At 64.8% G+C, this 56,799-nt stretch carries 52 protein-coding genes (2 of these 52 running past the window's edge); 25 read left to right on the forward strand and 27 right to left on the reverse strand.

The window, feature by feature from the left end:
- From DN388_RS02595 to pcaR, 6 genes are all read right to left on the reverse strand, one after another.
- Positions 1–168, reverse strand: the 5' portion of a protein-coding gene (locus tag DN388_RS02595; protein ID WP_054914806.1) for an MFS family transporter. 1,122 nt of this gene lie to the left of the window's left edge; the window shows 168 of its 1,290 coding nt (coding positions 1–168); its start codon is at positions 166–168; its stop codon lies beyond the left edge, outside the window.
- A 120-nt stretch (positions 169–288) separates the two neighbouring features.
- Positions 289–1,494 (reverse strand): 3-oxoadipyl-CoA thiolase, encoded by a 1,206-nt coding sequence (gene pcaF / locus DN388_RS02600; RefSeq protein ID WP_173925075.1) that lies wholly within the window; start codon positions 1,492–1,494, stop codon positions 289–291.
- Positions 1,491–2,270 (reverse strand): CoA-transferase subunit beta, encoded by a 780-nt coding sequence (locus tag DN388_RS02605; protein ID WP_254996591.1) that lies wholly within the window; start codon positions 2,268–2,270, stop codon positions 1,491–1,493. Before DN388_RS02605 ends, pcaF begins: the two co-directional genes overlap by 4 nt.
- Complete coding sequence (locus DN388_RS02610) at positions 2,267–3,127, reverse strand: CoA transferase subunit A (RefSeq protein WP_254996592.1); 861 nt, start codon at positions 3,125–3,127, stop codon at positions 2,267–2,269. Before DN388_RS02610 ends, DN388_RS02605 begins: the two co-directional genes overlap by 4 nt.
- 238 nt (positions 3,128–3,365) lie before the next feature.
- The gene (locus tag DN388_RS02615) at positions 3,366–4,712 is read right to left on the reverse strand and encodes an MFS transporter (RefSeq protein ID WP_043860748.1); all 1,347 of its coding nucleotides are present in this window, start codon (positions 4,710–4,712) and stop codon (positions 3,366–3,368) included.
- Between the two features lie 284 nt (positions 4,713–4,996).
- Entirely contained in the window at positions 4,997–5,872 is an 876-nt protein-coding gene (pcaR, locus tag DN388_RS02620) for a pca regulon transcriptional regulator PcaR (protein ID WP_173925037.1), read from the reverse strand.
- Between the two features lie 343 nt (positions 5,873–6,215).
- On the opposite strand from pcaR, the gene DN388_RS02625 reads away from it, so the two are divergent.
- The 3 genes from DN388_RS02625 to DN388_RS02635 all read left to right on the forward strand — a co-directional run bounded on the left by DN388_RS02625 (position 6,216) and on the right by DN388_RS02635 (position 9,549).
- A complete protein-coding gene (locus tag DN388_RS02625) occupies positions 6,216–6,416 on the forward strand; it encodes a hypothetical protein (RefSeq protein WP_043860747.1) in 201 nt (66 codons plus the stop codon).
- A 327-nt stretch (positions 6,417–6,743) separates the two neighbouring features.
- Positions 6,744–8,216, forward strand: coding sequence for an inorganic phosphate transporter (locus tag DN388_RS02630; RefSeq protein ID WP_043862134.1), 1,473 nt, complete (start codon positions 6,744–6,746; stop codon positions 8,214–8,216).
- Between the two features lie 145 nt (positions 8,217–8,361).
- Positions 8,362–9,549, forward strand: a complete 1,188-nt coding sequence (locus tag DN388_RS02635) for a kelch repeat-containing protein (protein ID WP_254996593.1) — start codon at positions 8,362–8,364, stop codon at positions 9,547–9,549.
- Here DN388_RS02635 and DN388_RS02640 read toward each other — a convergent pair.
- Positions 9,520–10,992: a helicase HerA-like domain-containing protein gene (locus tag DN388_RS02640; RefSeq protein ID WP_254996594.1), complete on the reverse strand. Its 1,473-nt coding sequence runs from the start codon at positions 10,990–10,992 to the stop codon at positions 9,520–9,522. The two genes, DN388_RS02635 and DN388_RS02640, sit on opposite strands and share 30 nt — an antisense overlap.
- A gap of 169 nt (positions 10,993–11,161) precedes the next feature.
- Here DN388_RS02640 and DN388_RS02645 point away from each other — a divergent pair, with 169 nt between their 5' ends.
- The 4 genes from DN388_RS02645 to DN388_RS02660 all read left to right on the forward strand — a co-directional run bounded on the left by DN388_RS02645 (position 11,162) and on the right by DN388_RS02660 (position 16,051).
- Entirely contained in the window at positions 11,162–13,036 is a 1,875-nt protein-coding gene (locus tag DN388_RS02645; RefSeq protein WP_043862131.1) for a methyl-accepting chemotaxis protein, read from the forward strand.
- 135 nt (positions 13,037–13,171) lie between these two features.
- On the forward strand, positions 13,172–14,296 hold the full coding sequence (locus DN388_RS02650; protein ID WP_054914809.1) for a glycosyltransferase family 1 protein: 1,125 nt from the start codon (positions 13,172–13,174) through the stop codon (positions 14,294–14,296).
- On the forward strand, positions 14,289–15,062 hold the full coding sequence (locus DN388_RS02655; protein WP_058540899.1) for a DUF2334 domain-containing protein: 774 nt from the start codon (positions 14,289–14,291) through the stop codon (positions 15,060–15,062). Before DN388_RS02650 ends, DN388_RS02655 begins: the two co-directional genes overlap by 8 nt.
- Positions 15,059–16,051: a lysylphosphatidylglycerol synthase transmembrane domain-containing protein gene (locus tag DN388_RS02660; RefSeq protein ID WP_054914811.1), complete on the forward strand. Its 993-nt coding sequence runs from the start codon at positions 15,059–15,061 to the stop codon at positions 16,049–16,051. The genes DN388_RS02655 and DN388_RS02660 overlap by 4 nt, the downstream gene beginning before the upstream one ends.
- A gap of 50 nt (positions 16,052–16,101) precedes the next feature.
- Here the strand turns inward: DN388_RS02660 and purU are convergent, their stop codons facing one another.
- Positions 16,102–16,950: a formyltetrahydrofolate deformylase gene (purU, locus tag DN388_RS02665; protein ID WP_043862127.1), complete on the reverse strand. Its 849-nt coding sequence runs from the start codon at positions 16,948–16,950 to the stop codon at positions 16,102–16,104.
- Positions 16,951–17,250: 300 nt separating this feature from the next.
- On the opposite strand from purU, the gene mvaT reads away from it, so the two are divergent.
- On the forward strand, positions 17,251–17,628 hold the full coding sequence (gene mvaT / locus DN388_RS02670) for a histone-like nucleoid-structuring protein MvaT (protein ID WP_043862126.1): 378 nt from the start codon (positions 17,251–17,253) through the stop codon (positions 17,626–17,628).
- Positions 17,629–17,700: 72 nt separating this feature from the next.
- Here mvaT and sbcB read toward each other — a convergent pair whose 3' ends face one another.
- The 3 genes from sbcB to DN388_RS02685 all read right to left on the reverse strand — a co-directional run bounded on the left by sbcB (position 17,701) and on the right by DN388_RS02685 (position 20,079).
- On the reverse strand, positions 17,701–19,134 hold the full coding sequence (gene sbcB / locus DN388_RS02675; protein ID WP_043862125.1) for an exodeoxyribonuclease I: 1,434 nt from the start codon (positions 19,132–19,134) through the stop codon (positions 17,701–17,703).
- A 38-nt stretch (positions 19,135–19,172) separates the two neighbouring features.
- Entirely contained in the window at positions 19,173–19,532 is a 360-nt protein-coding gene (locus tag DN388_RS02680) for a PilZ domain-containing protein (RefSeq protein WP_043862124.1), read from the reverse strand.
- Between the two features lie 157 nt (positions 19,533–19,689).
- Positions 19,690–20,079 carry a tol-pal system YbgF family protein gene (locus tag DN388_RS02685; RefSeq protein WP_043862123.1) on the reverse strand — a complete coding sequence of 130 codons (390 nt, stop codon included), beginning with the start codon at positions 20,077–20,079 and terminating at the stop codon, positions 19,690–19,692.
- Between the two features lie 203 nt (positions 20,080–20,282).
- Here DN388_RS02685 and pyk point away from each other — a divergent pair, with 203 nt between their 5' ends.
- Positions 20,283–21,734, forward strand: coding sequence for a pyruvate kinase (pyk, locus tag DN388_RS02690; protein WP_043862122.1), 1,452 nt, complete (start codon positions 20,283–20,285; stop codon positions 21,732–21,734).
- Positions 21,735–22,289: 555 nt separating this feature from the next.
- On the opposite strand, the gene DN388_RS02695 is transcribed toward pyk, so the two are convergent.
- Positions 22,290–23,216 (reverse strand): iron-sulfur-binding ferredoxin reductase, encoded by a 927-nt coding sequence (locus DN388_RS02695; protein WP_254996595.1) that lies wholly within the window; start codon positions 23,214–23,216, stop codon positions 22,290–22,292.
- Positions 23,209–24,321 (reverse strand): GGDEF domain-containing protein, encoded by a 1,113-nt coding sequence (locus DN388_RS02700; protein ID WP_254996596.1) that lies wholly within the window; start codon positions 24,319–24,321, stop codon positions 23,209–23,211. Before DN388_RS02700 ends, DN388_RS02695 begins: the two co-directional genes overlap by 8 nt.
- 283 nt (positions 24,322–24,604) lie before the next feature.
- On the opposite strand from DN388_RS02700, the gene DN388_RS02705 reads away from it, so the two are divergent.
- Entirely contained in the window at positions 24,605–26,128 is a 1,524-nt protein-coding gene (locus DN388_RS02705; protein WP_078479539.1) for a fumarate hydratase, read from the forward strand.
- A 104-nt stretch (positions 26,129–26,232) separates the two neighbouring features.
- On the opposite strand, the gene DN388_RS02710 is transcribed toward DN388_RS02705, so the two are convergent.
- The 4 genes from DN388_RS02710 to DN388_RS02725 form a co-directional block, all read right to left on the reverse strand.
- The gene (locus DN388_RS02710) at positions 26,233–26,814 is read right to left on the reverse strand and encodes a DJ-1/PfpI family protein (protein ID WP_043862118.1); all 582 of its coding nucleotides are present in this window, start codon (positions 26,812–26,814) and stop codon (positions 26,233–26,235) included.
- A gap of 41 nt (positions 26,815–26,855) precedes the next feature.
- Entirely contained in the window at positions 26,856–28,013 is a 1,158-nt protein-coding gene (locus DN388_RS02715) for a phosphatidylserine/phosphatidylglycerophosphate/cardiolipin synthase family protein (RefSeq protein WP_054914815.1), read from the reverse strand.
- Between the two features lies 1 nt (position 28,014).
- On the reverse strand, positions 28,015–28,596 hold the full coding sequence (locus tag DN388_RS02720; protein ID WP_043862116.1) for a YceI family protein: 582 nt from the start codon (positions 28,594–28,596) through the stop codon (positions 28,015–28,017).
- A gap of 93 nt (positions 28,597–28,689) precedes the next feature.
- Positions 28,690–29,583 carry an acyl-CoA dehydrogenase family protein gene (locus DN388_RS02725; RefSeq protein ID WP_236176839.1) on the reverse strand — a complete coding sequence of 298 codons (894 nt, stop codon included), beginning with the start codon at positions 29,581–29,583 and terminating at the stop codon, positions 28,690–28,692.
- Positions 29,584–29,716: 133 nt separating this feature from the next.
- Here DN388_RS02725 and olsB point away from each other — a divergent pair, with 133 nt between their 5' ends.
- Positions 29,717–30,472: an L-ornithine N(alpha)-acyltransferase gene (gene olsB, locus DN388_RS02730; RefSeq protein ID WP_043862114.1), complete on the forward strand. Its 756-nt coding sequence runs from the start codon at positions 29,717–29,719 to the stop codon at positions 30,470–30,472.
- Positions 30,472–31,257, forward strand: a complete 786-nt coding sequence (locus tag DN388_RS02735) for a lysophospholipid acyltransferase family protein (protein ID WP_254996597.1) — start codon at positions 30,472–30,474, stop codon at positions 31,255–31,257. Before olsB ends, DN388_RS02735 begins: the two co-directional genes overlap by 1 nt.
- Here DN388_RS02735 and DN388_RS02740 read toward each other — a convergent pair.
- Positions 31,233–31,823 (reverse strand): ACP phosphodiesterase, encoded by a 591-nt coding sequence (locus DN388_RS02740; RefSeq protein WP_043862112.1) that lies wholly within the window; start codon positions 31,821–31,823, stop codon positions 31,233–31,235. The genes DN388_RS02735 and DN388_RS02740 overlap by 25 nt on opposite strands.
- 159 nt (positions 31,824–31,982) lie before the next feature.
- Here DN388_RS02740 and DN388_RS02745 point away from each other — a divergent pair, with 159 nt between their 5' ends.
- From DN388_RS02745 to DN388_RS02755, 3 genes are read left to right on the forward strand one after another with little or no spacing between them, the layout of a single operon-like run.
- Positions 31,983–32,285: a helix-turn-helix transcriptional regulator gene (locus DN388_RS02745; protein WP_043862111.1), complete on the forward strand. Its 303-nt coding sequence runs from the start codon at positions 31,983–31,985 to the stop codon at positions 32,283–32,285.
- A gap of 13 nt (positions 32,286–32,298) precedes the next feature.
- Positions 32,299–33,468: an MFS transporter gene (locus DN388_RS02750; protein WP_210014209.1), complete on the forward strand. Its 1,170-nt coding sequence runs from the start codon at positions 32,299–32,301 to the stop codon at positions 33,466–33,468.
- Between the two features lie 20 nt (positions 33,469–33,488).
- Positions 33,489–34,538 (forward strand): alkene reductase, encoded by a 1,050-nt coding sequence (locus tag DN388_RS02755; protein ID WP_043862109.1) that lies wholly within the window; start codon positions 33,489–33,491, stop codon positions 34,536–34,538.
- Positions 34,539–34,647: 109 nt separating this feature from the next.
- Here the strand turns inward: DN388_RS02755 and DN388_RS02760 are convergent, their stop codons facing one another.
- Genes DN388_RS02760 through DN388_RS02770 form a run of 3 tightly spaced genes read right to left on the reverse strand, consistent with a single transcriptional unit; the run spans position 34,648 to position 37,446 of the window.
- A complete protein-coding gene (locus tag DN388_RS02760) occupies positions 34,648–35,472 on the reverse strand; it encodes an ATPase (protein ID WP_254996598.1) in 825 nt (274 codons plus the stop codon).
- Positions 35,473–35,511: 39 nt separating this feature from the next.
- Positions 35,512–36,507 carry an NAD(P)-dependent oxidoreductase gene (locus DN388_RS02765; RefSeq protein WP_058540892.1) on the reverse strand — a complete coding sequence of 332 codons (996 nt, stop codon included), beginning with the start codon at positions 36,505–36,507 and terminating at the stop codon, positions 35,512–35,514.
- A gap of 12 nt (positions 36,508–36,519) precedes the next feature.
- A complete protein-coding gene (locus DN388_RS02770) occupies positions 36,520–37,446 on the reverse strand; it encodes a LysR family transcriptional regulator ArgP (RefSeq protein WP_043862106.1) in 927 nt (308 codons plus the stop codon).
- Between the two features lie 122 nt (positions 37,447–37,568).
- Here DN388_RS02770 and DN388_RS02775 point away from each other — a divergent pair, with 122 nt between their 5' ends.
- The 9 genes from DN388_RS02775 to DN388_RS02815 all read left to right on the forward strand — a co-directional run bounded on the left by DN388_RS02775 (position 37,569) and on the right by DN388_RS02815 (position 50,936).
- Complete coding sequence (locus DN388_RS02775) at positions 37,569–38,168, forward strand: LysE/ArgO family amino acid transporter (RefSeq protein WP_043862105.1); 600 nt, start codon at positions 37,569–37,571, stop codon at positions 38,166–38,168.
- Between the two features lie 186 nt (positions 38,169–38,354).
- The gene (locus DN388_RS02780) at positions 38,355–38,951 is read left to right on the forward strand and encodes a superoxide dismutase (RefSeq protein ID WP_054914821.1); all 597 of its coding nucleotides are present in this window, start codon (positions 38,355–38,357) and stop codon (positions 38,949–38,951) included.
- Between the two features lie 294 nt (positions 38,952–39,245).
- A complete protein-coding gene (locus DN388_RS02785; RefSeq protein WP_054914822.1) occupies positions 39,246–41,297 on the forward strand; it encodes a bifunctional diguanylate cyclase/phosphodiesterase in 2,052 nt (683 codons plus the stop codon).
- 144 nt (positions 41,298–41,441) lie between these two features.
- On the forward strand, positions 41,442–42,773 hold the full coding sequence (locus DN388_RS02790; protein WP_254996599.1) for an imelysin family protein: 1,332 nt from the start codon (positions 41,442–41,444) through the stop codon (positions 42,771–42,773).
- Positions 42,774–42,942: 169 nt separating this feature from the next.
- Positions 42,943–44,370: a di-heme oxidoredictase family protein gene (locus tag DN388_RS02795; protein WP_043862101.1), complete on the forward strand. Its 1,428-nt coding sequence runs from the start codon at positions 42,943–42,945 to the stop codon at positions 44,368–44,370.
- A 14-nt stretch (positions 44,371–44,384) separates the two neighbouring features.
- On the forward strand, positions 44,385–45,449 hold the full coding sequence (locus DN388_RS02800; protein ID WP_043862100.1) for an imelysin family protein: 1,065 nt from the start codon (positions 44,385–44,387) through the stop codon (positions 45,447–45,449).
- Positions 45,450–45,451: 2 nt separating this feature from the next.
- Complete coding sequence (locus tag DN388_RS02805) at positions 45,452–46,549, forward strand: DUF1513 domain-containing protein (protein ID WP_078479534.1); 1,098 nt, start codon at positions 45,452–45,454, stop codon at positions 46,547–46,549.
- A gap of 174 nt (positions 46,550–46,723) precedes the next feature.
- Entirely contained in the window at positions 46,724–47,875 is a 1,152-nt protein-coding gene (locus DN388_RS02810; RefSeq protein WP_043862098.1) for an efflux RND transporter periplasmic adaptor subunit, read from the forward strand.
- A gap of 13 nt (positions 47,876–47,888) precedes the next feature.
- The gene (locus tag DN388_RS02815; protein WP_123752842.1) at positions 47,889–50,936 is read left to right on the forward strand and encodes a multidrug efflux RND transporter permease subunit; all 3,048 of its coding nucleotides are present in this window, start codon (positions 47,889–47,891) and stop codon (positions 50,934–50,936) included.
- Positions 50,937–51,017: 81 nt separating this feature from the next.
- Here the strand turns inward: DN388_RS02815 and DN388_RS02820 are convergent, their stop codons facing one another.
- The 5 genes from DN388_RS02820 to colR form a co-directional block, all read right to left on the reverse strand.
- The gene (locus tag DN388_RS02820) at positions 51,018–51,245 is read right to left on the reverse strand and encodes a hypothetical protein (protein WP_043862096.1); all 228 of its coding nucleotides are present in this window, start codon (positions 51,243–51,245) and stop codon (positions 51,018–51,020) included.
- The gene (locus DN388_RS02825) at positions 51,242–51,955 is read right to left on the reverse strand and encodes a lipopolysaccharide kinase InaA family protein (protein ID WP_254996600.1); all 714 of its coding nucleotides are present in this window, start codon (positions 51,953–51,955) and stop codon (positions 51,242–51,244) included. Before DN388_RS02825 ends, DN388_RS02820 begins: the two co-directional genes overlap by 4 nt.
- Before the next feature lie 4 nt (positions 51,956–51,959).
- A complete protein-coding gene (locus DN388_RS02830) occupies positions 51,960–52,640 on the reverse strand; it encodes a class I SAM-dependent methyltransferase (RefSeq protein WP_043862094.1) in 681 nt (226 codons plus the stop codon).
- Positions 52,641–52,737: 97 nt separating this feature from the next.
- Positions 52,738–54,039 (reverse strand): HAMP domain-containing sensor histidine kinase, encoded by a 1,302-nt coding sequence (locus DN388_RS02835; RefSeq protein ID WP_100633518.1) that lies wholly within the window; start codon positions 54,037–54,039, stop codon positions 52,738–52,740.
- Entirely contained in the window at positions 54,029–54,712 is a 684-nt protein-coding gene (gene colR / locus DN388_RS02840; RefSeq protein WP_043862092.1) for a two-component system response regulator ColR, read from the reverse strand. Before colR ends, DN388_RS02835 begins: the two co-directional genes overlap by 11 nt.
- 181 nt (positions 54,713–54,893) lie before the next feature.
- Here colR and DN388_RS02845 point away from each other — a divergent pair, with 181 nt between their 5' ends.
- Positions 54,894–55,649, forward strand: coding sequence for a phosphatase PAP2 family protein (locus DN388_RS02845; protein ID WP_043862091.1), 756 nt, complete (start codon positions 54,894–54,896; stop codon positions 55,647–55,649).
- An 87-nt stretch (positions 55,650–55,736) separates the two neighbouring features.
- Here the strand turns inward: DN388_RS02845 and groL are convergent, their stop codons facing one another.
- On the reverse strand, positions 55,737–56,799 hold the 3' portion of the coding sequence (gene groL / locus DN388_RS02850) for a chaperonin GroEL (protein WP_043862090.1). 587 nt of this gene lie beyond the right edge of the window; the window shows 1,063 of its 1,650 coding nt (coding positions 588–1,650); the start codon falls outside the window, past its right edge — the gene reads right to left on this strand; it ends in the stop codon at positions 55,737–55,739.

Genomic DNA, 56,799 nt, shown 5'->3' on the forward strand with positions numbered 1-56,799 from the left:
CAGCTGCACCGTCGGGTCGTCGGAGGGGAAGAAAGCCGGGGCAAAGTAGATCGCGCAGAAGGCATAGACGTAGAAGTCGAACCATTCCACGAGGTTGCCCGAGGAGGCACCGACGATGGCGAAAATGCGTTTGCTGCGTTCTTCGCCGGTGTAATGGATTGAAGTCATGGCAATTCACTCTGGGAGGATGTCTGAAGTCTAGACACACTCGGTAACACTCACGTTCCACAGAACAATCACCCCGCTGCCCCGACCTTGCGTGGAGGTCGCAGCAGCGAGGTCATTGATTTACACGCGCTCGATGGCCAGGGCCAGGCCCTGCCCGACACCCACGCACATGGTCGCCAGGCCTTTGCGCCCGCCGGATTTCTCCAGCTGGTGCAGCGCTGTCAGCACCAGGCGTGCGCCGCTCATGCCCAACGGGTGACCCAGGGCAATGGCGCCGCCGTTGGGGTTGACCTGCGGCGCGTCGTCGGCAATGCCGAGTTCGCGCAGCACGGCCAGGCCTTGGCTGGCGAAAGCTTCGTTGAGCTCGATCACGTCGAAATCGGTGACCGCCACGCCCAGGCGCTCGATCAGCTTGCGCACCGCCGGCACCGGGCCGATGCCCATTACCCGGGGGGCAACGCCGGCACTGGCCATGCCGAGCACGCGCGCGCGCGGGGTCAGGCCATGCTTTTGCACCGCCTCGGCCGATGCCAGTATCAGCGCCGCGGCGCCGTCGTTGACGCCCGAGGCGTTGCCGGCGGTGACCGTCTTGTCCGCGCCGTTGACCGGCTTGAGCCTGGCCAGGGCTTCGAGGGTGGTATCGGCGCGCGGGTGTTCGTCGTGCTCGACCACGGTCTCGCCCTTCTTGTGCGCGATGCGCACCGGCACGATCTCTTCGGCGAAGTAGCCGGCGGCCTGGGCCTTGGCGGTGCGCTGCTGGCTGCGCAGGGCGAAGGCATCCTGGTCGGCGCGCGATACCTGATAGTCGTCGGCCACGTTGTCGGCGGTCTGCGGCATCGCGTCCACGCCGTACTGGGCCTTCATCAGCGGGTTGATGAAGCGCCAGCCGATGGTGGTGTCTTCCAGCTTCATGTTGCGCGAGTAGGCGCTTTCGGCCTTGCCCATCACGAACGGTGCACGGGACATCGACTCGACGCCGCCGGCAATCGCCAGCTCCATCTCGCCGCTGGCAATGGCGCGAAACGCCGTGCCGATGGCGTCCATGCCCGAGGCGCACAGGCGGTTGAGGGTCACACCCGGCACGCTGTCGGGCAGCCCGGCCAGCAGCAGGGCCATGCGCGCTACGTTGCGGTTGTCTTCACCGGCCTGGTTGGCGCAGCCGAAGAACACTTCGTCGAGCTGGTCCCATTGCACGGTGGGGTTGCGCTCGATCAGGGCCTTGAGCGGTACCGCCGCCAGGTCGTCGGCGCGCACGCCGGCCAGGGCGCCGCCGAAGCGGCCGATGGGGGTGCGAATCGCGTCGCAGATGAATACGTCACGCATCAGGCTTCTCCCGGCACTTGGCCGTGGGCGGCCGCCGTGCGCGCTTCGAGGTCGCGCAGCGCAGTCAGCTCGACTTCGCTCGGCGCCACGGTGGTTTCGACGCTGTCGGCAAAGCGGATCGCCCAGCCGGTGGCGGCGACGATCTGCTCGCGGGTCACACCCGGGTGAATCGAGGTGACCACGAATTCGTTGCTGCCGGCTTCAGGTTCCATGATGCACAGGTCGGTGATGATGCCCACCGGGCCGGCACCGGGCAGGCCCAGGCGTTTGCGCGAGTCGCCGCCTTCGCCGTGGCCGACCGAGGTGATGAAGTCGAGCTTGTCGACGAAGGCGCGCGAGGACTGCTTGAGGATGATCAGCACGGTCTTGGCGGAGCCGGCGATTTCCGGTGCGCCACCGGCACCCGGCAGGCGTACCTTGGGCTGGTGGTAGTCGCCGACCACGGTGGTGTTGATGTTGCCGAAACGGTCGACCTGGGCCGCGCCCAGAAAGCCCACGTCGATGCGCCCGCCCTGCAGCCAGTAGCGGAAGATCTCGCCGGTGGGCACCACGGTATCGGCGGTTTCGGCCAGCTCGCCGTCACCGATGGACAGCGGCAGTACCGTCGGCTTGGCGCCGATAGGGCCCGATTCGTAGATCAATACCACGTCGGGCGAAGAGGTCAGGCGTGCCAGGTTGGCGGCCTTGGACGGCAGGCCGATGCCGACGAAGCACACAGCGCCGTTGCGCAGGCGGCGGGCAGCGGCAACGGTCATCATTTCATTGGTGGAGTAGCTCATTGTGCAGCCTCCGAAGCGCTGGCCAGTTTTGCCTTGAAGGCAGGGAAGTCGGCGGTGCCGCGAATGTATTCGTCGATCCAGGCGGTGAAGGTCTCACGGCTGCGGGCAATCGGGTCCCAGGCCTGGTAGAAGCGGTTGTCACGCTCGGAGTAGCCGTGCGCGTAGGACGGGTGCGCCCCGCCCGGTACCAGGCACACGGCCGACAGTGCCCAGGTGGGCAACACGCAGGCATTCATTGGCGCGTTGAAGTCGTCGACGATCTCTTCCACGGTGACGATGCAGCGCTTGGCGGCCAGGGCGGCCTCCTTCTGCACACCCAGGATGCCCCACAGCAGCACGTTGCCCTTGCGGTCGGCCTTCTGCGCGTGGATCACGGTGACGTCCGGGCGAACCGACGGCACGGCGGCCAGCACCTCACCGGTGAACGGGCAGGTCACGCTCTTGATCAGCGGGTTGACCTTGGGCAGGTCGGAGCCGGCGTAGGCGCGCAGCACCGCGAACGGCAGGCCCGAGGCACCGGCAACGTAGGCGTTGGCGAGGTCGGCGTGGCTGTGTTCTTCGATTTCCATGGCGTGCGGCCACTGCTTCTCGACCGCGTCACGCAGGCGGTGCAGCGACCCGACACCCGGGTTGCCGCCCCACGAGAAGATCAGCTTGCGGGCGCAGCCGGCGCCGATCAGCTGGTCGTAGATCAGGTCGGGGGTCATGCGCACCAGGGTCAGATCCTTCTTGCCCTGACGAATGATTTCGTGCCCGGCGGCGGTCGGGATCAAATGCGTGAAGCCTTCAAGGGCGACGCTGTCGCCGTCGTTGACGAACTGCTTCACGGCGTCGTGGAGCGAGAGGATTTCAGCCATTGCAGACTCCTGGAGAGCGGTTTCAGAGGTGCCTCTGGGCGGCACCGGCATGAGCTCAGATTAAGGCGGCGCATTGGGCCGTACAATCCGATAATCGCCATAGCGTTCGATTATCGAACGTATTGTTGTTGTGCTAAGGATCCACAAACCATCGCGGGTCAAGCCCGCTCCCACAGGTACGGTGGAGATCCATGTGGGAGCGGGCTTGACCCGCGATAGGGGCGCTACTGCCAGCCGGTCAGGTCGCGTCAGCGTGGCTCACCACACCCTTGATCACCACCGCCACCGTCGCGATCGCGGCCGGGATCACCAGGGCCGTCAGCACCTGTTCGAAGTTCCAGCCCAGGCCCAGCAACGTGGCGCCCATCCAGGCCCCGAGAATCGCGCCAAACCGGCCGATGCCCAGCATCCACGACACGCCGGTGGCGCGGCCCTGGGTGGGGTAGAAGCGCGCCGCCAGCGACGGCATCGCCGACTGCGCCCCGTTCACGCACATGCCGGCAATCAGCACCAGGGTCGCCAGCAGCGTGATGTTGCCCAGGCTCTGGCCCACCGCGTAGGCGAACACCCCGGCCAGCAGGTAGAAGGTGCCGATCACCTTGTGCGGGTTGTAGCGGTCCATCGCCCAGCCTACCGCCACCGCGCTGAGCACGCCGCCGAACTGGAACAGCGCACCGATGAACGCCGCCTGCTCCATGCTCGCGCCGCTGTCACGCATCAGCGTGGGCAGCCAGCTGGTCAGCAGGTAGACGATCACCAGGCCCATGAAATAGGTCAGCCACAACAGCAGCGTGCCGACGCTGTAGGTGCCCGAGAAGATCACCGCGAACACGTTGCGCGCCTTGACCGTCTTCTGTTCCGGCACGCTGAAGCTGGCAGCCTGGTTGACGATGCCCGGCTCGATCGGCGCCAATGTGCGGCGTACCCGGTCGGTGCCCTTGTTGCGCACCACCAGGTAACGCGCCGACTCCGGCAGCCACACCATCAGTACCACCACCAGCAGCAGCGGCAGGATGCCGCCGATCAGCAGCAGGCTGTGCCAGCCGAACATCGGGATCAGCTTGGCGGAAATGAACCCGCCACCGGCCATGCCCAGGTTGAAGCCGCAGAACATGCTGGTGACCAGCAACGACTTGTGCCGCTCGGGGGTGTATTCGGACAGCAGCGTGGTGGCGTTCGGCATGCCGGCGCCCAGGCCCAGGCCGGTCAGAAAGCGCAGCACCAGCAACTGGTCGACGTTGGTGGCATAGGCCGAGGCCAGGCTGAACGCGCCGAACAGCAACACCGCGCCCACCAGCACCACCTTGCGCCCGAAACGGTCGGCCAGCGGCCCCGAGCCCAGCGCACCGAACACCATGCCGATCAGCGCGGCGCTCATCACCGGGCCCAGGCTGGCGCGGTCGATGCCCCAGTCCTGGGACAGTGCCGGGGCAATGAAGCCCATTGCGGCGGTGTCCAGGCCGTCGAGGAACACGATCAGAAAGCACAGGATGACCACCCGCCATTGGTAACGCGACAACGGCTGGGCATTGATGAACGACTGCACATCCAGGCAGTTTCCAACAGCAGCTTGGGGACTATTCATTGTTTTTATCCAGAAGATGCGCGCGAGTGTGCGGGTGCGCGCGTGAACGGCACAGACGGTCGGGTACGGGTCTTTTGGAAAGGGTCAGCTACCGTGCAGCCGGCAGGCGGGCAGGTACTGGCTGAAGCAGGACAGGGTGCAGGTCATGGGGTGTTCTCTCGCTCATTATTATTGGAGGCCGTCAGGGGCCACTTGATGCGAGGGACATTAATAAGGCGCGCGACGCGGCGCAATTCGATAAACGCAAGACTGTGCGTTTATCGAACAGGAACCGCTCGGCGCATTCAACTGAACAGCTGGGTACTCAGGTCGCGGCTGGCCGCCACCATGATCGGCAGAAACTTCTGCTCCAGCTCGCTGCGACTCACCCGCCCGGCGTGGGTACTGATGTTCAGCGCCGCCAGCACCTGGCCGGAGGCGTCGTACACCGGCACCGCGATCGAACGCAGGCCCTGCTCCAGCTCCTGGTCGACCACGCACCAGCCCTGCTCGCGCACCTGCTGGAGGATTTCCAGCAAGGCTGCCGGGTCGTGCACGGTACGGCTGGTCTTGGCCTGCAGGTCGGCGTGCTCCAGGTATTCGTGCAGGGTGGCGTCGTCCAGCGCCGCCAGCAGGATGCGCCCCATCGAGGTGCAATAGGCCGGCAGGCGCCCGCCCACCGACAGGTCCACCGAAATAAGGCGCTGCACCGTCGCCGAGCGGGCGATGTAGAGAATGTCGTCACCTTCGAGGGTGGCCATGTTGCAGGCCTCGTGCAACTGGTCGCTCATGCGGTCCAGGTACGGCTGCGCCGATACCGCCAATGGCGTCGAGGACAGGTAGGCATGACCCAGGGTCAGCACCTTGGGCAGCAATGAATAGGTGCGCCCGTCGGTGGTGGCATAGCCGAGCTTGATCAGCGTGTGCAGGCAACGGCGAACCGCCGCCCGCGGGATCTCGGTGCGGTGGCTGATCTGGGCGATGGTCAGGTGCCGCTTGCGCTCCTGGAACGCCTGCACCACCGCCAGGCCTCGCGCCAGCGACGTCATGAAATCCGGGTCGCCGGTGAACGCCTGGATGCGCTTGGCCGGCGAGGCCACGATGGGCGGCGCCAACGAAGCGAAAGAGCTGCGCACGTTGTCGTTCAGGCCTGGGCCCTTGCCCCCTGTTTCTTCACTCATGACTCACCTCGGCAAACTTCACTTGGGCGATTATCGAACCATCGGCCGATAATCGCAATTGACCGATGCCTACAATTACTTATACCTTTCGCCTGCCACATGTGGCTTCTTGGAGAGACTGGTCAGGTACCCACCGTAGAAGTCCCAGGCACGGCCTTGCCCACCAGCAAGGCCGTTTTTGCTTCTGCCGGGCTGACAGGCCCCGACAGAAGGTGTAAAACAGCCATTCAACTGCAATCACCCTCGTCTTATATAGACGCTCGACACAATGGCCTGTGCCGCTGTCGTCGGGTTAAACGTGCTTGTGTTGAAATCGGCATCAACTCCAACTTCAGGAAACACTGTGACGAAAGATGAACTGCGCGCTGAACTCGAGCGCCAGGAACAACGTTACAAGGACGTTTATGGCGGAGAAGTCACCACATACGCCGCCCAACCAGACCCCGAACGCAAACCCTGGCGCAAACGTGCCAGCCTGCTGGACCAGGCATTTGCCGTGGAACTGCAAAAGATCGAAAAGGAGCTCAGCCCACAGGAGCCCTGACCCTCGGACAAAGCGCCCGCCCCTGGGCACGGCACCGGCACGAAGACGGTGCCTTGGGCGACCCTTGCGGCGTCGAAGATGAAACCGTTACGTAATCTCACAAATTTAATACGGTCGTTTGAATTATTCAGCCGTGGAAAACATCGGTTTTTTCTTGACCGTTCGCGTTATTTTTTCTGATTTTTGCCGATCTTTCTCGATTACCCTCCCCTCCTGCAGTGCCCTGCCCCCCCGCAAAAGCGCCCCGACCGGTCAGCACCTAGTGCATCGATTACCCAGGATTTCTGGCATAATCGCGCCCCCTTATGACCGGGTCAGAATTCCTTCATGATCGATTTATTCAGCGGACTTGATGCCTGGGTACTGGTGAGCCTGTTGCTCGCCTTGACCTTCGTGCTCGCCTTCGAGTTCATCAATGGCTTTCATGACACCGCCAATGCGGTAGCGACTGTCATCTATACCAAAGCCATGCCGCCGCACCTGGCCGTGTTCTTTTCCGGCGTGTTCAATTTCCTTGGCGTCCTGCTGGGCGGAGTCGGGGTGGCGTATGCCATCGTGCACCTGCTGCCGGTGGAGCTGCTGATCAATGTGAACACCGGGCATGGCCTGGCCATGGTCTTCTCGCTGCTGGCCGCGGCCATCGCGTGGAACCTGGGTACCTGGTACTTCGGCATCCCGGCGTCCAGCTCGCACACCCTGATCGGCTCGATCCTGGGCGTGGGCCTGGCCAACGCGCTGCTCAACGACATTCCACTGGGTGACGGGGTCAACTGGCAGAAGGCAATCGACATCGGCATGTCGCTGGTGCTCTCGCCCATGGCCGGCTTTGCCGTGGCCGCGCTGGTGCTGATCGGCCTGAAGTGGTGGCGCCCGCTGTCGAAGATGCACAAAACGCCTGAACAGCGCCGCAAGCTCGATGACAAGAAGCACCCGCCGTTCTGGAACCGCCTGGTACTGGTCATTTCGGCCATGGCCGTCAGCTTCGTACACGGTTCCAACGATGGTCAGAAAGGTATCGGCCTGATCATGCTGGTGCTGATCGGCATCGTACCGGCGCAGTTCGTGCTGGACCTGAACAGCACTACCTACCAGATCGAACGTACCCGTGACGCGACCCTGCACCTGAGCCAGTTCTACCAGCGCAACAGCGAAACCCTGGGCGAATTCCTGGCACTGGGCAAGGCCAAGGCCGGTGACCTGCCGGAGCAGTTCAGCTGCAATCCGCAACAGACCGAGCCGACCATCACCGCGCTGCAGCAGTCGCTCAACGGCGTGGCGGACTACCATTCGCTGACTGCCGAGAAGCGCGTGGAAGTGCGGCGTTACCTGCTGTGCCTGGATGACACGGCGAAAAAGGTCAGCAAGTTGCCAGGCCTGGAAGCACGTGAAAAGGCCGACCTGGACAAACTGCGTCGTGACCTGACCGCGACCACCGAGTACGCGCCGTTCTGGGTGATCCTGGCGGTGGCCCTGGCCCTGGGCCTTGGGACCATGGTGGGCTGGAAGCGTGTGGTACTGACCATTGGCGAGAAGATCGGCAAGCAGGGCATGACCTATGCCCAGGGCATGTCGGCGCAGATCACCGCAGCCTGCGCGATTGGCGCGGCCAACATCTTCAGCCTGCCGGTGTCGACCACCCACGTGCTGTCGTCGGGTGTGGCCGGGACCATGGTGGCGAACAAGAGCGGCCTGCAAGGCGGCACCGTGCGCACCATTCTGCTGGCCTGGGTGCTGACCCTGCCGGCGACCATCGCCTTGTCGGCGGGGTTGTTCTGGTTGGCGTCCAAAGCCATCGGTTGAAATAACGCAGTACCGCAGAAGGGTCAGCCATTCATTTGGCTGGCCCTTTTTTCATGGCCCTGCGCAAACGCACTGTCATTTATGTCAGTAGACGATGGGCCACCTGCAGCGCACCCTCCTTTTCACGCCGACAAGGAGAATGCACATGTCGAAGGACGGCCATATCCACGCATGCGCTGGCGCCATGCACATCGCCCGGGCCCTGCACAGCGCCATGCGTTTGCCCAATGGCGATGTGCTGGTTGCCGGCGGCATCACCAATGGCGGGCATGCCACCGACAGCGTGGAACGCTTCAGCCTTGACAAGCGCGAATGGAAGCAACAACCCCCCAAGCAGAAGGCGGCATTCTCGCAACTCACGGTCATTCTCGACGACGGGTCCTTTCTGCTGGTGGGCGGCTCGCAAACCGGAGAAGCCAGCGACCACGTCGAGCGCTTCGACCCCATCCGCTCATGCTGGACAACGCTGCGCAGCCTCCAGGTTGCCCGCTTCAGCCACACCGCTACGTCATTGTGGGGCGGCACGAACAAGGTGCTTGTCATCGGCGGCAACCACCTCAACGGCGATACCGGGAAAGTGCTCGACATCGTCGAGCTGTACGACGTCGCCAGCGACGAGTGGCATCAGCTCGGTGAGCGCAGTCAGGCACGCATGAACCACAGCGCCACGTTGCTCGATTCCGGCAAGGTGCTGATTATCGGCGGCTATGCCCCCGATCAGGCACTGGCCCACTGCGAACTCTTCGACCCGCAGACCGGGCGGTTCGAGCCGACCAAGGCACTGCCTGCCCCCCGCATGCAACATACGGCCACGCTGCTGAACAATGGCCAGGTGATGGTGGCGGGTGGCACCTGCATGCCGTTTGGTGAAAGTGCACTGGAATCGTTTTTGTACGATCCGCTAACCAATACCTGGCGAAGTGGCCCGCCCATGCAGCGTGGCCACCAGGGGCATACCGCCACGCTGCTGCCCGATGGTCGGCTGCTGCTGGCCGGCCATACCAGACTGCCCTACCGTCCCAGCACCGAGTTGTACGACCCACGCCAGGATGCATGGGTGCTGGGCAGCGAGCTGAACGAACCGCGTTTCTCCCACAGCGCCACGTTGCTGCCCGACGGTCAGGGCGTGCTGCTGTGCGCAGGCCAACTGCTCACAGCCGACACGGCCTATACACGAAGCTGCGAGCACTGCTGCGGCCCCTTGGCACAACCTGCCGAGCCTGCGCAGGGCACCGGCTCGATGCCTTCGGGCCCGCTTGAGAACTTGCCGGCGAACCGGCAACTCCACTGCCTCGACGCCTTGTCAGCGGCGCTTGCTGCCCCCCAGCAGTGAGCCCATCAAGCCCCGCACCAGTTGCCGTCCGAACTGATTGGCCGCCTGGCGCACCGCCGACTTGATCGCCTGCCCCGCCGCGCTCTGCAAGAACTCCCCGGCCTTGTCGGCCAGGCTTTCCTCGGCCGGCGCCTGCTGCGCCGATGGCACCTGCCCCTTGCGCACCATCAATATCTCGTACGCCGACTCCCGATCGATCGGCTTGTCATAGCGCCCCTGCAACGGCGACGCCGCAATCAGCGCCGCCCGCTCGGCCTCGCTCAACGGCCCGATGCGCGATTGCGGCGGCGCGATCAGTACCCGCTCGACCATGCCCGGCGTGCCCTTGTCCTGCAGGGTGCCCACCAACGCCTCGCCAATGCCAAGCTCGGTCAGCACCGCCAGGGTGTCGAACGCCGGGTTCGGCCGAAACCCATCGGCCACCGCCCGCAGCGACTTCTGCTCCTTGGCCGTGAACGCACGCAAGCCATGCTGGATACGCAGGCCGAGCTGGGCGAGCACATCGTCCGGCAGGTCGCCCGGCGACTGAGTCACGAAATACACCCCCACCCCCTTGGAACGAATCAACCGCACCACCTGTTCCAGACGATCCTGCAAGGCCTTGGGCGTGCCGCTGAACAACAGGTGCGCCTCATCGAAAAACAGCGCCAGCAGAGGCTTGTCTGCATCGCCACGCTCGGGCAACTGCTCGAACAGCTCCGCCAGCAACCACAGCAGGAAGGTCGCATACACCTTCGGCGCCTCGTGCACCAGGCGGCTGGCATCGAGCAGGTGGATGCGCCCGCGCCCGTCGGCAGCAGGCTGCAGCAGGTCTGGCAACTGCAACGCCGGCTCACCGAACAGAGCCTCGGCCCCTTGCTGCTCCAGGGTCGCCAGGCGCCGCAACAGGGCCTGGCTGGAACCGCTGGTCATCAGCGCACTGTCTTCGCCGAGCACCTGCGGGTTGTCCTTGAGGTGGCCGAGCAGCGCCTTGAGGTCCTTGATGTCCAGCAGCAACAGGCCCTCGCGATCGGCCACCTTGAACGCCGCATACAGCGCCGCCTGCTGGCTGTCGTTGAGTTCGAGCAGGTTGCCCAGCAGCAACGGGCCCATTTCGCTCAAGGTCGTGCGCAACGGGTGCCCGGACTTGCCGTGCACATCCCACAGGGTCACCGGATACGCCTGCGGCCGATGCTCGAGCCAGGGCATGCCGGCAATCCGCTCGGCCACCTTGCCCTGCGGGCTGCCCACCGCACCCAGGCCGCACAGGTCGCCTTTGACGTCTGCAGCGAACACCGCCACGCCGGCATCGCTGAAGGCCTCGGCCAGGTGCTGCAAGGTCACGGTCTTGCCGGTGCCGGTGGCCCCGGCAACCAGTCCGTGACGGTTGGCCAGACGCATGGCCTGGCACACCGGCTGCCCCGCCAGGTCCGCACCGAGAATGAACTGCGAAGAGTCAGGCATGTTTTTTCACCCTCTGTTCAAGCTTTAGTAGTACTCGGCCGATACCAAGTGTTGATGTTTCACCCAGAAAGTCAGGAAAAGCCCGACAAGGACATGGGAACTGCACTGCTTTCAAGATGCCTTTGTGCGAATGACCCGGATATAAAGACCTTAGCGGACCCAATACGCCATGAATAAAAGCTTCCGTTTCAGCCATAAGATCTTGCTGGCTGCTTCCCTGATCGTCCTTGTGGCCTTCACCCTCTTTACTCTCTACAACGATTACCTGCAGCGTAATGCGATTCACGAAGATCTGGAAAACTATGTCGGCGAAATGGGCGATGCCGCCTCGACCAACATCAAGAACCTCTTCGAAGGACGCCTGCTGCTGGTAGAGAACCTGGCACAGAACATCGCGGCAGCTCCCGGCAACCTCGATTCGCTGCTGGACCAGAAGGTGCTGGCGTCGAGCTTCATCACGGTGTACATGGGCAAGACCGACGGCGGCTTCACCGTGCGCCCGGTGATCCAGATGCCTGACGGCTACGATCCGCGCATCCGCGACTGGTACAAGGACAGCATGGCGGCCAACGGCCCGACCCTGACCGAACCCTACCTGGACATCAGTACCGGCAAGATGGTGATCGGCATGAACGCCACAGTGTCGCGCGAACTGGGCGTGGTCGGTGGCGACATGGAGCTGGACGCCCTGGTCAAGATCATCAATTCCCTGAATTTCGGCGGCATGGGCTACGCGTTCCTGGTGAACGACCAAGGCAAGATCCTGGTGCACCCGGACAAGGACCTGGTGATGAAGTCGCTCTCGGACCTGTACCCGAACAACACCCCGCGCCTGACCAAGGAACTGACCGAGGTCGAGAACAACGGCCAGACCCGTATCCTCAGTTTCGCACCGGTCAAAGGCCTGCCATCGGCCAACTGGCACATCGGTCTCTCGATCGATAAAGAAAAAGCCTACGCGATGCTGAGCAAGTTCCGCACCTCGGCGGTGATCGTCACCGTGATTGCGGTGGCCATCATCATCGCCCTGCTCGGCATGCTCATCCGCGTGCTGCTGCAACCGCTGCACATCATGACCCGCGCCATGGAAGACATCGCCCAGGGCGAAGGCGACCTGACCAAGCGTCTGAGCATCCACAGCAACGACGAATTCGGCACCCTGGGCCGCGCCTTCAACCACTTCGTCGAGCGTATCCACAGCTCGATCCGCGAAGTGTCCTCGGCCACCCAGCAGGTCAACGAAGTGGCACTGCGCGTGGTCAGCGCCTCCAACTCCTCGATGGTCAACTCCGACGAGCAGGCCAACCGCACCAACAGCGTGGCCGCCGCCATCAACGAGCTGGGCGCCGCTGCCCAGGAAATCGCCCATAACGCCGCACAAGCCTCGCAGCAGGCCAGCTCTGCACGCCACCTGGCCGAAGAGGGCCAGCAGGTGGTAGACCGCAGCATCCAGGCAATGAACCGTCTGTCGGACCTTATCTCCACCTCCAGCTCGCACATCGAGACGCTCAACAGCAAGACCGTGAACATCGGTCAGATCCTCGAAGTGATCACCAGCATCTCGCAACAGACCAACCTGCTGGCCCTCAACGCGGCCATCGAGGCGGCCCGTGCCGGTGAAGCCGGGCGCGGGTTTGCCGTGGTGGCCGATGAAGTGCGCAACCTGGCCCACCGTACCCAGGAGTCGGCACAACAGGTGCAGAGCATGATCGAAGAGCTGCAGGTCGGCGCCCGCGAGTCGGTCGACACCATGAGCCAGAGCCAGCGCCACAGCCAGGACAGCGTCTCGATCGCCAACCAGGCCGGCGAGCGCCTGGGCAGCGTGACCCTGCGTATCGGCGAGATCGACGGCATGAACCAGTCGGTGGCCACCGCCACCGAAGAGCAGACCTCGGTGGTCGAGTCGATCAACATGGACATCAACGAAATCAACATGCTCAACCAGGAAGGCGTGGAGAACCTGCAGGCCACCCTGCGTGCCTGTTCCGACCTGGAACAGCAGGCCGGCCGCCTCAAGCACCTGGTCGGTACCTTCCGCATCTGACCGCGCGCGCCCGGCGGCTTGCTCGCCGGGCGCGCAACATGATCGAACAAACTATCCTTCACTGAGGTCCACCCTAGGGCGCGTCATCCACCGCATATCCATGCGCGATGACAACCTGAAGACGGTCTCGGAGGGATGCTGATCGTGCACATCGCTGACATCACCATGTTCTACGCCCCCGCCAGTGGCGGTGTGCGTACCTATCTTGATGCCAAACACCGCCGCCTGGGCCTGAACCCCGGCGTTCGCCACAGCCTGCTGATCCCCGGCGCCAGCGCCAGCCATGCCAATGGCATCTATCAGGTGCCTGCCCCCGCCCTGCCCTTCGGCAACGGCTACCGCTTCCCGCTGCGTCTGGCGCCCTGGCGCAACGTGCTGCATGACCTGCAACCGGACCTGATCGAAGTGGGCGACCCCTACCTCACCGCCTGGGCCGCGCTCGATGCACGGCGCCAGCTCGATGTGCCAGTGATCGGGTTCTATCATTCCGACCTGCCGCTGCTGGTCGGCAACCGCATGGGCCACTGGTTCACGCCCAATGTCGAAGCCTATGTCAGCAAGCTGTACGGCAACTTCGACCGGGTGCTGGCGCCCAGCCAGGTGATGGCTGACAAGCTGCGCGGGCTGGGCATCGGCAATGTGCATGTACAGCGCCTCGGGGTGGACCTGCAGACCTTCCACCCCGATCATCGCGACCCCGGCCTGCGCGCCGAACTGGGGCTGGCCGACACCACGCGCCTGCTGGTGTTCGCCGGGCGCGGCTCCCGGGAGAAGAACCTGCCCGTGCTGCTGGACTGCATGAAACGCCTGGGCAAGCACTATCACCTGCTGCTGGTGGGTTCGCACATGCCCAGCAACGTGCCGGCCAACGTCACCATCATCAACCACTTCTGCCCGGCCACCCAGGTCGCCCGCCTGTTGGCCAGTGCCGATGCGCTGCTGCACGCCGGCGACCAGGAGACCTTCGGGCTGGTGATACTCGAGGCCATGGCCAGCGGCATCCCGGTGGTGGCGGTAGCGGCCGGGGCCTTTACCGAAATCGTCGAACCGGGCTACGGCCGGCTATGCACGCCCAACGACGGCCAGGCGATGGCCGCCGCCGTGCGCGAGCTGTTCGAGGCCGGTGCACCGCAACTGGGGCAGCAGGCACGCCGGCATGCCGAACAGCACTACGCCTGGGACACGGTGGTCGGCGGCCTGCTCGAACACTATCGGGCCGTGCTGGGCCATCACGAGCAACCGGTGCGCGCCCATGCCTGAACAGCCTGACCTGCACAACCAGCACCCCAGCGTGCTGCTGGTGCTGCACGACGTGGCCCCGGAAACCTGGCCCGACTACCAGCCCTTCGTCGAAGCCGTCGACGCCCTGGGCGACATCCCCATGACCCTGCTGGTGGTACCCGACTTCCACCGGCGCAACCCTGTGCAGCAGGCCCCGGCCTTTCGCCAGGTGCTGGAGCGGCGACTGAGCCGGGGCGACGAACTGGCCCTGCATGGCTACTACCATGCCGACGACGGCCCGCCGCCACGTTCGCCGCGCGAGTACTTCATGCGCCGCATCTATACCTGGGAGGGTGAGTTCTACGCCCTGGGCCAGGCCCAGGCGCTGCATCGCCTGAATGCCGGGATCGAGCTGTTCCAGGCCTGCGATTGGCCGCTGACCGGCTTCGTTGCCCCGGCCTGGCTGATGAGCGAAGGCACTCGCCAGGCCCTGCGCGAAACCCCGCTGCACTACACCAGCGACCCGCAGCACCTGTTCCGCCTGCCCGACTTCAGCCGCATCGACGCCCCGGGGCTGGTGTGGAGCGCCCGCAGTGCCTGGCGCCGCGGGCTGTCGAAAGTACTCAGCGAGGCGCGCCGGGCACGCCTGCAGCAGGCGGCCACGATCCGCCTCGGGCTGCACCCGGTGGACATGCGCCATGCCTATTCGCGCCGCTACTGGCTCGACACCCTGCAGCAACTGCTGCAGCAGGGCCGTACCCCCATGACCAAGATGGCCTGGCTGGCCAGCAGGCCCGGCGCATGACTCGCCTGGGCTGGCTCACGCTGGCCCTGCTGCTGGCGCTGCTGGTACCGACGCTGCTGGGCGGCAGCGACCTGCTGCCGCGCCTGCAGCGGTTCCCGCTGGCGCTGCTGATGGGGTTGTTCGGCATGATCGTGCTGTGCTGGTGCATCAACGCCCTGCGCCTGCGTCTGCTGCTCGGCACCCAGGGGGCGGCGCTGGGGCGGGTGCGCAGCCTGGGGGTGATCATGGCCACCGAGTTCGCCATCTGCTCCACCCCCGGCGGCAGCGGCGGGCCATTGGCGCTGGTGGCCCTGCTGGCCAGGCACCGGGTGCGCCCGGCCCAGAGCAGCGCGGTGTTCGCCATGGACCAGCTCAATGACCTGGTGTTCTTCCTGTGCGCGATGTTCGGGATTGTCATCTACATGCTGTTCCACCGCTTCAGCGCAAGCATGCAGGGCATGCTGCTGGCCAGTGCGCTGATGATGTTCGCCGCCCTGCTGGCGGGGCTGGCGATACTGCGCTGGCGCCGCGGGTTGATGCGTGCGATGGGCCGTCTGCTGCGGCGGTTGAAGGTGCGTGACGCCACGTGCCGACGCTGGGCGCGCAAGGTGCTGCACTTCTTTCGCGCGTTTGCCGCCACCTGGCGCCTGCCCAAGCGGGTACTGGCACTGGTGTTCGGGCTCACCTGCCTGCACTGGGCGCTGCGCTACAGCGTGCTGTACCTGGTGTTGCGCGGGCTGGGGGCAGACCTGCAGTGGGTGTCGAGCTTTCTGGTGCAGATGCTCGCCCTGAGTGCCGGCCAGTTCAGCCTGTTGCCCGGCGGGGCTGGCGCGGCGGAGTTGACCTCGGCGACGCTGCTGACGCCCATGGTGGGCAAGTCGACCGCGGCAGCGGCGATTCTGATATGGCGGGTGGTGACGTACTACTTCTATCTGGTGGTGGGCGGCCCGGTGTTCGTCTGCCTGCTGGGCAAGCCGCTGCTGGAGCGGTTGCGCCTGGCACGGCGGTAGACACGCGTTGTGCCCTTCGCCAGCAAGGCTGGCGAAGGGCCAGTGCGGTCCTAGAACACCACCGTCTTGTTGCCGTGCACCAGCACGCGGTCTTCCAGGTGATAGCGCAGGCCGCGGGCCAGCACCATCTTCTCGACGTCGCGACCGAAACGCACCATGTCCTCGATGCTGTCGCTGTGGCTCACACGCACCACGTCCTGCTCGATGATCGGGCCGGCATCCAGCTCTTCGGTCACGTAGTGGCAGGTGGCGCCGATCAGCTTCACGCCACGCATCGACGCCTGGTGATACGGCTTGGCCCCCACGAACGACGGCAGGAAGCTGTGGTGAATGTTGATCACCTGCTGGGCGTATTCCTGGCACAGCTGTGGCGGCAGGATCTGCATGTAGCGCGCCAGCACCACCACGTCGGCGGCATGCTCCTTGACCAGGCGCGACACCTCGGCAAATGCCGGCTGCTTGTTCTGCGGGTCGACCGGTACGTGGTAGAACGGAATGCCGTGCCACTCGACCATGCTACGCAGGTCGTTGTGGTTGGAGATCACGCACGGGATATCGCAGTCCAGCTCGTTGCTGTGCCAGCGGTGCAGCAGGTCGGCCAGGCAATGGGACTCGCGGCTGGCCATCAGCACCACGCGTTTCTTCTGGTCGGTGTCGGTAATGCGCCACACCATCGAAAACTCTTCGGCAATCGGCGCGAACGCTTCGCGCAGCGCCTCGATGCCGAAAGGCAGGGTATCGGCACGGATTTCGTGACGCATGAAGAACCAGCCGCTCAGGTCATCGGAATGATGGCTCGCTTCGGTGATCCAGCCGTTATGGGACGCCAGAAAATTACTGACTTTGGCGACGATGCCGACACGGTCGGGGCAAGCGATCACCAGCCGATAGGTGCGCATGAGAGGGGCTCCAGAGTTCGCAAAGGCGCGTATTCTAACGACTGCCCGGAAAAACTGCAGTAGTGATTGCATACCGTGTATCACAACCTCACACCGCAGCCAGCCTGGGCTTGCACCTCGTCAAGGGCACATTAAAGTTATTTAACAATTGAAGCGGATAATTGGGAGTATCTCGTCACAATACCCTTTCAATTATGAAGGTATTCCGCAATGACGGCGGTTTAATGTTTACTTGTATTAAGTGTCTGACTATTATTGCTGCACCGCTGTCCTGCGTCCCTTCCCTCCAAGGAATACCTCATGTCCCTGATCAACGAATACCGCGCTACCGAAGAAGCCATCAAAGAACTGCAAGCCCGCCTGAAGAACCTGTCCGAAGACAACAAGCTGAAAACCGAGCTGGAGTTTGAAGCCAAACTGCGCGAGCTGATGGGCGAGTACTCCAAGTCGCTGCGCGACATTATTGCTCTGCTGGACCCTGAGGCCAAACTGAACAAGGCCCCTCGCGGCCCGGTTAAAACCACCGGCACCAAGCGTGCACGCAAGGTCAAGCAATACAAGAACCCGCACAATGGCGAAGTCATCGAAACCAAAGGTGGCAACCACAAGACACTCAAAGAGTGGAAAGCCAAGTGGGGTGGTGACGTAGTAGAAGGCTGGGCGACCCTGCTCGGTTAATCGCTGGACACTGTAACCCGGTTACAGGTCAGCCCAAAACGCCAGCATGCTGGCGTTTTTTATTGCCTGCAATTACTGCAGGGCAAACCGTTCGCGCAAGTTCATGGCATGGGCTCGCCATTGCGCCAGCAACTCGCGCTGCGTGGCATCGGCATCCAGCCAGGCGCTCTGCAATGCCTGCTCGAAGCCTTCAAGGGTATTCGGAGCGCCCATTGCCGGGTCGCTCAGGCGCTGCTGGCAGAACCCGAGCCAACGCTGGCGCTCCTGTGCATCCAAGGTCTGCGGAAAATTGCGCGCACGGTAGCGAAACAGCAACTCCGGCAATCGTGCATCGTCGAACATCCACTGACCCGTGGCTAATTGCTCGGGCTCCACGGTTCTTACTTGTTCACACAGGCGTCGGTCGCGATCACCGATAAATCCGTCATACAGCTGTTGCTCGGGGTCTTCGCTCGGGGCGAATTCCTGACTGTCATAAATAGCGCTCAACTTGTTCTGCCACACGGCCTGGGCGGCACTCAACTGCTCGGCACGCTGTTGATACAACGTCATATCCAGGCCAAGGCGTTGCTGATCTTCACCGCGTAATACACTCAAGGGCGCGACCACCGGGCAGCGATTGATCTGAATTAATTTCAACGGTACCGGCAATTGTCCCTCGGACATTTCCTCGCGTCGGGTGTACAGACGCTGACGCAACACTTCGGCATCTTCCGTCAGCAATGGGGCGATATCCTGATGCAAGTCGCACACAATCAGCGCATTGCGATTGCGTGGATGCCAGGCCAGGGGCAGCACCACGCCAAGATAATTACGTGCCGCAGAAAAGCGTCCGGAAATATGCACAAGCGGTTGCAACAAACGCACTTGATCGAGGACTTTCTGCTTGCTGCGCAACTGGAACAACCATGCATACAGCCTGGGTTGCTTCTCGCGAATCAAGCGCGCCATTGCCAACGTGGCACGCACATCCGCAAGCGCCTCGTGCGCCTGCCCGTGATCGATGCCATTGGCCGCCGTCAGCAACTCCAGCTTCAGGCTCACCTGGCCGTCGCGCTGCGGCCACTGGATGCCATCGGGGCGCAAGGCGTAGGCAGTGCGCACCACATCGATAAGGTCCCAGCGGCTGTTGCCGCCCTGCCACTCGCGGGCATAGGGGTCGAAAAAGTTGCGATACAGGCTGTAACGCGTCACTTCGTCGTCGAAACGCAGCGAGTTGTAGCCGGCCCCGCAAGTACCCGGGCGCGCCAGCTCGGCGTGCACCCGGGTCATGAACTCGGCTTCGCACAGGCCCTGGGTGGCCAGCTGCGCCGGGGTAATGCCGGTTATCAGGCACGCCGCAGGGTGCGGCAGAATATCGTCGGCGGGTTGGCAGAAGAGGTTGACCGGCGGCTCGATCTCGTTGAGGTCCAGATCGGTGCGCACCCCTGCCACCTGCAGGGGCCGGTCGCTGCGCGGGTTGATACCGGTGGTTTCATAGTCGTGCCAGAAAATGCTGGAGCTCACGGCGTCGTCCTGAACAGAAAATCTGCCGGGAGTCTACCTCAGGCCGACGCACTCAACGGGTGGAAGCTGAAATAGTTGCGCAGCGACGACACCAGCTCGTCGTATTCGCGAGGAGCCTGCAGCAGCATGAAGCCGGAATCGTAGTGCCCCGGGTTCTCGTCTTCGTGGCACCACAGGCAGCTGGCGGTGAGGTTGATCACGTGCAGCGCACCGGCGCGCCCGGGCACCTTGAGCTGCAGTTCGAAATCGGGGCCCACCAGCAGTGGCAGGTCGCTGATCAGCATCAGGCCGTCTTCGGACACATTGCCCAGATAACCGATGGGCAACCCGGTAAACCGGTTGAAGACCTTGAGGTAATACGGGAGCAGGTGACGCTCGATTCGACGTTCGGTAAACATGATAGGAGTCGCTGTCGAAGACCCTTGAGCAGGGTCGCGCTGGATCGTTCTGGTGTACCGCATGTACCTCACAAGCCTAGCGCAACCTGACTGCCCCGTCACATTCGGACCCGCGCACTTTAGTATTAACGTCAGTATCGACGTCGTTGCGCGGCCATCAACGCCAGGGGGTGCTGCTGGCCGGACGGGCGATGGCCGGCTCGCCATTGGGGCGATAGTGGCCAAGCTGCTCGAGGGTCTGCAGGCGGGCGCGGGCACGGTAGGCGTACTCGTTGCGCGGGTACTGGGTGATGATGTACTGGTAGGTCTGCGCCGCATCCACATAGAGCTTCTGGCGCTCCAGGCACTGACCGCGCAGCATCGACGCCTCGGGGTGGATGAACGGGCGCGCACGGCTGGTGCGGTCGACCTGCGACAGCTCGAGCATGACCTGCTCGCAGTTGCCGCGATCATAGGCGCGGTAGGCATTGTTCAGGTGATGGTCCATCGACCAGCGGGTGCAACCGACGACACTGGTCGCCAGGGCTAAAACGATCAAGGCTCGCATAGGGGGTCTCCTCTACTGAGCAGTGTATCGGCGCTTTCCTTGAAAGCTATAGGAGGAACAGCGGCAAGCGGACTGCATTGCGCTTGCCGCTTGCCACTCGTTCAACCGCCCCTCCTCCTCCCACCAAGGTAGTGAAAAGGAACAATGACTACAGCGATTTTCCGGAGTAGCCTTTCGCTGCGCTTCACTACAGGAGTCTGTGCATGACCATCCGCCGCACCAAAATTGTCGCCACCCTTGGCCCCGCCAGCAACTCGCCGGAAGTTATAGAGCAACTGATCCTTGCGGGTCTGGACGTCGCTCGCTTGAACTTCTCGCACGGCACCCCGGACGAGCACAAGGCTCGCGCCCGCATGATCCGTGACATCGCCGCCAAGCATGGCCGCCACGTCGCGCTGCTGGGCGACCTGCAAGGGCCGAAGATCCGCATTGCCAAGTTTGCCAACAAGCGAATCGAACTCAAGGTCGGCGACCGCTTCACCTTCTCCACGGCTCACCCGCTCACCGAAGGCACCCAGGATATCGTCGGCATCGACTACCCGGACCTGGTAAAGGACTGCGGCGTGGGTGACGAACTGCTGCTCGACGACGGCCGCGTGGTCATGCGCGTCGAAACCGCCAGCGCCGACGCCCTGCACTGCGTGGTGCTGATCGGCGGCCCGCTGTCGGACCACAAGGGCATCAACCGTCGCGGCGGCGGCCTGACCGCCCCGGCCCTGACCGAAAAAGACAAGGCCGATATCAAGCTGGCGGCCGAGATGGACCTGGACTACCTGGCCGTGTCGTTCCCGCGTGATGCCAGCGACATGGAATACGCCCGTCGCCTGCGTGACGAGTCCGGTGGTACGGCCTGGCTGGTGGCCAAGATCGAACGTGCCGAAGCCGTGGCCGACGACGAGACCCTCGACGGCCTGATTCGCGCCAGTGATGCAGTGATGGTGGCCCGTGGTGACCTGGGTGTGGAAATCGGCGACGCCGAGCTGGTGGGCATCCAGAAGAAGATCATTCTGCATGCACGCCGCCACAACAAGGCGGTGATCACCGCGACCCAGATGATGGAGTCGATGATCCAGAACCCGATGCCGACCCGTGCCGAAGTGTCCGACGTGGCCAACGCCGTGCTCGACTACACCGACGCGGTAATGCTGTCGGCCGAGAGTGCTGCCGGTGCCTACCCGCTCGAGGCGGTACAGGCCATGGCGCGGATCTGCCTGGGCGCCGAGAAGCACCCTACCAGCAAGACCTCCAGCCACCGCATGGGCACGCAGTTCAGCCGTTGCGACGAGAGCATCGCGCTGGCGGCCATGTACACCGCCAACCACTTCCCGGGTGTGAAGGCGATCATTGCCTTGACCGAGAGTGGCTACACCCCGCTGATCATGTCGCGTATTCGTTCGTCGATCCCGATCTTCGCCTTCTCGCCGCACCGCGAGACCCAGGCGCGGGTTGCGATGTTCCGTGGCGTGTACACCGTACCGTTCGACCCTGCGGCGCTGGCGCCGGAGCAAGTCAGCCAGGCGGCGGTGGACGAGCTGCTCAAGCGTGGCGTGGTCGAGCAAGGTGACTGGGTCATCCTGACCAAGGGTGACAGCTACCACACCATCGGTGGCACCAATGGCATGAAGATTCTGCATGTCGGTGATCCGTTGGTCTGAAGCTGACCGGTTGTCACTAGAGCCCCGCCTTGATGGCGGGGCTTTTTTTATGGGTGCGATACGCCGGTGCCGGTGATTTTGAGCTGGCTTTGATCTGCCGGCCCTTCAGAAGGCCGAGTGGAGTCGCCATCCAGGCTGGATAATCTCTCGACTCTGGATCAGTGGTTCCAATGACAGCGAGCATATCCAACATGAATACAGACGCCGAGGGCCCCTTCCGCTCTTACAGCGGCTTACTTTTTTCTTGGAAAAAGTAAGCAAAACCGCTCCGTCCATCATCAGGCCCTACGCTTCGCTACGGGTCCCCTCCCTCCGGCGCCGCTCCGGGGGCACGCGACCCGAGTTGCAAGCAACTCTAACAGTCGCTCGCTTCGGCTAACGCCGAAGGGGCTTCGCCCCGCCCCCTGCACGACACCTCCACTCGGCCTTCTGGGGGACGGAAGATCAAAATCAAAAGCAGATCAAGATCAAGAGCCAGAGCCAGAGCCAGAGCCAGAGCCAAGGCCAGCGCAAACGCCGCAGGAGCCTGCAGTACCTCCTTATGGGAATAGGAGCTCAGGCATGCCCCACGAATACATCCGCAAACAGCTGATTACGCGGCAACCCCGCCAGAAACATCCCACGCGCAAACCGCTCCACACTCGACGCAGAGCCACAAGCCAGCGCAATCGTCTGACGCGATGCCAGACGCATCGGCCCCAACTCCTCCGGTATCAGCAACTGCACCTCCACCTGCGGGTACCGCCGCGCCAGTTCATCCAGCTCCCGCTGCAGGTAATGCCCACCCGCCTCGCTCGCCACATGCACCACCCTGATCGCCCCCTGATGCTCCTGACGCAGCGCCTCGCGCACAATCCCCCACAGTGGCGCCAGCCCGGAACCCGCCGCCAGCAGCCACAACGGCCGGGCCTGCCAGTCCGGATCGTAATGCAGCGCGCCACCGCGCAACTCCCCCAGGCGCACCAGGTCGCCCACCTGCAACCCCCGCGCCGCGCTGCAGAACGCCCCGGCATGCCGGCAATCCAGGTGAAATTCAAGCCATTCATCCTCGCCCGGCACGCTGGCCAGCGAATACGGTCGCGCAACACCCTGCGCGCTCCACAGCACCAGATGCTGCCCCGCCTGATACCGCAACGGCCTGTCCGGTTGCAGGCGCAAGCGCAGCACCTGCGCACCCAGCCAGTCCAGCGCGACGACCCGCGCCGGCGCCCCATCGCGCACCGGGTCGAACACCGCTACCTGCAGGTCACTCTCGACCCGGCACTGGCAGGCCAGCCGCCAGCCCTCCAGGCGCTTGCCTTCGCTCAGCGCATCGGGCCTGGCATCGCCCGGCACACCCGCCAGACAGCGCACCAGGCAAGCATGGCAGCTCCCCGCCCGGCAGCTGTAGGGCACGCCCACGCCAGCCTCGTTCAGCGCATCCAGCAGGTTGCTGCCCTCGGCCACCTGCCAACTGCGCTCACCTACGCACAACTCAGGCATCCACCACCTCCCAGGCCGGCACACAGCGATTTCGGCCACTGCGCTTGGCGCGGTACAGCGCCTGGTCGGCACGGTGCAATGCATTGTCCAGGTCATCCTCGGCTGTCAGCAGGGTCATGCCGACCGACAGGCTCAAGGGCCCCACCTGCCCCTGCATCGCCGCCGAGGGCAACGCACCGAAGGCCTGACGCAGACGCTCGCAGCAATGTTCCAGGGCCTGGGCCGTGCAATCGGGCAACAGCAGCACGAACTCCTCGCCGCCATAGCGGGCCAGCACCGCGGCGTCGCACAGGTGCTCGCTGGCAACCTGGGCAAAGGCCTGCAGTACCCGGTCGCCGACCGCATGCCCGTGGGCGTCGTTGATGCGCTTGAAATGGTCCAGGTCGACCAGCGCCAGACCATGCCGGCTCCCCATGGGCATGCTGGCCAGGGCATCGCTGGCCAGGCGCAGAAAATGCCGGCGGTTGAACAGGCCGGTCAGCTCGTCGGTGGCCACCAGTTCCTCCAGTTGCCCCATCATGCCGCGCAGGGTGTCCTGGTGCGCCTGCAGGGCGATGCGGCGCTGGCGCATGCGCTGGCGCGAGGCCTGCACGTAGCGGGCATACAGGCACAACCAGCACAGCACCACGAACAGCGTGCATACCTGCAACGCCGCCAGCGCCGGGTCCGACAGGCGCCCGTTGCCCCACTCCCACAGGTTCAGGCCGAGAAAGCTGCACAGCACCACCAGCGCGCAGCGGGTGAACGAACGGCCGTTGAGGTGGAACAGGCCGAACATCAGGATCAACGGGTACAGCACCAGGAAGGTGCCACGGGCCTGGTCCAGGTTGGCCAGCAGCCAGGTTTGCCAGGCCGCTGCCAGCAGCACCTGGAACTCCGTGAGGCTGGGGTCGCGCCAGCGCAGGTTGACGCCACTGGCAAACACCCAGCCCAGCCACGCCAGGTTGAGCAACAGCAGCACACTGCTCGCGCCGATGACCGGCACCGGCGCCTGCACATGCCCGCCCAGCACGGCCACCCAGGCCAGCAGCAGCACCAGCAGGTAACTGCCGGCAGCCAGCAGGAAACGCTTGAGAAGAAGCTTTTGCAGAGCGGTTTCGGTCACGGGTGACTCACCAGGCAGCCGAGCGGCAGCGGTTGTGACGGGGGGCAGTCGGTACTGTAGGACGTGTTCGAAATAATTGCCACGCAAAAACAGTGCCTGGCAGCAGGCGACCATGGTTGGCCGCACTGGCGCGTGTACCGGCAGGCGATGCGCGCTATACTGCCGCGCCTTTTTGCGTCGGCCACTGCGTGTCGGCGCGCCTTGAAAGGTCATTGCGACGCCTCGGCCCGTGAACGTCGCGATACCTTAATGAATGTTCCCGTCTTTAAGAGGAGCGCGCTGCATGACCGTGATCAAGCAAGACGACCTGATTCAGAGCGTTGCCGACGCCCTGCAGTTCATTTCGTACTACCACCCCGTCGATTTCATCCAGGCCATGCACGAGGCCTACCTGCGTGAAGAGTCGCCGGCTGCGCGCGACTCCATCGCGCAGATCCTGATCAACTCGCGCATGTGCGCCACCGGCCACCGGCCGATCTGCCAGGACACCGGTATCGTCACCGTGTTCGTGCGCGTCGGCATGGACGTGCGCTGGGATGGCGCGACCATGAGCCTGGACGACATGATCAACGAAGGCGTGCGTCGCGCCTACAACCTGCCCGAGAACGTGCTGCGCGCCTCGATCCTGGCCGACCCGGCAGGTGCCCGCAAGAACACCAAGGACAACACCCCGGCCGTGATCCACTACTCGATCGTCCCTGGCGACAAGGTCGAGGTCGATGTCGCGGCCAAGGGCGGCGGTTCGGAAAACAAGTCGAAGATGGCCATGCTCAACCCGTCCGACTCGATCGTCGACTGGGTGCTCAAGACCGTTCCGACCATGGGCGCCGGCTGGTGCCCGCCGGGCATGCTCGGCATCGGTATCGGCGGTACTGCCGAGAAGGCCGCGGTGATGGCCAAGGAAGTGTTGATGGAGTCCATCGACATCCACGAGCTCAAGGCCCGTGGCCCGCAGAACCGCATCGAAGAGATCCGCCTGGAACTGTTCGAGAAGGTCAACCAGCTGGGCATCGGCGCCCAGGGCCTGGGCGGCCTGACCACCGTGCTCGACGTCAAGATCATGGACTACCCGACCCACGCGGCCTCGTTGCCGGTGTGCATGATCCCCAACTGCGCAGCCACCCGTCACGCGCACTTCGTGCTCGATGGTTCCGGCCCTGCGGAGCTGGAAGCACCGTCGCTGGACGCCTATCCGGAAATCGTCTGGGAAGCCGGCCCGTCGGCCCGTCGCGTCAACCTCGACACCCTGACCCCGGAAGACGTGCAAAGCTGGAAGCCGGGCGAGACCATCCTGCTCAACGGCAAGATGCTGACCGGCCGCGACGCCGCGCACAAGCGCATGGTCGAGATGCTCAACCGTGGCGAAGAGCTGCCGGTGGACCTCCAGGGCCGCTTCATCTACTACGTCGGCCCGGTTGATCCGGTGCGCGAAGAAGTGGTTGGCCCGGCAGGCCCGACCACCGCAACGCGGATGGACAAGTTCACCCGTCAGATCCTGGAGCAGACCGGCCTGCTGGGCATGATCGGCAAGTCCGAGCGCGGCCCGACCGCCATCGACGCGATCAAGGACAACAAGGCCGTGTACCTGATGGCCGTGGGTGGCGCTGCCTACCTGGTGGCTCAGGCGATCAAGAAATCCAAGGTGCTGGCATTTGCCGAACTGGGGATGGAAGCGATCTACGAGTTCGACGTGAAAGACATGCCGGTGACCGTTGCGGTCGACAGCAAGGGCGAGTCGGTGCACATCACCGGGCCTGCGCTGTGGCAGAGCAAGATCGCGCAAAGCCTGGCAGTGGAAGTGAAGTAAGCGCCAGCGCTACAAGCTGAAAGCTGAAAGCGGCAAGGGAGTGATCCCTTGCCGCTTTTTTGTTGCCTGTACCGGCCTCTTCGCCGGCACGCCAGCGAAGGCTTTCAGAGGGTAATGCGCGTACCCAGCAACCCCAGGAACCCCGCCAGCCACGCCGGGTGCGCAGGCCAGGCCGGCGCACTGGCCAGGTTGCCCTGCACATGCGCCGCCGTCACCTCGATCTCGACGTAACGCCCACCTGCCAGGCGCACCTCCGGCGCACACGCCGGGTACGCACTGCACTCGCGCCCCTCCAGCACCCCGGCCGCCGCCAGCAGTTGCGCCCCATGGCACACCGCCGCAATCGGCTTGCCCGCCTGGTCGATGGCGCGCACCAATTGCAGCACCTCTTCATTCAGGCGCAGGTACTCCGGCGCACGCCCGCCCGGGATCACCAGCGCGTCGTAGTCTTCGGCACGCACCTGGGCGAAATCGAAGTTCAGGCCAAAGTTGTGCCCCGGCTTCTCGCTGTAGGTCTGGTCGCCCTCGAAGTCATGGATGGCGGTACGTACCGACTGCCCGGCCGACTTGCCCGGGCACACCGCATGCACCGTGTGGCCAACCATCTGCAGCGCCTGGAACGGCACCATCACTTCATAGTCTTCGACGTAATCGCCGACCAGCATGAGAATCTTTTTCGCTGCCATTTCGTCAACTCCTTCTGATGCGGGGGAAAATCGAAAGAACCTCAGTCGCGCCGGTCCAGCAGGTTGACCACCACCCGGTCCAGCCAGCCCCAGATACGCTGTTTCACACGCCGCCACAGCGGCCGCGCCTGCCAGTCGTCCAGGTCGACCTGGCGGCTCAGGGCAAAGTCGCGCTCGAAGCTCGCCACCACGTCGGCGGTCAGTTGCGGGTCGATGGCCTCGACGTTGGCCTCAAGGTTGAAACGCAGGTTCCAGTGGTCGAAATTGCATGAGCCAATGCTCACCCAGTCGTCCACCAGCACCATCTTCAGGTGCAGGAAGCATGGCTGGTATTCGAATATCTTCACCCCTGCCCGCAGCAGGCGCGGGTAATAGCGATGACCGGCATAGCGTACCGAAGGATGGTCGGTACGCGGGCCGGTCAGCAGCAGGCGCACATCGATGCCCAGCGCGGCCGCGCGGCGCAAAGCCCGGCGCACCTTCCAGGTGGGCAGAAAATACGGCGTGGCCAGCCAGATACGACGCTTTCCGCTGATCAGCGCACGCACCAGCGACTGCAGGATGTCGCGGTGCTGGCGGGCGTCGGCATAGGCCACCCGGCCCAGGCCCGGGCCTGCAACCGGCACCCGCGGCAGGTGCGCCAGGCCGAAATGGGTGGGTGGGCGCCACGCGGTGCGGCGCAGGTTGGAACGCCACTGGCGATCGAACAGCATCTGCCAGTCGGCCACCAGCGGCCCCTGCATCTGCACCATCACCTCGTGCCATTCGCTGACCGGCTCGCCCGGTGTCCAGAACTGGTCGGTGACCCCGGTGCCGCCGACCACCGCCCAGGCCTGGTCCACCAGCAGCAGCTTGCGGTGGTCGCGGTACAGGTTGCGCAGCCCCCGGCGCCAACGCAGGCGGTTGTACCAGCGCAACTCAACGCCGGCGCCCAGCAGGCGCTGACGCAGGCTCAAGGTAAAAGCCAGCGAGCCGTAGTCATCGAACAGGCAGCGTACCCGCACGCCGCGCTCGGCGGCCTGCACCAGCGCCTGCACCATGGCCTCGGCACACGCCCCGGCCTCGACCAGGTACAGCTCCAGGTCGACCTGGTGCTCGGCACCCATGATCGTCTGCAGCATGCGCGGGAAGAACTGCGGGCCGTCGATCAGCAGTTCGAACTGGTTGCCGGCACGCCATGGAAACACCGGCCCGGCCATTTCAGCGCGCCGTGAAGATCAGTACCGCACCCACCGGCACCGACAGGTTGATCGACTGCAGCCCGGCGAGCTTCTGCAACGTCTTGAGGCCGGGCAGCAGGTCGAAGTGATCGGCGCTCAGTACCAGCGGCTCCAGGGTCACCACCTGGAAGCGCCGCTCGTCGAGCCGGGTGGCGAGCAGCTGCGCGTTGTAGCTGTGGGTCTTGCCGTGCAGGTTGACGGTCACCGGCAGGCGCAGTTCGACCTGGGCACCGTTGGCCAGGTCGTTGATCGGACGCAGGTCGATCTGCGCCTGGATGGTCGCGTCGGGGTATTTGGCCACCTCGAACAGGTCGTTGCGCATGCGCTCGTCACGTAGCGGGATGCCGCTGCTGACCGAGTCCATCTCGATCTGCAGCTCGGCCGCACCCTTGCGATCGACCTTGCCATGCAGCACCAGAAAGCGATGCACCTCGGACACGTTGCCGTTCTTGCTGGTGATGAACGACAGGCGCGACGATTCGCCGTCCAGGTGCCAGTTGGCCTGGGCAGGCAGGCTCGCCAGGGCCAGCAGGGCGAGAGCGATTCGGGGCAGGCTGAACATGCAGGTTCCTGAAAGCGTAAAGTCGCCAACATTACCCGCCTGCCCGCACGGCAGCAAGCGACAGCCTGTGGCCATGCGGGCAGCCCGGCAACCTCAGGCCAGCCCGCTGCCGGCCCATGCCTTGGCCAGGCGCCTGGCCCGCGCCGCGCTGGCGATCTGCAGGATGCCCTGGTCGCGCTGCCACAGCTCGGCCCAGGGCCCCGGCGTGCTCGTCAGCGCCTGGTCGAGCTCGCCGCTCAGTTGCGAGAACTGCGCGAACAGGCCGCCCAGCAACAGGTGGAACGCCGCCGAATCGGCGCATTGCCGGCTGCCTTCGGCACACCCGGCCAGCAGCCCGATCAGGCGCAGCAAAAGCCCCTGCGGCCAGGCATTGGCGCGGCCTACCCCGTATAGCCAGGCGCTCAGGGCGCTGAGCACGTACAGGTCTTCCAGCGAGCGGAACGGCTTGACGTAGGCGTCCCAGCCGTCACCGGCCAGGCGTTCGCACAGGGCCTGTTCAAGGTGCAGGCGGGCATGCCCGACCTCAGGCATCAACGGCAGGCTCGGCAAGGGCTCCACGCGCACACCGGGCTCCCCCGGGTACACCACCGCCAGGCTCAGCCGAGGCGCCTGGCCCGGTGCTTCGCAGCGCGCCGCCACCAGCAGCCAGTCGGCGTCCGGCCCGGCGGTGACGAAGTCCTTGCTGCCGCTCAGACGCAGCGTGTCGAGCGCCAGGCGCATGCTCATGTCGGCGGCGCGCACGCTGCGCCGCTCACTCGCACACAGGGCGCCGAGGCCCGCCGGGGCGCTGGGCCACAGCACGCGCAAGGCGGCCTGGTAGCCCACCAGAAACGCCAGCCCCGGGGTCGGCATGGCTTGCCCGCCCAGCACTGCCAGCTCGAACGGGCTGACCGTGCCCAGCTGCTCCAGCAGGCTGGCGTAGGTGTCACCCAGGTTACCGGTTGCCAAGGGCGGAATGGGGTCGTTGAGTCGCTGCAGCCAGGCCATCGGCGTGCTCCTTGAGGGCTGTCATACAAGCATCACCAAAGCTTCATGGGGGTGACACCGCGTCTACCTAGGCTGAGCTTGCACAACATAGTCGACCGGCCGCAACCCCATGGCTGGCTTATGGAGACTCGCAATGACCCTGACTGCATGCCCTGGCGACACCCGTAACGAACGCCGTCTGCAGGCCGAGCGCCTGGTCGGCCCCGCCGCGCTGCACGAAGCCCAGGCATTGCGCTTTCGCGTGTTCAGCAGCGAATTCAAGGCCAGGCTCAAAGGCGCCGAACACGGGCTGGACATGGACGACTACGACATCCACTGCCAGCACATCGGCGTACGCGACCTCAACAGCGGGCACCTGGTGGCCACCACCCGCCTGCTCGACCACCAGGCCGCCAGCAGCCTGGGGCGCTTCTACAGCGAAGAGGAGTTCAGCCTGCATGGCCTGGGCCATCTGCAGGGCCCCATCCTTGAACTGGGGCGCACCTGCGTCGACCCGGCCTACCGCAACGGCGGCACCATCGCGGTGCTGTGGGGCGAGCTTGCCGAGGTACTCAACGAGGGCCGCTACAGCTACCTGATGGGTTGCGCCAGCATCCCCATGCAGGACGGCGGCGTGCAGGCCCACGCGATCATGCAACGCCTGCGCGAGCGCTACCTGTGCACCGAGCACCTGCGCGCCGAACCGAAGAACCCGCTACCCAGCCTGGCACTGCCCGGCAACGTCATCGCCGAGATGCCGCCGCTGCTCAAGGCCTACATGCGCCTGGGTGCCAAGATCTGCGGCGAGCCGTGCTGGGACGAAGACTTCCAGGTGGCCGACGTGTTCATCCTGCTCAAGCGCGACGAGCTGTGCCCACGCTACGCCCGCCACTTCAAGGCGGCGGTGTGATGCAACGCCTGCGCGTGTATGCGCGAATCGTCCAAGTGCTGCTGGTGGTGCTGTTCGGGCTGGGCATGGCCAGCCTGTTCAGCCTGTACGAGCGCCTGCACCTGAGTACTCCCGACGACCGCCGCCAGCGCTGGTCGCAACTGTTCATGACCCGGCTTGCCCGGGCCTTGCCGTTCAAGGTCACGGTGATCGGCAACCGCCCGCAGCAACCGATGCTGTGGGTCAGCAACCACGTGTCGTGGACCGACATCCCGCTGCTGGGCATGCTCGCGCCGATGTCGTTCCTCTCCAAGGCCGAGGTGCGCCAGTGGCCGGTAGCCGGCTGGCTCGCGCTCAAGGCCGGCACCCTGTTCATCCGCCGCGGCGGCGGCGACAGCCAGCTGCTGCGCCAGCAGATCGCGCGCCACCTGCAACAGGCCTGCCCGGTGCTGATCTTCCCCGAAGGCACCACCACCGACGGGCGCAGCCTGCGCACCTTCCACGGGCGCCTGCTGGCCAGCGCAATCGACACCGCCACGCCCGTGCAACCGGTGGCCGTGCGCTACCTGCGGGGCGGCAAGCCCGACCCCATCGCGCCGTTCGTGGGCGATGACGACCTGCTCTCGCACCTGCTGCGCCTGTTTGCCCACGACTGTGGCGAGGTGCAGATCCACCTGCTGGCGCCCATCCAGAGCGCCGGCCAGGAACGTGCGGCACTGGCGTTCAATGCCCAGCTGGCGATCCACACGGCGTTGTTCGGCGCCCAGCCGGTGGCCCAGCCTCAGCGCCGCGCCAAGGCGGCCTGAGCGTCGGCCGCAAAGCCCTGCAGTTCGGGGTAGAAGTGGCGAAAGTCTTCCATCAGCGGGCCGTACAGCGCCTGTACCTCCTGCATCGCGCCTGCCATACCCTCGGGGCGTGACAGGCGCCGGGCAATACCGTTGAACACCTGTTCGAGCACCGCGAACTCGCGGTACGACCCCAACCAGTCGTCCGCCGCCATGTACGGCGCAATCTGCGCCAGGCGCCCGGGCAGCTCGGGCTCGGCCGCCAGCACCTGGTACACGCGCCCGGTGAACTGGCTCAGCGGCTGCCGGGCATAGTCGTGCCAGTGCAGCGCCAGGCAGTGGTCGAAAAACACATCGAGGATGATCCCGGCATAACGGCGCCGCTCGCGCGGAAAACGCGCCAGCGCCGCCAGTACCCGCGGGTGGCTGTCGGTGTACACGTCGATCTGGCGGTGCAGGCGGATGGCGGCTTCCAGCGGCTGGGCAAAGCGCCCCTGCAACGGCCCCTTGACGAAGTCGCCGTACAGGCTGCCAAGCAGTTGTTCGGGCTGCTGGCCGCCCAGGTGAAGGTGTGCGAGGTAGTTCATAGGCCGCAGTCTAGCACCGCTTGCCCGCTTGAATATCGTTATAACCCGATATAGCGATTCATGCGCACGCCAGAACCAAATCATATTTGTATATCGCGAAATACCGATTTATATTTCGCCCCATCGCGATATAACGCTATACCCACCACGAGCCCACCCATGCCTCTTGATCTCGACGAAATAATAAAAGCCCTGGCCCACCCAGTACGGCGAGAAATCCTGAACTGGTTGAAAGACCCGCAAGCCTGCTTCCCTGACCAGCACCACAGCACCGAACACGGTGTGTGCGCCGGGCAGATCGACCAACGCTGCGGCCTGTCGCAGTCCACGGTCTCGGCCCACCTGGCCACCTTGCAGCGCGCGGGGCTGATCAGCAGCCAGAAGATAGGCCAGTGGCACTTCTTCAAACGCAACGAGGAAACCATCCAGGCCTTCCTCCAGCAGATGAGCCAAGAGCTCTGACAAGGACCTTGCAATGCCCCTTTCGCTGTTGATCCTGGCGCTGAGCGCCTTCGCCATCGGTACCACCGAGTTCGTCATCATGGGCCTGCTGCCGGATGTGGCAAGCGACCTGGGTGTGTCGATCCCCGGTGCCGGCTGGCTGGTGACCGGCTACGCGCTGGGCGTGGCCATCGGCGCGCCGTTCATGGCCCTGGCCACCGCCCGGCTGCCGCGCAAGGCCGCACTGGTGGCGCTGATGGGGGTATTCATCATCGGCAACCTGCTGTGCGCCCTGGCCACCGACTACAACGTGCTGATGTTTGCCCGCGTGATCACCGCGCTGTGCCACGGCGCCTTCTTCGGTATCGGTTCGGTGGTGGCGGCCAACCTGGTTCCGGCCAACCGCCGCGCCTCGGCCGTGGCGCTGATGTTCACCGGCCTGACCCTGGCCAACGTGCTGGGCGTGCCACTGGGTACCGCGCTGGGCCAGGTGTACGGCTGGCGCTCGACGTTCTGGGCAGTGACCGTGATCGGCGTGATCGCGCTGATCGGCCTGATCCGCTTCCTGCCGATCAAGCGCGACGAAGAGAAACTCGACATGCGTGCCGAGCTGGCTGCGCTCAAGGGCGCCGGTATCTGGCTGTCGCTGTCGATGACCGTGCTGTTCTCGGCCTCGATGTTCGCCCTGTTCACCTATGTGGCGCCGTTGCTGGGTGATGTCACCGGCGTGTCGCCGCGCGGTGTGACCTGGACCCTGCTGCTGATCGGCCTGGGCCTGACCCTGGGCAACATCCTGGGCGGCAAGCTGGCCGATCGTCGGCTGGCTGCCACCCTGATGGGCGTGTTCGCCGCCATGGCGGTCATCTCCACCGCGCTGAGCTGGACCAGTACCGCGCTGATTCCGGCCGAGATCACCCTGTTCCTCTGGGCCACCGCCGCATTCGCCGCCGTGCCGGCCCTGCAGGTCAACGTGGTGAGCTTCGGCAGAGCGGCACCAAACCTGGTGTCGACCCTGAACATCGGTGCCTTCAACCTGGGCAATGCGCTGGGCGCCTGGGTCGGCGGCACCGTGATCGACCAGGGCCTGGGCCTGACCCGCGTGCCCCTGGCGGCAGCGGCGCTGGCCGTGCTGGCCCTGATCGTCACCCTTATCACATTCAGCCAGGGCGGCAACAACGCCGACCTGGCACCTGCCACTCACTGATTGCCACGAGGTTCACGCACATGACAACGCTATTCGACCCGATCACCCTTGGCGACCTCGAGTTGCCCAACCGCATCATCATGGCCCCGCTGACCCGCTGCCGGGCCGACGAAGGCCGCGTACCCAACGCGCTGATGGCCGAGTACTACGTACAGCGCGCCAGCGCCGGGCTGATTCTCAGCGAGGCCACCTCGGTGACCCCGCTGGGCGTGGGCTACCCCGACACACCGGGCATCTGGAGCAACGACCAGGTGCGTGGCTGGACCAACGTGACCAAGGCGCTGCACGGTGCTGGCGGGCGCATCTTCCTGCAACTGTGGCACGTGGGACGCATCTCGCACCCGCTGTACCTGAACGGCGAAACGCCGGTTGCGCCGAGCGCGGTGCAGCCCAAGGGGCATGTGAGCCTGGTGCGCCCGATCACCGAATTCGTCACCCCGCGCGCGCTGGAAACCGAGGAAATCGCCGACATCATCGAGGCCTACCGCGTCGGTGCCGAGAACGCCAAGGCGGCCGGCTTCGACGGTGTGGAGCTGCATGCGGCCAACGGCTACCTGATCGACCAGTTCCTGCAGAGCAGCACCAACCAGCGCACCGACGAATACGGTGGCTCGCTGGAGAACCGTGCACGGCTGCTGCTGGAAGCGACCGATGCGCTCATCGACGTGTGGGGCGCGCAGCGCGTGGGCGTGCACCTGTCGCCACGGGCCGACCTGCACGACATGGGCGATGCCAACCTGACCGAGACGTTCACCTACGTGGCGCGGGAGCTCGGCAAACGTGGCATCGCCTTCATCTGTGCGCGTGAGCGAGTGGCCGAAGACAGCATCGGGCCGTTGCTCAAAGAGGCGTTTGGCGGGCCGTACATCGCCAACGAACGCTTCGACAAGGCCAGTGCGAATGCTGCCATTGCCAACGGCACGGCCGATGCGGTGGCCTTCGGCGTGCCGTTCATTGCCAACCCCGACCTGCCGGCACGGCTGCAAGCGGATGCACCGCTGAACGAGCCACGGCCTGACACGTTCTACTCCAAGGGCCCGGTCGGGTACATCGATTACCCGGTGATGTAAGCGTCGGCTCTGTCGCGGGTCAAGCCCGCTCCCACAAGGGTATCGGTGGTCTGCAGACAGCCACTGTACCGGTGGGAGCGGGCTTGACCCGCGATAGGTTCACAGCGGATCAGGGCTTGGCGTTGATCTGCCGCTGCAGGTTCTGCACCTGGCTCTGCAAGGTAGTGAGGTTGCGGGTCACCTGCCCGCGAAACGCATCGAACTCCGCCGTCGAGGCACCCGCCCCGGCAGCCACCGCCGGGCGATTCTCCTGCTCGCTCTTGAGCACGATCAGGTCCTGTTCCAGGCGCTGGATCGCCGCCCCCGGATCCCCCTGCTTCTTCAATGCGGCAATCTCCGTCGACAGGCTCTTGAGCTGCGCATCGACCTTGCCGGTATCAGCCTGCGCCGCCTTCACCGCTGCCAGCTCCGTGGCCACGGCCTTGAGTTGCGCCTGCAACTGGGCATTGGTTGCCTGCTGCTCGCCAACCTGCGCCAGGGCCTGCTCCAGCCGCTTGCCCAGGTCACCCTGCTGCCCGGCTACGCCCTGCTGCTGCTTGCTCTGCTCGGCGAGGCTGGCCTGCAACTGCTTTATCTGCAGCTTCAGTGCCTCGCTGCCGGTGCTGACGCTCGACTCGCTGGCCGCCACCTTGCCGCTGATGTCCTGCAGGCGCCCGGCAGCTTCTTCACTGATGCGCGCAAAGCTTTCCTGGGTGGCCACCAGTTGCTGCTCCATCAGCGAAATCTGCTGGAAGCTCCACCAGCCAAGCCCGGCCAGGGCGATGAACGAAGCGCCCACCAGCGCCCACAACGGCCCGGTGGCCGCCGGCTTGCGCGGTTTGCCGCGCACGGCGGCCACCCGTGCACCTGGCGACGGGGCAAAGTCGTCATCATCGCGACCGCCGGCCTTGAGGCTGGGTACATCATCGAAATCGTCGTGAGCATCGTTGCGCATGGATCAACCGCCGTGAGTGCAAATGAGCGCCAGTATAAGTCAGTGGCCGCCGTGCTGGGCCTTCCACCAGCCGCAGAATTCATCCAGCGCCGCCCACAGGCTGACCTGCGGGCGGTAGTCCAGTTGCTGGCGGGCGCGGCTGATGTCCAGGGTGAAATCCTTGTTCATCACCTGCACCGCCAGGCGCGACAGGGTCGGTTGCGGACGGCCCGGCCACAGCAGGCAGGCCCCCTCGTTCAGCGCGCCCAGGCTGTAGGCCAGGCCACTGGAGCGGTAGCGCGTGACCTGGGGCAGGTCCATGCGCCGCATCACGTAGTTGATCACGTCCCACAGCGGCAGCGGGTGGCCGTTGCTGATGTTGTAGGCCTGCCCAAGCGCGTCGTTGCCGGCCAGCACCGCGTTGATCAGCGCCTCGTTGAGGTTCTGCACGCTGGTGAAGTCGACCTTGTTCAAGCCGTTGCCGATGATCGCCAGACGGCGTTTCTGCTGCATCTTGAGCAGGCGCGGGAAGATGCTCACATCCCCTGCCCCGGTGACGAAGCGCGGGCGCAGGGCCAGCACTTCCAGGCCGAACTCCTGGGCACCGAAAACCTTCTGCTCGGCCAGGTACTTGGTGGTCGCGTAGGCATCGTGCAGGCGCCGCGGCACCTGCTCTTCGGTCACCCCCAGGCGCGAGCGCCCGTTCCAGTAGATCGACGGCGAGGACAGGTGCACCAGGCGACGAACGTGTTCCTTCAGGCACGCCTCCACCACGTTCTCGGTGACCACCACGTTGCCCTGGTGAAAGTCCTGGTAGCGTCCCCAGTTGCCCACCGCACCGGCGCAGTGCACCACGGTTTCGACGCCCTGGCAGACCCGCCGGGCCAACTCCGGGTCGCCCAGGTCCCCCGGAATGAACTGGGCGCCGCGGCGCACCAGGTGCTCGACGCCTTCGGCCCGCCGGCCATTGACCCGTACCTCCATGCCCTGCTCCAGGGCAAAGCGTGCAAAGCGCCCGCCAATGAAGCCGCTTGCGCCGGTGACCAGAATTCGCATGAAGCACTCCGCCTACTTGTTTGCAGATGATGCAGACGCCGGCAAACCCGACCACGGCACCAACCAACTGCTGGCGCTGCGCCGCAGGTGGTCGGTGAGTTGGCCGAGCAATTGCCCGCCATTGCGCCAATGATGCCAGTACAGCGGCACATCGATCGGCTTATCCGCCAGAATTTCCACCAGCTGCCCGCTGGCCAGTTGCGCCTGGGCCTGCAATTCGGGCACCAGGCCCCAGCCCACGCCGGCCTCGGTCATGCGCAGAAAGCCCTCCGAAGACGGGCACAGGTGATGCAGGAATGCACCATCGATACCCAGCGACACCAGGTAGCGATGCTGCAGAAAATCGTCCGGGCCGAACACCACGGCCGGGGTGCGGGCCAGGCGCGCCACCTCTACCCCCTGGGGAAAGTGGCGCGCCATGAAGTCGGGGCTGGCCAGCGCACGGTAGCGCATGGCGCCGAGCAGCTCGCTGCGCGCCCCGGCAACCGGTCGCTCGCTGGCGCAAAGGCAGGCCGCCACTTCGCCGGCGCGCATGCGCTTGAGGCCCACCTCCTGGTCTTCCACCACCAGCTCCAGCAGCACCCGCTCCTGCGCACAGAACGCCCCGACCGCCGCCGCCCACCAGGTGGCCAGGCTGTCGGCGTTGAGCGCTACCCGCAGACGCTCGGGCTGGCCGCCATCGTCCAGCGCCGGCACCTGATGCTGCAGGTCGCGCTCGAGCAGGCGCACCTGCTGTACATGGTTGAGCAGGCGCTTGCCGATCTCGGTGGGCGCTGGCGGCGCGGCGCGTACCAGCACCGGCTGGCCAACGCGCGCCTCCAGCAGCTTGATGCGTTGCGAAATGGCCGATTGCGACAGCCCGAGCAACTGTGCGCCCCGCTCGAAACCGCCCTGCTCGATCACCGCCGCCAGGGCGGAAAGCAACTTGTAGTCGAACATCAGTTTCCCTAATGCCGGATGAGGTTTATTGGTTTTTCTTATACGCCCACTGCCCGCACAATAGCCAGCGATCCCCCCTGTATTTTCGGCAGCCCGTGTGGCTGCTTCGCGGAGCACCTCCCATGTGGCAAAGCTACCTCAACGGCCTGCTGGTCGCCTTCGGGCTGATCATGGCCATCGGCACCCAGAACGCCTTCGTGCTGGCGCAGAGCCTGCGCCGTGAGCACCACCTGCCGGTGGCGGCACTGTGCGTGTTCTGTGATGCGGTGCTGGTGGCGCTTGGCGTGTTCGGTCTGGCCACGGTGCTGGCGCAGAACCCGACCCTGCTGGCGGTCGCGCGCTGGGGTGGGGTGGTGTTTCTGCTGTGGTATGGCAGCAAGGCGCTGATCCGCGCCTGCTCCAGCCAGAGCCTGGAGCAGGGCGAGGGCCTGGGTCAGCGTTCGCGTCGCGCGGTGTTGCTCAGCGCCCTGGCGGTGACCCTGCTCAACCCCCACGTGTACCTGGATACCGTGTTGCTGATCGGCTCGCTGGGTGCGCAGCAAAGCGTGCCGGGTGCCTACGTGGCGGGTGCGGCCAGTGCCTCGCTGCTGTGGTTCTTCACCCTGGCGCTGGGTGCGGCCTGGTTGGCGCCGTGGCTGGCCCGGCCTGGCACCTGGCGCCTGCTGGACCTGATGGTGGCGGTGATGATGTTTGCGGTGGCGTTGCAACTGGCGCTGGGCTGACCCGTTCGTCAGGTGTCGGCAAAGGCTCTGGAACCTCTATTCCATACACTTGTTGCGTGGTTTAGGTCAGGGCCCGGTGCTATGATCCCGAATCTGCGTCGCAAAGAGTAAAAACTCGCCGATGCATTCCGGCCGCCCGTGATCGGCCTTGCGCTCACCGCAACAGACCTGATTAGGAGAATCACCATGGCTTTTGAATTGCCGCCGCTGCCTTACGCACACGATGCCCTGCAGCCGCACATTTCCAAGGAAACCCTGGAATACCACCACGACAAGCACCACAACACCTACGTCGTGAACCTGAACAACCTGGTGCCAGGCACCGAGTTCGAAGGCAAGACCCTGGAAGAGATCGTCAAGACTTCTTCGGGCGGTATCTTCAACAACGCCGCTCAGGTCTGGAACCACACCTTCTACTGGAACTGCCTGGCGCCAAACGCTGGTGGCCAGCCTACCGGTTCGCTGGCTGAAGCCATCAACGCCGCGTTCGGTTCGTTCGACAAGTTCAAGGAAGAGTTCACCAAGACGTCGGTTGGCACCTTCGGTTCCGGTTGGGGCTGGCTGGTCAAGAAAGCTGACGGCTCCCTGGCGCTGGCCAGCACCATCGGTGCGGGCAACCCGCTGACCAGCGGTGACACCCCGCTGCTGACCTGCGACGTGTGGGAGCATGCCTACTACATCGACTACCGTAACGTGCGTCCGAAGTATGTCGAGGCGTTCTGGAACCTGGTCAACTGGAAGTTCGTGGCTGAGCAGTTCGAAGGCAAGACCTTCACTGCATAAGTGCTGCTTCTGAAAAAACCCGGCTCAGGCCGGGTTTTTTTATGCCGAAAAAGCGGCAAAGAGCAAAACCCCACCCACCAACCTTTTTTAACCAATTTCACCAACACCCTCTCTTGCTGCCCCCCCATACCGCGCTAACATCAATCGTTGGGAAACTTGTCGTACATCGCTCAAGTCGCAAGGCCGGGCAACCGATACAGTGACCGCTGGATCATGAATCCTGCCAACGGCCGATAGTGGATTGCCACAGATGATGGCAAAATGATGCCATGCGCATGGATTAAGGAAACCCCATTGAAGCTGGAACTCAAAAACAGCTTGTCGGTCAAGTTGCTCAGAGTGGTCCTGCTCTCGGCACTGGCCGTGGGCGTGGTACTCAGCTGTGCGCAGATCGTCTTCGATGCCTACAAGACCCGCCAGGCTGTCGCCAACGACGCCCAGCGAATCCTCGACATGTTCCGCGACCCTTCCACCCAGGCCGTATACAGCCTGGACCGCGAAATGGGCATGCAGGTCATCGAGGGGCTGTTCCAGGATGAGTCCGTGCGCATGGCCTCCATCGGCCACCCCAACGAAACCATGCTGGCAGAAAAGTCGCGCCCTCTGCAGGAACTGCCGACCCGCTGGCTCACCGACCTGATCCTCGGCCAGGAACGCACCTACACCACCCAGCTCGTCGGCCGCGCGCCCTACAGCGAATACTACGGCGACCTGAGCATCACCCTCGACACCGGCGCCTACGGCCAGGGCTTCGTGGTCAATTCGGTGATCATCTTCATTGCCGGCGTGCTCCGCGCCCTGGCCATGGGCCTGGTGCTGTACCTGGTCTACCACTGGCTGCTGACCAAGCCACTGTCCAAGCTCATCGAGAACCTCACCCAGATCAACCCCGACCGCCCCAGCCAGCATCAGCTGCCGCTGCTCAAGGGCCACGAGAAGAACGAACTGGGCCTGTGGGTGAACACCGCCAACCAACTGCTGGCGTCCATCGAACGCAACACCCACCTGCGCCACGAGGCCGAGAACAGCCTGCTGCGCATGGCCCAGTACGACTTTCTCACCGGCCTGCCCAACCGCCAGCAATTGCAACAGCAACTGGACAAGATCCTGGTCGATGCCGGGCGCCTCCAGCGCCGGGTTGCGGTGCTGTGCGTAGGCCTGGACGACTTCAAGGGCATCAACGAACAATTCAGCTACCAGGCCGGCGACCAGTTGCTGCTGGCCCTGGCCGACCGCCTGCGTGCCCACAGCGGTCGCCTGGGTGCCCTCGCCCGCCTGGGCGGCGACCAGTTTGCGCTGGTGCAGGCCGACATCGAACAACCCTACGAGGCTGCCGAGCTGGCCCAGAGCATTCTCGATGACCTGGAAGCGCCATTCGCCTTGGACCATCAGGAGATCCGACTGCGCGCCACCATCGGCATCACCCTGTTCCCCGAAGACGGCGACAGCACCGAGAAGCTGCTGCAAAAGGCCGAACAGACCATGACCCTGGCCAAGAGCCGTTCGCGCAACCGCTATCAGTTCTACATCGCCAGCGTCGACAGCGAGATGCGCCGGCGCCGCGAGCTGGAAAAGGACCTGCGCGAAGCCCTGCCGCGCAATCAGCTGTACCTGGTTTACCAACCGCAGATCAGCTACCGCGACCACCGCGTGGTGGGCGTCGAGGCGCTGCTGCGCTGGCAGCACCCGGAGCTGGGCATGGTTCCGCCCGATCAGTTCATACCGCTGGCCGAACAGAACGGCAACATCATCGTGATCGGCGAATGGGTGCTCGACCAGGCCTGCCGGCAACTGCGCGAATGGCACGACCAGGGCTTCAGCGACCTGCGCATGGCAGTCAACCTGTCGACCGTGCAACTGCACCACAGCGAGCTGCCCCGGGTGGTCAACAACCTGCTGCAGATCTACCGCCTGCCGCCGCGCAGCCTGGAACTGGAAGTGACCGAGACCGGCCTGATGGAAGACATCAGCACTGCCGCCCAGCACCTGCTGAGCCTGCGCCGCTCCGGCGCGCTGATTGCGATCGACGACTTCGGCACCGGCTACTCCTCGCTCAGCTACCTCAAGTCGCTGCCGCTGGACAAGATCAAGATCGACAAGAGCTTCGTGCAGGACCTGCTCGACGATGACGACGACGCCACCATCGTTCGCGCGATCATCCAGCTGGGCAAGAGCCTGGGCATGCAGGTGATCGCCGAGGGCGTGGAAACCGCCGAGCAGGAAGCCTACATCATTGCCCAGGGCTGTCATGAAGGTCAGGGCTACCACTACAGCAAGCCGCTGCCGGCACGCGAGCTGACCGCCTTCCTCAAAGCAGCGCAACGCAACCAGGTATCGATTCTGTGAGTGACGCTGCCGCCAAGGGCAGCGTGAACAGCATTTGAATTTTTACGTGGGAACCTCTTTACAGAAAATGCATATCTTTCGCATTATGTTGCACCTTTGCGTGCGGCTGCACGCCTGTTCAACCTCTCGACGCAGGAATAGCCCATGATTCGTATGCCTCTGGCCACCGCCAGTCTGCTGGCCATTGCCATCTCCCTCGCCGGCTGCGGCGATGACAAGGACAAGGCCGCCGCACCACAGGCCGCCGCACCTGCTGCCGCCAGCACCACCCAGGCGTCCGGGGCCGTCGACGAAGCCGCCGCCCAGGCGGTGGTCAAGCACTACGCCGAGATGGTGTATGCCGTGTACAGCGACTCGCTGAGCACCGCCAAGACCCTGCAGACCGCAGTCGATGCCTTCCTTGCCAAGCCCGACCCCGACACCCTGGCCGCCGCCAGGACTGCCTGGGTAGCCGCCCGTGTACCGTACCTGCAGAGCGAAGTGTTCCGCTTCGGCAACACCATCATCGACGACTGGGAAGGTCAGGTGAACGCCTGGCCGCTGGACGAAGGCCTGATCGACTACGTCGACAAGAGCTATGAACACGCCCTGGGCAACCCGGCCGCCACCGCCAACATCATCGCCAACACCGAGATCCAGGTGGGCGAAGACAAGGTCGACGTCAAGGACCTGACCCCCGAGAAGCTGGCCAGCCTGAACGAGCTGGGCGGTTCGGAAGCCAACGTCGCCACCGGCTACCACGCCATCGAATTCCTGCTGTGGGGCCAGGACCTCAACGGCACCGGCCCGGGCGCCGGCAACCGCCCTGCCTCGGACTACCTGCAAGGCGAAGGCGCCACCGGCGGTCACAACGAGCGTCGTCGTGCCTACCTCAAGGCCGTGACCCAGCTGCTGGTCAACGATCTGGAAGAAATGGTCGGCAACTGGAAGCCGGCAGTGGCCGACAACTATCGCGCCACCCTGGAGGCAGAACCTGTCGCCAACGGCCTGCGCAAGATGCTGTTCGGCATGGGCAGCCTGTCGCTGGGCGAACTGGCGGGCGAGCGCATGAAGGTCTCGCTGGAAGCCAACTCGCCTGAGGACGAGCAGGACTGCTTCAGCGACAATACTCACTACTCGCACTTCTACGACGCCAAGGGTATCCGCAACGTCTACCTGGGCGAGTACACCCGCACCGACGGCACCAAGCTGAGCGGCCCGAGCCTGTCGTCGCTGGTGGCCAAGGTCGATCCGGCCACCGACAACACCCTGAAGGCCGATCTGGAAGCCACCGAGGCGAAGATCCAGGTGATGGTCGACCACGCCCTCAAGGGTGAGCACTACGACCAGTTGATCGCTGCCGACAACGCTGCGGGCAACCAGATCGTGCGTGACGCCATCGCCGCGCTGGTCAAGCAGACCGGTGCCATCGAACAGGCTGCGGGCAAACTGGGCATCACCGACCTGAACCCGGACACCGCTGACCACGAGTTCTGAGTGGTAGCGTGCTGAAACAGAGGCGGCCTTCGGGTCGCCTTTTTTTGTGGGACCTCTTCGCTGGAAGCTGAAGCAGATTTCATCCAGCAAACGCAAATCCCTCTTATTCATATCCCCCGCGCCTGCTAAGCTTGCACGCCGGTTTTACGCTAGCCATTCAGGATTCTCGATGCCCGCTCCGCTTCACCGCGCCCTTCCCCTGCTGCTGGCCCTGGCCCTGAGCGCCTGTGACGACGCCCCGCGTTTCACCAAGGCCGAACCTGGCGAGGCGCGTGCCGGTGGCAGCACCACCGTGAACAAGCGCGACCGCAACGCCTACTCCATGCCCTCGGCCAACCTCACCCCGAGCCAGCGCCTGGACTTCAGCGTGGGCAACAGCTTCTTCCGCAGCCCGTGGGTGATCGCCCCGTCCACCACCACCGCACGCGATGGCCTGGGCCCGCTGTTCAACACCAACGCCTGCCAGAACTGCCATATTCGCGACGGGCGCGGGCACCCGCCCGCAGAGGGCGCCAAAAACGCGGTATCGATGCTGGTGCGCCTGTCGATCCCCGACCAGCCCGAATACGCCAAGGTCATCGAGCAACTGGGCATCGTGCCCGAGCCGGTCTATGGCGGGCAGTTGCAGGACATGGCCGTGCCCGGCGTGGCCCCCGAGGGCAAGGTGCGGGTCAGCTACACCCCGGTGAACGTCACCTTCAAGGACGGCACCCAGGTCGAACTGCGCAAGCCGCAACTGCAGATCACCCAGCTTGGCTACGGCCCGATGCACCCCGACACACGCTTCTCGGCACGCGTCGCGCCGCCGATGATCGGCCTGGGCCTGCTCGAGGCCATCCCTGATGAGGCCATCCTGGCCAACGCCGACCCCGAGGGGCGCAACGGCACCGGCATTCGTGGCCGGCCCAACCTGGTATGGGACGACGCCCAGGGCAAGCAGGTACTTGGCCGCTTCGGCTGGAAGGCCGGGCAACCCAACCTCAACCAGCAGAACGCCCATGCGTTCTCCAGCGACATGGGCCTGACCAGCAGCCTGGTGCCGCGCGACGACTGCACCCCGGCGCAGCTCGATTGCCTGGCCCAGCCCAATGGCAACGGCGCCGATGGCGAGCAGGAGGTCAGCGACAACATCCTGCGCCTGGTGCTGTTCTACACCCGCAACCTGGCGGTGCCGGTACGCAAGGACGTCGATTCGCCCCAGGTGCTGGCTGGCAAGAACCTGTTCTTCCAGGCCGGCTGCCAGGGCTGCCACACCCCCACATTCACCACCTCGGCCAATGCCGCCGAGCCGGAGCTGGCCAACCAGACCATCCGCCCCTACAGCGACCTGTTGCTGCACGACATGGGCCCGGGGCTGGCCGACAACCGCAGCGAATTCGCCGCCGGTGGCCAGGACTGGCGCACCGCGCCGCTGTGGGGCATCGGCCTGAATCAGACCGTCAGTGGCCATACCCAGTTTCTGCATGACGGGCGCGCCCGCAACCTGCTCGAGGCCGTGCTCTGGCACGGCGGCGAAGCCGAGCCTGCGCGCCAGCACGTCTTGACCTTCAATGCCGAGCAACGCGCCGCGTTGCTGGCGTTCCTGAACTCACTCTAGAGAAGGAGCCGGACATGTTCCGTCCCAAGCTTTTGTTCACCAGCCTCGCCGCCATCGCCCTGGGCGCCTGCTCGCCGCAGGACCCGCAGGCCGTGACCTCTGCCGCGATCGCCAAGCAGGTGATCCTGCCGACCTACAGCCGCTGGGTCGAAGCCGACCGCCAGCTGGCCGTCAGCGCCCTGGCCTTCTGCGAAGGCAAGGCCGACCTGGCCACCGCACGCGCCGACTTCCTGCACGCACAAAAAGCCTGGGCCGAGTTGCAACCGCTGCTGATCGGCCCGCTGGCCGAGGGCAACCGCGCCTGGCAGGTGCAGTTCTGGCCCGACAAGAAGAACCTGGTGGGCCGTCAGGTCGAGCAACTGGTCAACGGCGACAAGCCGGTGGATGCCGAGACCGTGGCCAAGTCCAGCGTCGTGGTGCGCGGCCTGTCGGCCTACGAGTACATCCTGTTCGACAGCAAGCCGGACGTCGCCACCGCCGAACAGAAGGCCCGTTATTGCCCGCTGCTGGTGGCCATCGGCGAACACCAGAAGAACCTCGCCGAAGAGATCCTCAAGGGCTGGAACAGCACCGACGGCATGCTGGCGCAGATGACCAAGTTCCCCAACCAGCGCTACGCCGACTCCCATGAGGCGATCGCCGACCTGCTGCGCGCCCAGGTCACCGCGCTGGACACCCTGAAGAAGAAGCTCGGCACGCCGATGGGTCGCCTGAGCAAGGGCATCCCGCAGCCGCTGCAGGCTGAAGCCTGGCGCAGCCACTCCTCGCTCAAGAGCCTGGAAGCCAGCCTGATCGCCGCCCAGACCGTGTGGGTCGGGGTCGACAACCAGGGCCTGCGCGGCCTGCTGGGCAAGGACCAGAAGGCCCTGGCCGACAAGATCGACGCGGCCTATGCTGATGCCCTCAAGCAACTGAAGGCGATCGACCGGCCCCTGGGCGAAATGCTCCAGGACGATGCCGGCCGCGAGCAACTGAACGCCTTCTACGACAGCCTGAACGTGGTTCACCGCCTGCATGAAGGTGAACTGGCCAAGGCGCTGAACATCCAGCTGGGCTTCAATGCCAACGACGGTGACTGATCATGTTGCGACGCCAGGCCCTCAAACTCGGTAGCGTGCTGCTCAGCGCCCTGACCCTGGGTGGCTGGACCCTGTGGCGCAGCAAGGGCCAGCAGCCGCTGCTGCTGTCGGCCCGTGACGATGCCGACGGCAAGCACTATGCCGTGGGCTATCGCCTGGACGGCACCCAGGTGTTCGCCACCCAGGTCGGCCTGCGCTGCCACGACATCATCAACCACCCCGAGCGGCCGATCGCGCTGTTCGTGGCGCGCCGCCCCGGCACCGAGAGCTACCTGATCGACCTGCGCGACGGGCGTCTGCTGCAGACCCTGGCCTCGCAGCCGAACCGGCACTTCTATGGCCACGCGGTGATCCACAAGGGCGGCGAATGGCTGTACGCCACCGAGAACGACACCACCGATCCGGGCCGTGGCGTGCTGGGTGTGTACCGCTTCGAAGGCGAACGCCTGGCCCATCATTCGGAAATCCCGACCCACGGCATCGGCCCGCACCAGGTGTCGTGGCTGCCTGACGGCGAGACCCTGGTGGTGGCCAATGGCGGTATCCGCACCGAAGCCGAGAGCCGGGTGGAGATGAACCTGGATGCGATGCAGCCCAGCCTGGTGCTGATGCAGCGCGACGGCACCCTGCTGAGCAAGGAAACCCTGAGCCAGCAGATGAACAGCGTGCGCCACCTGGCGATTGCCGACGACGGCACCGTGCTGGCGTGCCAGCAGTTCATGGGCGGCTCGGAAGAAACCGCCGAATTGCTGGCGATCAAGCGTCCGGGGCAGCCGTTCGTGGCCTTCCCGGTGCCGGAGCGCCAGTTGCAGTCCATGGCCCAGTACACCGCCAGCGTGGCGGTGCACAGCGAGCTGCGACTGGTGGCGATGACCGCGCCACGGGCCAACCGCCTGTTCATCTGGGACCTGGACAGTGCCGAGGTGAAGCTGGATGCGCCGATGCCGGACTGCGCGGGCGTGGGCGCAGTGGCCGATGGCTTTGTGGTGACCTCCGGGCAAGGGCGTTGCCGGCTGTACGACTGCCGCAAGGCAGCGCTGGTGGGGCAACCGCTGCAACTGCCTTCGGGGTTGTGGGACAACCATCTGCACCTGATCTGATATAGCAATCGCGGGTCAAGCCCGCTCCCACAGGGAACACCTGGAACCTTGTGGGAGCGGGCTTGACCCGCGATGACGTCGGTACAGACAACATAAAATATACCGAACCAGCACACCGCTCCCTGCGCCGCGACCGACTAGACTTGCGCAACAACGCTTCCAGGGAGCTGGTCCATGCTGCGCCGTCGCATGCTCATCATGCTGGGTATCGTCCTGCTGCTGGTGCTGGCCCTGGGCGGCTACAAGGGTTTGTCCATCTACCGCCAGATCCAGCAGTTCTCCGCGCCCAAGCCGCCGGTCAGCGTCGCCGCCGCCGAGGCGCGCGAGCAGCCCTGGCAAAGCCGCCTGCCCGCCGTGGGCAGCCTCAAGGCCCTGCAAGGGGTGGACCTGAGCCTGGAGATCGCCGGCACGGTCAAGGCCCTGCACTTCGAATCCGGCCAGCAGGTCAAGGCCGGGCAACTGCTGCTGCAGCTGGACAGCGACGTGGAGACGGCCCTGCTCGGCACCGCCCAGGCCGACCTCGGGCTGGCCCAGGTGGATTATCAGCGAGGCAGCCAGCTGGTCGGCAGCCAGGCCATCTCCAAGGGCGAATTCGACCGCCTGCGCGCCCAACTGCTGCGCAACCAGGCGGTAGTGGCGCAACTCAAGGCATCCCTGGCGAAAAAGAGCATCAACGCGCCGTTCACCGGCACCATCGGTATCCGCCAGGTCGACCTGGGCAGCTACCTGGCCAGCGGCACTGTGATCGCCACCCTGCAGGACCTGAGCAGCCTGTATGTCGACTTCTTCGTGCCGGAACAGGCGCTGCCCAACCTCAGCCTCGGCCAGCAGGCGCTGGTCTCGGTGGCCGCCTACCCGCATCGCAGCTTCACCGCCACCCTCAGCGCGATCAACCCCAAGGTCGACGACACCACCCGCAACCTGCAGGTGCGCGCCACCCTGGCCAACCCCGACGGCACGTTGCTGCCGGGCATGTTCGCCAGCCTGCAGGTGTTGCTGCCCAACCCGCGCAACGCGGTGGTGGTGCCGCAGAGCGCCGTCACCTACACCCTCTATGGCAACTCGGTGTATGTCGCCGTGCCGCAAAAGTCCGAAGACGGCAAGGTGCAGACCACGGCCGATGGCCAGCCGCAACTGATCGCCGAGCGGCGCTTCGTCGAGACCGGCGAGCGCCGCGACGGCCTGGTGGTGATCGCCAAGGGCCTCACGCCCGGCGAAACGGTGGTCACCGCCGGCCAGTTGAAGCTGACCCAGGGCGCTGCCGTCACCCTGAGCGCCGACAAGACCCTGCAAGCCGAACCGACCAGCCAGCCCGGCGCCGACTGACCAAGGAACCGCCATGGCCTTTACCGACCCGTTCATCCGTCGCCCGGTGCTGGCCAGCGTGGTCAGCCTGCTGATCGTGCTGCTGGGGTTCCAGGCCTGGAGCAAACTGCCGATCCGCCAGTACCCGCAAATGGAAAACGCCCTGATCACGGTGACCACCGCTTACCCAGGGGCCAACGCCGAAACCATCCAGGGCTACATCACCCAGCCCCTGCAGCAGAGCCTGGCCAGTGCCGAAGGCATCGACTACATGACCTCGGTGAGCCGGCAGAATTTTTCGGTGATCTCGATCTACGCGCGCATCGGCTCCGACAGCGACCGGCTGTTCACCGAGCTGCTGGCCAAGGCCAACGAGGTCAAGAACAAGCTGCCCCAGGACGCCGAGGACCCGGTGCTGAGCAAGGAGGCCGCCGATGCCTCGGCGCTGATGTACATCAGCTTCTACAGCAAGGAGCTGAGCAACCCGCAGATCACCGACTACCTGTCGCGGGTGATCCAGCCCAAGCTCGCCACCCTGCCCGGCATGGCCGAAGCCGAGATTCTCGGCAACCAGGTGTTCGCCATGCGCCTGTGGATCGACCCGGTGAAGCTGGCCGGCTACGGCCTGAGCGCCGGCGATGTGACTGCCGCGGTGCGCCGCTACAACTTCCTGTCCGCCGCCGGCGAGGTCAAGGGCCAGTACGTGGTCACCAGCATCAACGCCACCACCGAACTCAAGTCGGCCGAAGCCTTCGCCGCCATCCCGCTCAAGACCAAGGGCGACAGCCGCGTGCTGCTGGGCGATGTGGCACGGGTGGAGATGGGCGCGGAGAACTACGACACGGTCAGCTCGTTCGACGGCACGCCGTCGGTGTACATCGGCATCAAGGCCACCCCGGCCGCCAACCCGCTGGACGTGATCAAGGAGGTGCGCAAGCTGATGCCGGAGCTGGAAGCGCAGTTGCCGCCCAACCTCAAGGCCTCCATCGCCTATGACGCCACGCTGTTCATCCAGGCCTCCATCGACGAGGTGGTCAAGACCCTGGTCGAGGCGGTGCTGATCGTGATCGTGGTGGTGTTCCTGTTCCTCGGTGCATTGCGCTCGGTGCTGATCCCGGTGATCACCATCCCGCTGTCGATGATCGGCGTGCTGTTCTTCATGCAATTGATGGGCTACTCGCTGAACCTGTTGACGCTGCTGGCGATGGTGCTGGCCATCGGCCTGGTGGTGGACGATGCGATCGTGGTGGTGGAGAACATCCACCGCCATATCGAGGAGGGCAAGACGCCGTTCGACGCCGCGCTGGAAGGCGCCCGGGAGATCGCCATGCCGGTGGTCTCGATGACCATCACCCTGGCGGCGGTGTACGCCCCCATCGGTTTCCTAGAGGGCCTCACCGGGGCCCTGTTCAAGGAGTTCGCCCTGACCCTGGCCGGGGCCGTGGTGATTTCCGGCATCGTCGCGCTGACCCTGTCGCCGATGATGTGTGCCCTGCTGCTGCGCCCGGAGCAGAACCCCAGCGGCCTGGCCCATCGTCTCGACCAGCTGTTCGAGCGGCTCAAGCGCCGCTACCAGACGCTTTTGCACGGCACCCTCGAGACCCGGCCGGTGGTGATCGTGTTCGCCCTGATCGTGCTGTGCCTGATCCCGGTGTTTCTGATGTTCAGCAAGAACGAGCTGGCCCCGGACGAAGACCAGGGCATCATCTTCATGATGGCCACCGCCCCGCAACCGGCCAACCTCGATTACCTGAACGCCTACACCGACGAGTTCATCACGATCTTCAAGTCATTCCCCGAGTACTACTCCTCGTTCCAGATCAACGGCTTCAACGGCGTGCAATCGGGCATCGGCGGCTTTCTGCTCAAGCCGTGGAACCAGCGCAGCCGCACCCAGATGGAGTTGCTTCCCGAGGTGCAGGCCAAGCTGGCGACCATCAGCGGCCTGCAGATCTTCGGCTTCAACCTGCCCTCCCTGCCGGGCACCGGCGAAGGCCTGCCATTTGCCTTCGTGATCAACACGCCGAATGACTACGTGTCGTTGCTGGAAGTGGCGCAGCGGGTCAAGGACCGCGCCCAGGCCTCGGGCAAGTTCGCCTTCCTGGACATCGATCTGGCATTCGACAAGCCGGAGGTGGTGGTGGATATCGACCGGGCCAAGGCGGCGCAGATGGGGGTGTCGATGGATGCCCTGGGCGGCACCCTGGCCACGCTGCTGGGCGAGGCCGAGATCAACCGCTTCACCATCGAGGGGCGCAGCTACAAGGTGATCGCCCAGGTCGAGCAGGCCTACCGCGACAACCCCGGCTGGCTGAACAACTACTACGTGAAGAACGAGCAGGGCCGGATGCTGCCCCTGTCGACCCTGATCAGCGTCAGCGACCGCGCGCGGCCGCGCCAGCTCAACCAGTTCCAGCAGCTGAACTCGGCGATCATCCAGGGCTTCCCGCTGGTGAGCATGGGCGAGGCCCTGGAGACGGTGCGCAGCATCGCCCAGCAGGAGGCACCGGCAGGCTTCGCCTTCGACTACAGCGGGCAGGCACGTCAGTTCGTGCAGGAAGGCAGTGCGCTGTGGGTGACCTTCGGCCTGGCGCTGGCGATCATCTTTCTGGTGCTGGCGGCGCAGTTCGAGAGTTTCCGCGACCCGCTGGTGATCCTGGTGACGGTGCCCCTGTCGATCTGTGGAGCATTGATTCCGCTGTTTCTGGGGTGGTCGAGCATGAACATCTACACCCAGGTGGGGCTGGTGACGCTGATCGGGCTGATCAGCAAGCACGGCATCCTGATCGTCGAGTTCGCCAACCAGTTGCGCCTGCACAGGGGGCTGACTGCGCGGGATGCCGTAGAGGAAGCGGCAGCGATACGCCTGCGGCCGGTGCTGATGACCACGGCGGCGATGGTATTCGGCATGGTGCCGCTGATACTGGCGACGGGCGCCGGGGCGGTGAGTCGGTTCGACATCGGCATGGTGATCGCCACCGGGATGTCGGTGGGCACGCTGTTCACGTTGTTCGTGTTGCCGTGCGTGTATACGTTGCTGGCCAGGAAGGAAATGCCAAGTACGGCGCTGGAATCGAGTTGAACGCATCGCGGGTCAAGCCCGCTCCCGCAAGGATCACTGCAACCCTGTGGGAGCGGGCTTGACCCGCGTCGATACACTTCATCACCCGTTGGAGCGCAGCCCCCGGCTCATGCCGAACAGGAACAACAGCAGGTCATGGTCCGGTTGCGCCGTGACGACCGGCTTGGCCGTCCGTGGCAGCGGACACTGCGCGCCCAGGTCGATGGAACTGAGCACCTGCGGACGCGGCTCCTCCCACGCGGCGAAAGCCACCGAAGCCACCGCCAACGCCACAAGCAGAAACAAACCTCGTGCTATTTCTAGTTTCATTGCTCTAAACCTTTGACAGCGCTGCCAAACGCCACTTCGTAAAAGTAGAGCAACTTCTTCCAGTCCGCATCGTCCCACGACGAATGGCGGCGCAGTTGCTTCAGGTCATTGGCGGCCGCACGCTGGCAGCTGATGCGCCGGCGGCACTTCTCCAGGTCCAGCAAGGCGACCTCGGCACGCGCATCCGCGCCCTCGCCGGTCACCTTCACGAAAATATGCTTGCTGTACAGGCAGCCATGCTGCCAGTGCCCGCGGTGCATGCGCGCCAGGTTGCCGGCCAGGTCCTCGAGCACCCGGTCGTGCAGCGCCTCGCCGTGCTGCTCGCGCCCGCCGCCGGCGTACCACAGGTCGATCTCCTCGAAACCATCCAGCGCCTCGCTGACCAGCAGCGCCCGCCACTGGTGCTGGGCATCGCGCTCCACGCCGCAATAGACGATATGCGGCACCCGCACGCCCAACTGCTCGAAACTGCTCAGGGCAGCGAACTCACGCAATACCGTGGGGCGACCGAAGGGGTGCAGCAGGCTGCGGTAGATATGCCCGACCTGGCGCTTGGCATACAGCAGATGGCCCGTCTCGTCGCTCAGGCGCTGCACGCCGCTTTCGCCGCCACGCCGCTGGTTGGGTGCCTCCACCCATTCGCCCTGGCGCTGCCAGAAGTAATCGAATTGATCCGAGACCGCCGTACCGCCCGTTCCTTCCACAGCCATTCCTTCACCCCTTGCGCAATACGTAAACTCGCCACATCGCATAGAACGGCAAAAAGTCCATTCGTTCCTGAATACGGAAACCTGCGGCCTCGAACTCCTGTTCAACCGTAGCAGCTGGTAACACAAAACGGTTCTGGTAACTGCCATCGGCCTGCCCGTTGTTACGGCGTGCTTCCAGGCGCTTACGCCGCCAGGCCTTGATGTTGCCGTCCACCCACAACGAGATGATCACGCTGTCGCGGCTAACCCGTTGAAACTCCGAAAGAATCGCCTTGCGATGGGCCGCTTCGCCAATGTGGTGGAACAGCCGCATGCAGAAAATGCTGTCTACCGCGTTGTCCGGCAGATCGATGGCGAAGGCTGATGTCTGCAAGGGCCGTACCCGTTTGACCACTTCTGCCGGTTGCGACCCGCAGGCGATCTGCAGCATGGCGGCGGAATTGTCGGCGCCGATGATCACGCGGTTGGCCTTTTCGGCCAGCAGCGGCCAGAAACGGCCGGCACCGCTGGGCAGGTCCAGCACCAGGCCAGGCTCCCCGGCCAGCGCCAGGGCACGCCGGGCCAATTGCTCGTCACGCTGGTGGGACAAGCGGCGGGCAATGCCGTCCTGGTGCTTGTGCAGGTACTGTTGAGCGTGCTGCTCGTCGTACTTCTCGGAAAACTTGAGCTTGATGGGACTGCGCATGGTGCATCTCCTGACTCCAATGCCGCCTACCTTAAGCAGGGCGACGTTGGCGTCAGGTCATGCGAACGTGAAAAAAATGTCAGGTTGCGTCGGTAAGTTACAAGGTGTTTCCGGGGGCCTGCGACCCGGCCGTGCCCAATTTCACATGGAACCGGCAACCATGGGGCTCGGCGGCGCTCAGGCTGACGCTCCAGCCCTGGTCCTCGCAGATCCGCTGCACCAGCGACAGGCCCAGCCCGAGCCCCTCCCCGCGTTTTTCGCCGCCGCGCACGAACGGCTGGAACATGGCCTCGCGATGCTCCTCGGGAATTCCCACGCCGCTGTCCTCGACGGTGAAGCCATCGGGCTCCAGGGTGAGGCGGATGTACCCCTGGTCGGTGTAGTGCGCCGCATTGCGCAGCAGGTTGCCCATCACCGATTGCAGGAACGTGGCGTTGTACAGGGTCGGCAGCGCGCCGGTGTCGTGGTAGGTGAGGGTCAGCCCCTTCTGCTCGATGGTGTCGCGCCAGACGCCGATCAGTTCGTTGCCCACCTCACGCAGGCTTGCCCGCGAAGCGACGGCACCCTCGTCGCGCTGGGCGCGGGCGAGCATGAGGAAGGTCTGCACCAGCTCGCGCATTTCTTCGGTGGCCCGCGAAATGCGTTCGACCTGGGCGCGGGCGCGATTGTCGATGGCCGGGTTCTCCAGCAGCAGCTCGCACGAGCTGGCCAGCACCATCAGGGGCGTGCGCAGTTCATGGCTGACATCGCTGGTGAACAGCCGCTCGCGGGTCAGTGCATCACGCAGGCGCCCCAGGGTGGCGTCGAAGGCCACCGCCAGTTGCCCCACTTCGTCGGCCGCGTAGTCCGGCGCCAGGGGCGGCGCCAGGCCCAGCAACTGGTCGCGGTGGCGCACCTGGCGCGCCAGCCGGATCACCGGGGCCATCACCCGCCGTGCCAGCACCCAGCCGAGGAACACCGCCAGTGCCAGGCTGAGCACGAAGCCCACCACCACCACGGCGAACAGCACACGCTCGCGTTCTTCGAAATCGCTCTGGTCCTGCAGCAGCACGTAGTGCCGCCCGTCCACCACCTCGACCATGGCGTGGTACGACAGGTGCTCGCGAAACACTTCGTGAAACCCCGGGGTGAGGTGACGCAGGTCCTTGGGCAGGTCGAAGTCGTCGCGCCCGCCACTGTAGTAGAACAACTGGTCGGGCCGCGGGCGGTGGCTCCACTCCGATACGCTGTCCATCAGCAGCATGCGCTTGAGGTCGCCCCCCAGTACCGAGGAGATCAGGCGCTCTTCCACCAGGTGCACGGTGGCCACGATGCCGAAGGCGAAGGCCCCGGCCACCAGCGCGCTCATCAGCGCGAAGGCGATGATGATGCGCTGGGCAAGGCTTTGCTTAAACTCCATCACGACCCTCGGCCAGTCGATAGCCAACACCGTGCACGGTATGCAGCAGGGGCTTGTCGAATGGCTTGTCGATCACCTGGCGCAACTGGTGGACGTGGCTGCGCAGGCTGTCGCTGTCGGGGCAGTCGTCGCCCCACAGGGCTTCTTCCAGTACCTCGCGGCGCAGCACGTGGGGGCTCTTCTGCATCAGCACTGCAAGCAGCTTGAGGCCGACCGGGTTGAGCTTGAGGAACTTGCCCTGGCGGGTGACCTCCAGGGTGTCGAGGTCGTAGCTGAGGTCGCCGACGTTCAGGCTGCGCCGGCCACCGCCCTGGGCCCGGCGCAGCACCGCTTCGATGCGGGCGGCCAGTTCCGACAGGGCGAACGGCTTGAGCAGGTAGTCGTCGGCGCCGGAGCGAAAGCCCTGCAGGCGGTCGTCGAGCTGGTCGCGGGCGGTCAGCATGATCACCGGGGTATCGCGCCGGGCATCCTCGCGCAGGCGCTTGCACAGCGTGTAGCCGTCGATGCCGGGCAGCATGATGTCGAGCACGATCAGGTCGTAGTGCTCGGTGGCAGCCAGGTGCAGGCCCGACAGGCCGTCCTGGGCGCAGTCGACGGTGTAGCCCTTGAGGCCCAGGTAATCGGCCAGGTTGGCCAGGATATCGCGGTTGTCTTCAACCAGTAGAATTCGCATCGGTACCTCTCCCCCGTCCTCGTTTGCCTGCTTGGCAGGCGCAGCTTAAGGCCATCGTCCAGGCCCCGCCAGCGCCGCATGGATTTAATCGCAACTGACATTTTTTTCACCCCAGCTTCACACATAGCGTAGGCGCGCCGGCACACAATCGGCAGTTTCCATTGCCTGCCTGGACCCTGCCATGCCTGCCATTCCCCCTTTGCCCGCGTCCCGCCCGCTGAACCTGTGGATTGCCCTGGGCATTCCGCTGCTGACCGCCGTGTGCCTGATCCTGCTGGAGCTGACCGACCTGGACATGGCCCTGGCCAACCTCGCGTTCGACCCGCAGGCGGGCCAGTTCATCGGTCGTCACAGCTATTTTCTCGAAGACATCCTGCATGACCGCGCCAAGGAGCTGGTCATCCTGTTCGCGGTGCTGGCCATCGTCGGCTTTGCCGCCAGCTTTGTGCTGCAGCGCCTCAAGAGCTGGCGCCGGGAACTGGGTTGCCTGGTGCTGGCGATGGGCCTGTCGACCGGCTTCGTGACGCCGCTCAAGGCCGCGACGGCGGTGCAGTGCCCCTGGAGCCTGAGCGAATTCGGCGGCCAGGAAACCTACAGCAAGCTGTTAGAGGCCCGCCCCGCCACCGACAAGCCAGGGCGCTGCTGGCCGGGCGGGCATGCGGCCACGGGGTTTACCCTGTTTGCGCTGTTTTTTGTCCTGCGTGATCGCAAGCCACGCCTGGCCAAGGCCGCGCTGGTGTTCGCCTTTGGCCTGGGGGTGGTGTTTTCGGTGGGCAGGATGCTGCAGGGCGCCCACTTCTTTTCGCACAATGTGTGGACAGCGGTGTTCTGCTGGCTGATCGGGTTGGGGTGCTACTGGCTGGTGTTGTATCGCAAGCCGTCACTGGCCGCTTCGCCAGCCAGGCTGGCACCTACAGGATTCGCTGAACGTCTGTAGGAGCCAGCCTTGCTGGCGAAGGGTTTCTGCCAGACATAAAAAAGCCCCGCACAAGGCGGGGCTCTTCTTCAAGCGGGTAAGGCTGGCTTACATCATGCCGCCCATGCCGCCCATGCCACCCATGCCGCCCATGTCAGGCATGCCACCGGCAGCCTTGTCTTCAGGCGCATCGGCAACCATGGCTTCGGTAGTGATCATCAGACCACCGATCGAGGCCGCGGCCTGCAGAGCCGAACGGGTCACCTTGGCAGGGTCCAGGATGCCCATTTCGATCATGTCGCCGTACTCGCCGGTAGCAGCGTTGTAACCGAAGTTGCCCGAACCTTGCTTGACCTTGTCGACTACCACGCTTGGCTCGTCGCCGGCGTTGGCAACGATCTGGCGCAGTGGGGACTCGACGGCGCGACGCAGCAACTGGATACCCACGTTCTGGTCTTCGTTGTCGCCCTTGAGCTCGGCAATGGCCTGCAGCGAGCGAACCAGCGCCACGCCACCGCCAGGTACCACGCCTTCTTCGACGGCTGCGCGGGTAGCGTGCAGAGCGTCTTCAACGCGGGCTTTCTTCTCTTTCATTTCAACTTCGGTGCCGGCACCGACCTTGATCACGGCAACACCGCCAGCCAGCTTGGCCAGACGCTCTTGCAGTTTTTCACGGTCGTAGTCCGAGGAAGTCTCTTCGATCTGGGCACGGATCTGCTTGACGCGTGCTTCGATGTCGGCTTCAACGCCAGCACCGTCGATGATGGTGGTGTTTTCCTTGGACAGGGTCACGCGCTTGGCGTTGCCCAGGTGCTCCAGGGTGGTCGACTCCAGGCTCAGGCCGATTTCTTCGGAGATCACGGTACCGCCGGTCAGGACGGCGATGTCCTGCAGCATGGCCTTGCGGCGGTCGCCGAAGCCAGGTGCCTTGACCGCAGCCACTTTCACGATGCCGCGCATGTTGTTGACCACCAGGGTAGCCAGCGCTTCGCCTTCGACGTCTTCAGCCACGATCAGCAGCGGACGACCGGCCTTGGCAACGGCTTCCAGTACTGGCAGCAGTTCGCGGATGTTGGAGATCTTCTTGTCGACCAGCAGCAGCAGCGGGCCGTCGAGCTCGGCAACCATGGTGTCCGGCTTGTTGACGAAGTAAGGGGACAGGTAGCCACGG

The organism is Pseudomonas sp. S12(2018) (genome assembly GCF_024355235.1).
Taxonomy (GTDB): Bacteria; Pseudomonadota; Gammaproteobacteria; order Pseudomonadales; family Pseudomonadaceae; genus Aquipseudomonas; species Aquipseudomonas palmensis.

What these genes read in the sequence shown, in the direction of transcription:
- DN388_RS02605 (WP_254996591.1), bottom strand. Translation starts at nt 2,270, where the DNA reads ATGAGCTACTCCACCAATGAAATGATGACCGTTGCCGCTGCCCGCCGC.
- colR (WP_043862092.1), bottom strand. Translation starts at nt 54,712, where the DNA reads ATGCGAATTCTACTGGTTGAAGACAACCGCGATATCCTGGCCAACCTG.
- DN388_RS02810 (WP_043862098.1), top strand. Translation starts at nt 46,724, where the DNA reads ATGCTGCGCCGTCGCATGCTCATCATGCTGGGTATCGTCCTGCTGCTG.
- purU (WP_043862127.1), bottom strand. Translation starts at nt 16,950, where the DNA reads ATGCGCACCTATCGGCTGGTGATCGCTTGCCCCGACCGTGTCGGCATC.
- DN388_RS02780 (WP_054914821.1), top strand. Translation starts at nt 38,355, where the DNA reads ATGGCTTTTGAATTGCCGCCGCTGCCTTACGCACACGATGCCCTGCAG.
- DN388_RS02635 (WP_254996593.1), top strand. Translation starts at nt 8,362, where the DNA reads ATGTCGAAGGACGGCCATATCCACGCATGCGCTGGCGCCATGCACATC.
- pcaR (WP_173925037.1), bottom strand. Translation starts at nt 5,872, where the DNA reads ATGAGTGAAGAAACAGGGGGCAAGGGCCCAGGCCTGAACGACAACGTG.
- DN388_RS02680 (WP_043862124.1), bottom strand. Translation starts at nt 19,532, where the DNA reads ATGTTTACCGAACGTCGAATCGAGCGTCACCTGCTCCCGTATTACCTC.
- DN388_RS02775 (WP_043862105.1), top strand. Translation starts at nt 37,569, where the DNA reads ATGTGGCAAAGCTACCTCAACGGCCTGCTGGTCGCCTTCGGGCTGATC.
- DN388_RS02750 (WP_210014209.1), top strand. Translation starts at nt 32,299, where the DNA reads ATGCCCCTTTCGCTGTTGATCCTGGCGCTGAGCGCCTTCGCCATCGGT.
- DN388_RS02740 (WP_043862112.1), bottom strand. Translation starts at nt 31,823, where the DNA reads ATGAACTACCTCGCACACCTTCACCTGGGCGGCCAGCAGCCCGAACAA.
- DN388_RS02820 (WP_043862096.1), bottom strand. Translation starts at nt 51,245, where the DNA reads ATGAAACTAGAAATAGCACGAGGTTTGTTTCTGCTTGTGGCGTTGGCG.
- DN388_RS02815 (WP_123752842.1), top strand. Translation starts at nt 47,889, where the DNA reads ATGGCCTTTACCGACCCGTTCATCCGTCGCCCGGTGCTGGCCAGCGTG.
- DN388_RS02705 (WP_078479539.1), top strand. Translation starts at nt 24,605, where the DNA reads ATGACCGTGATCAAGCAAGACGACCTGATTCAGAGCGTTGCCGACGCC.
- DN388_RS02835 (WP_100633518.1), bottom strand. Translation starts at nt 54,039, where the DNA reads ATGGAGTTTAAGCAAAGCCTTGCCCAGCGCATCATCATCGCCTTCGCG.
- DN388_RS02720 (WP_043862116.1), bottom strand. Translation starts at nt 28,596, where the DNA reads ATGTTCAGCCTGCCCCGAATCGCTCTCGCCCTGCTGGCCCTGGCGAGC.
- DN388_RS02760 (WP_254996598.1), bottom strand. Translation starts at nt 35,472, where the DNA reads ATGCGCAACGATGCTCACGACGATTTCGATGATGTACCCAGCCTCAAG.
- DN388_RS02790 (WP_254996599.1), top strand. Translation starts at nt 41,442, where the DNA reads ATGATTCGTATGCCTCTGGCCACCGCCAGTCTGCTGGCCATTGCCATC.
- DN388_RS02610 (WP_254996592.1), bottom strand. Translation starts at nt 3,127, where the DNA reads ATGGCTGAAATCCTCTCGCTCCACGACGCCGTGAAGCAGTTCGTCAAC.
- DN388_RS02735 (WP_254996597.1), top strand. Translation starts at nt 30,472, where the DNA reads ATGCAACGCCTGCGCGTGTATGCGCGAATCGTCCAAGTGCTGCTGGTG.
- DN388_RS02825 (WP_254996600.1), bottom strand. Translation starts at nt 51,955, where the DNA reads ATGGCTGTGGAAGGAACGGGCGGTACGGCGGTCTCGGATCAATTCGAT.
- DN388_RS02795 (WP_043862101.1), top strand. Translation starts at nt 42,943, where the DNA reads ATGCCCGCTCCGCTTCACCGCGCCCTTCCCCTGCTGCTGGCCCTGGCC.
- DN388_RS02755 (WP_043862109.1), top strand. Translation starts at nt 33,489, where the DNA reads ATGACAACGCTATTCGACCCGATCACCCTTGGCGACCTCGAGTTGCCC.
- DN388_RS02685 (WP_043862123.1), bottom strand. Translation starts at nt 20,079, where the DNA reads ATGCGAGCCTTGATCGTTTTAGCCCTGGCGACCAGTGTCGTCGGTTGC.
- DN388_RS02645 (WP_043862131.1), top strand. Translation starts at nt 11,162, where the DNA reads ATGAATAAAAGCTTCCGTTTCAGCCATAAGATCTTGCTGGCTGCTTCC.
- DN388_RS02715 (WP_054914815.1), bottom strand. Translation starts at nt 28,013, where the DNA reads ATGGCCGGGCCGGTGTTTCCATGGCGTGCCGGCAACCAGTTCGAACTG.
- DN388_RS02660 (WP_054914811.1), top strand. Translation starts at nt 15,059, where the DNA reads ATGACTCGCCTGGGCTGGCTCACGCTGGCCCTGCTGCTGGCGCTGCTG.
- DN388_RS02630 (WP_043862134.1), top strand. Translation starts at nt 6,744, where the DNA reads ATGATCGATTTATTCAGCGGACTTGATGCCTGGGTACTGGTGAGCCTG.
- DN388_RS02765 (WP_058540892.1), bottom strand. Translation starts at nt 36,507, where the DNA reads ATGCGAATTCTGGTCACCGGCGCAAGCGGCTTCATTGGCGGGCGCTTT.
- DN388_RS02770 (WP_043862106.1), bottom strand. Translation starts at nt 37,446, where the DNA reads ATGTTCGACTACAAGTTGCTTTCCGCCCTGGCGGCGGTGATCGAGCAG.
- DN388_RS02805 (WP_078479534.1), top strand. Translation starts at nt 45,452, where the DNA reads ATGTTGCGACGCCAGGCCCTCAAACTCGGTAGCGTGCTGCTCAGCGCC.
- DN388_RS02830 (WP_043862094.1), bottom strand. Translation starts at nt 52,640, where the DNA reads ATGCGCAGTCCCATCAAGCTCAAGTTTTCCGAGAAGTACGACGAGCAG.
- DN388_RS02845 (WP_043862091.1), top strand. Translation starts at nt 54,894, where the DNA reads ATGCCTGCCATTCCCCCTTTGCCCGCGTCCCGCCCGCTGAACCTGTGG.
- DN388_RS02695 (WP_254996595.1), bottom strand. Translation starts at nt 23,216, where the DNA reads ATGCCTGAGTTGTGCGTAGGTGAGCGCAGTTGGCAGGTGGCCGAGGGC.
- DN388_RS02615 (WP_043860748.1), bottom strand. Translation starts at nt 4,712, where the DNA reads ATGAATAGTCCCCAAGCTGCTGTTGGAAACTGCCTGGATGTGCAGTCG.
- DN388_RS02710 (WP_043862118.1), bottom strand. Translation starts at nt 26,814, where the DNA reads ATGGCAGCGAAAAAGATTCTCATGCTGGTCGGCGATTACGTCGAAGAC.
- pyk (WP_043862122.1), top strand. Translation starts at nt 20,283, where the DNA reads ATGACCATCCGCCGCACCAAAATTGTCGCCACCCTTGGCCCCGCCAGC.
- DN388_RS02650 (WP_054914809.1), top strand. Translation starts at nt 13,172, where the DNA reads ATGCTGATCGTGCACATCGCTGACATCACCATGTTCTACGCCCCCGCC.
- DN388_RS02800 (WP_043862100.1), top strand. Translation starts at nt 44,385, where the DNA reads ATGTTCCGTCCCAAGCTTTTGTTCACCAGCCTCGCCGCCATCGCCCTG.
- mvaT (WP_043862126.1), top strand. Translation starts at nt 17,251, where the DNA reads ATGTCCCTGATCAACGAATACCGCGCTACCGAAGAAGCCATCAAAGAA.
- DN388_RS02640 (WP_254996594.1), bottom strand. Translation starts at nt 10,992, where the DNA reads ATGCCTGACTCTTCGCAGTTCATTCTCGGTGCGGACCTGGCGGGGCAG.
- DN388_RS02655 (WP_058540899.1), top strand. Translation starts at nt 14,289, where the DNA reads ATGCCTGAACAGCCTGACCTGCACAACCAGCACCCCAGCGTGCTGCTG.
- olsB (WP_043862114.1), top strand. Translation starts at nt 29,717, where the DNA reads ATGACCCTGACTGCATGCCCTGGCGACACCCGTAACGAACGCCGTCTG.
- DN388_RS02725 (WP_236176839.1), bottom strand. Translation starts at nt 29,583, where the DNA reads ATGGCCTGGCTGCAGCGACTCAACGACCCCATTCCGCCCTTGGCAACC.
- DN388_RS02745 (WP_043862111.1), top strand. Translation starts at nt 31,983, where the DNA reads ATGCCTCTTGATCTCGACGAAATAATAAAAGCCCTGGCCCACCCAGTA.